The sequence below is a fragment of the Selenomonas sp. CM52 genome (genome assembly GCF_000292955.1).
In the GTDB taxonomy this organism is placed as follows: domain Bacteria; phylum Bacillota; class Negativicutes; order Selenomonadales; family Selenomonadaceae; genus Selenomonas.
The window spans coordinates 1-47047 of sequence record NZ_ALNM01000024.1 but is presented as its reverse complement, the minus strand read 5'-3'; the positions used below and the strand labels follow the sequence as shown (position 1 = coordinate 47047).

The following is a 47047-nucleotide window of genomic DNA, read 5'->3' as shown; positions in this document are numbered from 1 at the left end:
CTTTTTGCCGCCGCGCGGTATACGGATGTGCGTGCGCTGCTCACGCCTGCATTTGCCTCTTGGACGGGGGCTTCTGCCATCGAGGCGGCGGCTTTTCATGATCTCGTGGAGCTTCGCTATGTGTTGGCGGCGTCTCTCGTGCAGCTCGGCGACCATGGGGCGGCGCGTGCAGAAATCGTCCGCATTCGCGAGAGCGCTCCCGCGCATCCGGGCGCGGCGCTGCAGGAGATTTACATCGAGAAGGCCGAGGGCAGGACGCGCACGGAGCTTAAGCATCTCGCGGCGCTCATCTCGTATTTGGAGGAGCGGCTTGCTGAGAAGCTGCCCGCCCCGCTCGCCGCCTACTATCGAAAGTTCCTTGCGGAAAGCTATAGCCTCAGGGGTTCTGCGCTGACGCTTGCGGGAAGTGCTGCAGAGGGCGTCCATGCCTTTCTCGTCGCGAGCCGAATGGAAGCGGATGAAGCGCAGGCCATTGCGGAGTACAGCAATGCGCTCTTCGCGCTCAACTATGTCGCTGTGGAGGAGCGTGCGCCTTTTGCAGGGCTGGCCGAGGGCTTCGATGGATTCTTTTCCGCAGCCGAGCGTATGGCACACACGAGGGCGCGGCATGCGCATGCGCGGCTTCGTATCGGCTATATCTCGCCCGACCTGCGCCGTCACCCCGTCGCCTTCTTCGTGCTGCCGCTCCTTCGCGCTTTCGACCGCGAGCGCTTCGAGGTCTTCTGCTATGCGAACAACAGCGAGGACGCTGTGTCGCGCACGATGGCGCAGCAGCCGGGCGTTCACTGGACGAATATCCTCGGGCTTTTGCCCGAGGAGGCGGCGCGGCTCGTCGCGGCGGACGAGATCGACATCCTCTGCGACCTCTCGGGGCACACGAAGGACAACTGCCTCGCCGTCCTCGCGCGAAAGCCTGCGCCCGTGCAGGTTACAGGGTTAGGCTATATGGGGCCGACGGGGCTTTCGACGATCGACTATTTGCTTGGGGATCGGGTGCTGGATGCGGCGGAGGAAGCGGAAGACGCGGCAGCCGAAAGGTGCCGCCTCGCGGTGGAGGACGGCGCGTCGCAGGGCACGCGGGAAGAGCGGAGCGAGCGTCCGCTCTCCCTGCAGCACAGTCACTTCTGCTACCTGCCGTTCGTCGCGATGCCGGACGTCGCGCCGCCGCCGTGCCTTTCGCGCGGGTATGTCACTTTCGGCTGCTTCAACAACTACAGCAAGGTCACGGACGCGATGCTGCTTCTATGGTGGCAGCTCTTGCTAGATGTGCCGGACGCGCGGCTGCTCTTGAAGAGCAGGCCCTTTGGGAGCGAGGAGGGGCGCTCGCTCGCCGTCGAACGCTTCGAGCGGCTCGGCCTCGATGCGTCGCGTATCGAGCTTCGCGGCTTTTCTTCGGATTACCTCGCCGAGTACGCCGACATGGACATCGCGCTCGACACCGCCCCCTATACGGGCGGCTTGACGACGTGCGAGGCGCTCTATATGGGCGTGCCCGTCGTGACGCTCAAGGGCGGGACGCACGGCGCGAGGTTCGGCGCGAGCTTGCTGCAGAATGCAGGACTTCCCGAGCTGATCGCCGAAGATGCAGCGCAGTACGTGGAAATCGCAAAGCTCCTCGCCAGCTCGCCCGAAACGCTCCAAATGCTCCGAGAAAAACAGCGCGACATGCTCCTCGCCTCACCGCTGATGAACTTTCGCCAATATGTGCAGGAAGTCGAGGCGGCGTACGAAAAAGTATGGCGTCGGTGGATGGGAGGAGATATGCGGGACGGGCAGTAAAAAATTTTGTATGCTGTCGAAAAATATGTTCGAAGGTGGTATAATGACCTTAGAGATACGGGGTTATGGGATCGCGGTCTTTCCAAAAGAGAAGCTCACGCAGTATGCCTTGAATCCGGCGAAAGACAAGCATAAAGCGGAGGCGTTCTATTCCGCCCTCGGGTATCAGATACAAGATGCAGAGGAATTGATGCGGAATGTTTCTCTGCATATCAATGATTTCGCAGCGGTAGAGAAGCCGGACAACGGGTATGGCAAGCGGTTTCAGATTCGGATGGCGCTGACAGGCAAGAATGGAAAGACTGCAAATGTAATGACTGCATGGATTCAAGATAAGGATACAGAGGTCGTTCGATTGATTTCGATTTATGTGACGAGGTGATACTATGGAAATCAAATTGTATGACAGAGTACGTCTTAAGAGCGGTGAGACAGCCAGTATTGTGGAGATTTATGAAGCTGGCGTTGCCTATGAAGCCGATATAGACCGTTCGGATGGCAGAATCGAGACCGATACGATACAGCATGAGGATATTGCAGCTATGATTTCAGAAAGTGCAGCATAAAGGAAGCACAAAAATATGACATTCGACTCCTCGAATATTTAAGCCGCCGCAAGGCGGTTTTCCTTTTTCCTGCACCCTTCTCATTTGACACCTTTCCCTGTTCTATGCTAAACTGAATCACGATTGAGGCGGCTCGGCCGCTTGGGGAAAGCGAGGCGGTTTCGTGCCGATCAAAATACCGAACAGCCTGCCAGCGGCGCATGTGCTGGAGAGCGAGAATATCTTCGTCATGGATGCGGAGCGTGCCTACAGCCAGGACATCCGACCGCTTAGGCTTCTGATCCTGAACCTCATGCCGAACAAGTCGGTGACGGAGACGCAGCTCCTGCGCCTTTTGGGCAATACGCCGCTGCAGGTCGAGGTCGACTTCATCTATACGGAGTCGTATGTGCCGCAGCATACGTCGCAGGACTATCTTGCGGAGTTCTACGGCACGTTTGCCGAGGTGCGCCACAGGAAGTATGACGGCTTCATCATCACGGGCGCGCCCGTCGAGCAGATGGCCTTCGAGCAGGTCGCCTACTGGGACGAGGTCGCCGAGATCATGGAGTGGAGCAAGAAGCACTGCTATTCGTCGTTCCATATTTGCTGGGGCGCACAGGCGGGGCTCTACTACCACTACGGCATCGACAAGCAGGCTACGGGGCAGAAGGTCTTCGGCGTCTACAAGCATCACCTTTGCGTCGAGCACGAACGCCTTTTCCGTGGTTTCGACGATGAGTTCTATGTGCCGCATTCGCGCCATACGGAGATAAAGAAGGCGGACATCGAGCGCGTGCCCGAGCTGACGATCCTCGCGGAGTCAGAGAGCCGCGCGGGCGTCTATGCGATTGCCAATATCGAAAAGAGGCAGTTCTTCATCACGGGTCATGCCGAGTACGATCCGCTTTCCTTGAAGCAGGAGTACGACCGCGATGTGGCGGCGGGGCTTCCGATTGAGATCCCGCAGAATTACTACCCGGAGGACGATCCGACGCGGACGCCCGTCGTGCGCTGGCGCTCGGTAGCGAACCTCTTGTTCGCGAACTGGCTCAACTATTATGTGTACCAGGAGACGCCGTATGAGCTTGACGGGCTTTACCGTGCGTCGGATGATTGAGATTAGGAAGCGCTGATAGAATGAAGTCGCTCAGATGTATGAAGATGAATGACTGAGTTTATCTGTGATTCCATCAGAGAAGGAGTGACGGAAAGACAAGATGAAGATGAAACGATGGCTGGCGGCCGCCCTTCCCCTCGTTTTTCTCGCGGCGACGGCAGAAGCGGCGCCTCATGTGTCGCCGAATATCTACGAATGGGTGCAGTCCTCGGCGCGTGCCAATTACTTTTTCAACAAGCGCGTCATGCACTATGAACTTCTTGAGGGCGGTGTGCTGAACCCGCGCGTGCTTATCGTGCCGACGCTGCAGACATACGATGATGTGGCGATTGCCGATGTCGTTGCTAAGAGGCGCTGGCGCGGCGAATCGCTCGCGGGCTATGACAACCTCGTGGGAGAGGCGGAATACTTGCGCATCGACCTTGCTGCGGGAACTTCGACCCTGGAGCGTGCCGACGACCTCGACGGCACATGGTCGTCCATTACGACGACGTTTCCGAAGAATGTGACGGTCATAAAGGATCTGCCCGAGAAGAGTTTGGAGCGCAAGTTCCTTGAGGCGATCTTGGCTTACGAGCGTGGGCATCGCATGGAGATTGCTGCGCAGACGAAGAAGACGCTGACGTCGGACGATCTGAAACGGCTCGAAGAGCATGAGCGCGAGGATCTGACGACGGTATGGGTGGACGAATCTGCTGGCGCAGCAAAGGAGACGGATTCGAGAGACCATGGGACAGAGGCTGATTGAAAAGGCGGAGAATGAGCATAGCTTGTGCGAGGAGGAGCTTGCCGAGCTTTTGACGTCTTCTGCTGCAGAAGAGCCTCTTGCTGCCGCTGCCGACCGCGTGCGGCGAAAGTATGTGGGCGACGGCGTGCATCTTCGCGGACTCATCGAGTTTACGAATATCTGCCGACGCAGCTGCTTTTACTGCGGTCTGCGGCGCGAAAATGAAAGGGCGGAGCGCTATCGTCTGCGCCCGCGGGAGATCGTGCGTCTGGCACGAAATGCACGCGGCTATGGCTATCGGACGGTTGTGCTGCAGGGGGGCGAGGACGGCTATTGGCATGTCGAGCGGCTCGCCCCGATCCTGCGCGAAATACGGGCTTTGGGGCTTGTCATCACGCTTTCCATCGGCGAGCGCACAGAAGAGGAGTATCGTGCGCTCAAGGAAGCGGGGGCAAGCCGTTTTTTGCTTCGTATCGAGACGACGGATCGCGAGCTTTACGAAAGGTTCGATCCAGGCATGAGCTGGGAGGCGCGCCGCGCATGTCTCGCCTCTCTGCGTGCGCTCGGCTACGAGGTCGGCACGGGTTCGCTCGTGGGACTGCCTGGGCAGTCAGTCGAGTCTCTGGCTCGCGATATTCTCTTTTTCCAGGAGCTCGATGCGGACATGGTGGGCATCGGCCCCTTCATACCGAACGGCGATACGCCGCTCGGCGAGGCGGCGGCGGGCGACATTCACTTGACGCGGCGCATGGTTTCACTCTTGCGGCTGCTCCTGCCCGAGGCGAACATTCCGGCGACGACGGCTATGGAAACCTTGGAGCGCGGCGCACGTTCGCTCATCCTGCGCTCGGGTGCGAACGTCGTCATGCCGAATGTGACGGAGGGAGATTTTCGCCGCAAGTATGCGCTCTATCCGGGCAAGGCGTGCGTCAAGGATACGCCCGAGCATTGCCGCGCGTGCTTGGGCGCACAGCTTTCGGCCATCGGCCGCTTCGTCGCCGAGGATGCGGGTTTTCGGCGCAGGAGAAGTATAGATTTGTGAGGTGTTTGCTTTGAAGATGAATGGGGCGCAGGCGGTTTTGGAAAGCCTGCGCAAGGAGGGCGTGCGCGTTGTTTTCGGCTATCCGGGCGGCGCGGTGCTTGACCTCTACGATGCGATTTACACGGAGAAGTTTCCCCATATCCTCGTGCGTCACGAGCAGGGAGCGGCTCATGCGGCGGACGGCTATGCGCGTGCGACGGGCGAGGTCGGCGTGTGCCTGGCGACGTCCGGCCCCGGCGGTACGAACCTCGTGACGGGCATCGCGACGGCGTATATGGATTCTGTCCCGCTCGTCTGTATCACGGGGCAGGTCGGCAATCCTTACATCGGCAAGGATTCCTTCCAGGAGGCGGACATCTGCGGCATCACGACGCCGATCACGAAGCACAACTACCTCGTGAAAGCGGCGCAGGATTTGCCGCAGGTGCTGAAGGAAGCATTTTTCATCGCGCGCACGGGGCGTCCAGGGCCGGTCACGGTCGACATCGCCAAGGATGTCTTCACGCAGGAGATAGATTATGTCTATCCCGAGAAGGTGCAATTGAAGGGCTATACGGCAGACTTCACGGGCGAGATGGCGGAGGTCGAGGCGGCGGCGGCGGCAATCGCCGAGGCGAAGCGGCCGCTTCTCATCCTCGGCGGCGGCGTGACACTCTCGAACACGGCCGAGAATGTGCGCGAGATTCTAGATCTCACGGGAATTCCGTCGGTGACGACGCTCATGGGCATCGGCTGCGTGCCGGCCGCACGCGAAAACTTCCTCGGCATGGCGGGCATGCACGGCACATATGCGGCGAACATGGCAATTCAGGAGTGCGATCTGCTCATCGCCGTCGGCATGCGTTTCGATGACCGCGTGACGAGCCGTGTTGCAGGATTTGCACCGCGCGCAAAGATCGTGCACTTCGAGGTCGATCCTGTCGAGGTGAACAAGAATGTCGTCGCTGACTGCCGCGTGCTCGGCGACCTGCGCTGGTCGCTGCCGCTCCTCAAGGAGAAGCTGGCCGCGCTCGGCGATCTGCGCGCACGCTTTTCCGGGTGGAGTCGCTACACGGTCGAGATGAACAATGAGCAGCCGCTTTCCTACAAGAAGAAGGAAGGCTGCGTCATGCCGCAGCAGCTCATTGAGACGGTCAGCGAGCTTGCCGCTGACGATGCGATCATCGTGACCGACGTCGGACAGCATCAGATGTGGGCGGCACAGTACTACGATGCGAAGGAGCCGCGCCGCTTCCTGACGTCGGGCGGTCTCGGCACGATGGGCTACGGTCTGCCCGCCGCCATCGGCGCGAAGGTCGCGCGACCCGGACAACAGGTCATCCTCTTCACGGGCGACGGCAGCATCATGATGAACTGTCAGGAGATGGCGACGGCGGCGGCGAACGGCGTTGCCGTGAAGATCATCATCGTACACAACCGCGTGCTCGGCATGGTCACGCAGTGGCAGCGCATGTTCTATGACAAGCATTACTCCCAGACGCTCCTGCCGGGCAGCACGGACTTCGTAAAGCTCGCCGAGGCGATGGGTGTGGGGGCTTGCCGCCTCCAAGATCCGGCAAGTCTCAAGGCGGATCTGGCAGCGGCCTTGACAAGCGATGCGCCGATGCTCATCGACGTCATAGTACCGGGCAACGTCGACGTCCTGCCGATGGTGCCGGGCGGCAAGAGTCTCGATGAGATGGTTTTGGAGAGCGAGTAAGGGAGACACTGGGATGAATGAGGAGGAGCTGCGGCTGATCGGTCAGCTGCAGGAGGCGGCTGCTGCGGGAAAGGCAGAAGCATTTCGGATAGCGGTTCTGGCGCTCATGGAAGCGTACAACCGTGCGCCCGATGAGGCCCTTTTTTCTCTGCTGCATGATCTGCTCTATGTGCCGAATGCCGATGCTATGCGCGTGAACTATGAAAGGGCACGCGCAGCGCTTTTCGACAGGGCGGTGAGATTGTCGGAAGTGGTGTCATCTCCGCAGGAGTTTCCCTCGTATGAGGAACTGCCATGCCGCTTGTTCCCCATCGATGCGGATGCTTCCGTATTTTTCTTGAATGAAGGAAAGTGCTTCTTGCTTCATGAAGGCGGTACGCGCCTTTTGGATGCCATACAGAAAATGCTGCTTGATGCGCCGGAGGCCGAGCTTCTTGTGCTCATGGCGGACGCTCTGCGCGAGCAGCGCACGAATGCTCTTAGGCGGCAGCTTTTCTCGTGGCTTGAGCAGTGCTCCTTTCCTCCTGGGGCGAAAGCGGCATTGGCGGAATTTGCCGCTTTGAGCCGGGATGAAGCGGAACCTCTTTTCCTCGAGGCGGTTTTTCGCTTTGCCGCAGGCGATCTGCCCGGGGCGCGTGCCTTGGCGGAGCGTGCGTATGCGCTTCGTTCCGTTCATGTGGGATTGTGGCAGCTGCTTGTCGATATTTATGATGCACAGGGCGAGGAGGAGCTTGCTGCACGCTTCAAGGGACTTTGTCACAAGCATACGGGGGAATTGCGGGGGACGGCTCTTCGTCTTGAGGTCGCGGCTGTGCGGCATGCTTTTCTGATGGGAAGGCTGACGGTCTTTCAGACGCCCTTTTACGAGGAAGTTGAGCTGCTTTCGCAGGGAGGGGTGGAGGCGCATCGGCACACGTTGTTCGGTAGGTTTCTCCTTTCACCGGAAAAGAGAGGGAGAAGGCTGTGGTGCGGCATCTACAATACCGATATCTTTTTCAATATGCGTGCTGTGCGTTTGGCTCATCTGGAGTATTCGGGTGAAGAAGATATGGAGCTTTACTCGAATATCACCTTCGACCTGCGCAAGGCGATGACTGCGACTTCGTTGACCGTTCATGTATCACCTGATGTGCCCGTTCTTGTCGCCGCCACCATTGCACCGTTCAAATCTCAGATGAAGACTGCCATCACGCTCGATGATGGGCAGAAGCGCGGAGATTTCTATACGGGGATCGGGGAATTCGGCCTTTTGCGCATGGAGAGAGACACGCGCCTCATCGCTTCGGAAGGATCTTTCGTCGCGACGGAACCTGTGCGGCTCGTGCACAGTCCCAAGCGCAAGCGCCTCATTTTGAATCTTCTGCTCGACGGCTTGTCTTGGACGGCGATGCGCCGCGATGGATTCCACGCCATGCCGAATCTCATGCGCTTTTTTTCCAAAGGCGTGATCTTTGATCAGGCTTTTTCCGTCGCTGAGTACACATTTGCTTCTCTCAGTACGATGGAAACGGGAATGCATATGCATAGAAGCCAGGTTTTCCATGGGGATGTGTGGATGGAAATCCCTGCCGAAAACAAGGTGCTTTCCGAGCGCATGAAGGCGCTTGGCTACCATTGCGTGCAAATCATGGGAGATGCCACAGGCATAGACAATGGGCTTAAACGCGGTTATGACCGCATCGTCGCAGCTCCGTACGTCACGTTTCCGGCGTACGAGGGCGTCAAGCGGACGATCGATCATCTTGACGCTTTTGATGAATGCGACAATTATGTATTCCTGCATGTGTCGGACTCGCATCCGGTCGTTTCCTATGCCATTCCGCCCCAGCCGAAAACGCAGGCGAAGCTTCCTTGGCAGGAACGTGTCTACGAGGGCGCGCCTAGGGAAAGGGCATTTGATCTCAATGGAAAACTGCGCAATGTGTATGACAACATGGCTGCCATCGAGCGCATGGATCGGGCGCTCGGTGAGCTTTTCCGCTATATCGAGGATCACTACGGGGAGGATGAGTACATCATCAACGCCTATTCCGACCATGGAGTTTCTATTCACAGCGAAGACCCGTTCTTCTTCAGCGACGAGCGCTGCGGCACGGCGTTCATGATGCGCGGTGCGGGCGTTCCTGCCCTCGGCATGACGGATGAGCTCGTGAGCCTACTCGATCTTCATGCCGTCGTTATGCACGAGGCTGGACTGCCCATGGATGAGACGCTCGATGCGAACCTGCCCGCCGCGTTTGGCGGCCGGGCGCGCAAATATGTGATCTCGAATTCCATCTTCCCGGGGCAGACGTACAAACTTGCAATCCGCACGAAGGAACATGAGTTTCGTTTGGAAACGAAGGAGTTTACGCGCATGGACGGTACGATCGACATGAGCGCCTATGTATGGCGTCTGTATGAGCGAGAGGGGCATCGAGAGATTTGGAGCGATGCCTTGCGCGACAAGTTCCTCGCGATTGCGTGGCAGCATGTGGCATCGTTCGCCCATGTGTGATATGATGAGAGTGTCGCCTGAGATTCCTCCAGGCGGCGGGAAGGGCGGTTGAATCAAACATGATGCAGAAATTTTTCCTTGCGGCGCTCCTCGACAACAAGCCGGGCGTCCTTACGCATATATCGGGGCTGATCAGCCGCCGCGCGTTCAACATCGAGAGCATTTCGGCAGGCTATACGGAAGAGCCGGACGTGACGCGCATCAACATCGTCGTGTCGGTTGAGGATGAGCGCGAACTCGCGCAGGTCACGACGCAGCTCGCGAAGCTCATCGACGTCATCAAGATCGTTAACCTCAGCGAGGTGGACTCGATCAAGCGCGAACTCGTGCTCATCAAGGTGCGGGCGACGAAGGAGACGCGCGCTGACATCATCAACGTCGTCAACATCTTCCGCGCGCGCATCGTCGACGTGAGCAAGGAGAATGTCGTCATTGAGCTGACGGGCGAAGGCGACAAGATCGACGCTCTGTCCGAAGTGCTTTCGGAGTACGGCATCATCGAGATCGCACGCACGGGCGCCATCGCGCTGTCGCGCGGTCCCGTGCCGGTCAAGGAGATGTAAGGGGGACGCAGGATTTATCCGCGTTTCTGTAAGGGGGCAATTCTTTTGTTGGGATGTAAGGATTTCTTCTCTTTTCGTGGTTTCAAGCCGGGCGGCGTGCACCGTTTTGCTCGTCGCGCTTTGCGCACGGCTGCGGCGGCGCTCGCGCTTTCGTATGCGCTGTTGGGGGGCGTGCCCGCGCTTGCTGCGCACGCGCCCGTCGCGGTCGGCGAGCGTGCGCACGACGTCGGACAGACCGAGGTGCATACTGAGCCGCAGCATGCTGGCTCAGCGCGGCGCACGATTGCCTTCGGAAAGCCGTCGCGGGAGAATGTGCCGAACGTCGAGCCAGCGACAGTTGAAGCCGCTGTGCCCGGCGCCGCCCCTGCCGCTTCCCTTGCGCCGCCTGTGCCGCCTGCAACACTCGCCGAGCCGCCCGCTTCCGTGCGCTCGATGACGGCGGACGCGGCGATTCTCATGAACGCGCGTACGGGCGAGGTGCTCTACGAGAAGAACGGCGACAAGCGCGAGTACCCCGCGAGCATGACGAAGATGATGACGTGCATCCTTTCGGTCGAGAGCGGCAGAGCCGACCTCGCCGTGACGATCACGCCGTTTGCCGCCGATGTCGAGACGACGCGCGTGCGCCCCGGCGAGCAGGCGCGGCTTCGAGATCTCACGCGCCAGATGATGCTGATTTCCGACAACGGCGCGGCGCTCGCTATCGCCGAGACGCTCGGCGGCTCGGAAGCGCAGTTCGCGGCGATGATGAATCGGAAGGCGCGGGAGATCGGCGCTTTCCATACGCATTTCGTCAACCCGAACGGCATGCCCGATGCGGACCATTATTCGACGGCGCATGACATCGCCCTCATTGCCGCCTATGGCCTCCGAAATCCTGAGTTCCGCAAGATCGTCGGCACGAAGGCGAGCACGATCTACTACCTGCAGCCCGCAGGCTACAAGACGTACTGCGAGAACACGAATGCGCTGCTCTACTCCTATCCGGGCTGCACGGGACTCAAGACGGGTTGGACGCGTGCGGCAGGGGGCTGCCTCGCAGCATCCGCCATGCGCGGCGATACGGAGCTGATCGCTGTCGTCATGCACTCGAATGACGAGGATACGCGTGCATCGGAGGCCGCCGCGCTCCTCGACTACGGCTTCAGCGCCTTGGCAGAGGGCAGGAAGCGGGAAAGCGCTTGAGGATGTGAGGGGGCATAAGCATGACAAAGTACGATCCGAAGTCCGCACGCGCCGAGGAGTTCATCAACCATGAGGAAATCCTCGCCTCGCTCGCTTGGGCGGAGGATAATAAAGACAATCGCGCACTCGTAGAGACACTTTTGACGCGTGCCCGCGATTGCAAAGGACTCACGCACCGCGAGGCGGCACTGTTGCTCGCCGTCGACGCGCCTGATCTCGTCGAGCGGATGCTCGCGCTCGCCAAGGAGATCAAGGAGGAGCTTTACGGCAAGCGCATCGTGCTCTTTGCACCGCTCTATTTGTCGAATTATTGCGTGAACGGCTGCGTCTACTGTCCCTACCATGCGAAGAACAAGCATATCCATCGCAAGAAGCTCACACAGGACGAGATTCGCCGTGAGGTCATCGCACTGCAGGATATGGGACACAAGAGGCTTGCGCTGGAGACGGGAGAAGACCCGCTGCATAATCCTTTAGAATACGTTCTGGAAAGCATCAAGACGATTTACTCGATCAAGCATAAGAACGGCGCGATCCGCCGCGTGAATGTCAACATCGCGGCGACGACGGTCGAAGACTACCGAAAGCTCAAGGAAGCGGGTATCGGCACTTACATCCTTTTTCAGGAGACGTACCACAAGGAAAACTACGAAAAGCTCCATCCGACAGGCCCGAAGCACGACTACGCATGGCACACGGAGGCGATGGACCGCGCGATGGAGGGCGGTATCGACGACGTGGGCTGCGGCGTGCTCTTCGGTCTCAATATGTACCGCTACGACTTTGTCGGCCTGCTGATGCACGCCGAGCACTTGGAAGCGCGTTTCGGCGTCGGCCCGCATACAATCAGCGTGCCGCGCATCCGGCCGGCGGACGACATCGATCCGGGCGCGTTCTCCAATGCCATCGACGACGATACCTTCGCAAAGATCGTCGCTGTCATCCGCATCGCCGTGCCCTATACGGGCATGATCGTCTCGACGAGAGAATCCGAGGAGAGCCGCAGGCGCGTCCTCGATCTCGGCATCTCGCAGATTTCGGGAGCATCCTCGACGAGCGTCGGCGGCTACGAGAAGAGGGAGAGTCCCGAGGAAAATTCGGCGCAGTTCGACGTCAACGACACGCGCACGCTGGATGAAGTCATCGAATGGCTCTTAGACCTCGGCTATGTGCCGAGCTTCTGCACCGCGTGCTACCGCGCGGGACGCACGGGCGACCGCTTCATGAGCCTGTGTAAGAGCGGGCAGATCAAGAACTGCTGTCTGCCGAACGCTCTGATGACCTTGAAGGAATACTTGGAGGACTACGCGAAGAAGACGACGCAGGAAAAGGGCGAGCGCGTCATACAGGAGCAGTGGCAGGACATCCCGAACCCCGCCGTCAAGAAGAAGGCGGCGCTCTACCTTAAGGAACTCGGCGACGGCATGAGGGACTTCCGCTTTTGAGGGGTGAAGGGAAGAAAAAGGCGCTGCTGCATGGAATGTGTTTGTTCCATGCAGCAGCGCTTTTTTCTTGAATTGATCGAATGATGAAGATTCATCTGAATTGACAAAAACCACAGTTGAAATGAGGAAATTCCACATTAGACTTGTGATTTTTTCAGGAAAGTGTATAATTGGTTTTAGGAAATGGGGGATTATCATGTTGGTGCAATTCAGGTTCAAAAATTTCAAGTCGTTTCGTGACGAGGCGGTGTTGGATTTGTCTGCTGCCAAGATGACGGAATTCTCCGAGCGGGTCGTGTCGATCGGTGGAGAACGCCTTCTGAGGACTGCGGCTATATACGGAGCAAATGCCAGCGGCAAGTCCAATGTTTATGAGGCTTTGCTCTATATGTCTGTGTATGTGATGGATTCGTTCAACTATGGAGACGAGAGAGAGAGATTTGTGCAATACAGGCCAATTCCTTTTTTGTTTGATTCGACGTCAGCAGATGAGGAATCCTTATTTGAAGTCTATTTTATGCTCCCCGAAGATTCCAGGGAAAAGATGTATCATTACGGATTTTGTGTAAATCATGATGGCGTCACGGAAGAGTGGCTCAATACAAAGGCGAAGACGGCCAGAAAATACAATCCTGTATTCTATCGTAATGAAAAAGAGGGAGAAAAGGATCTGGACTTATCCGGTTTGACGAAAAGCGGCAGGGAGAATGTCAGAGCGGCTCTGGATTCACGCACCCTTATCGTTTCTCTTGGTGCAAAGCTCAAAGTTGAGGTATGTAAGATGGTTAGGGATTGGTTTTTGGTAAATGAATTTTCTAATTTCGGAAATCCAAGAGTGAATGCTCGCCTTTCGCAAAGAGTGCCGAACGGATTTATTGAAGACAAGGCTGTACAGCAGAGAGTGGTTGCTTATTTTGCAAGCTTTGACAGCAGCATCAAAGATTTTCGAGTGGAAAAACTGCCTCCTGATGAAACGGTGCAGGGAGAGCGTTATAGGATCGATGCGCTTCATAAAAAATTTGACTGTGACGATATAGCGGCGATTCCTCTTGGATGGGAATCGGCAGGAACTTTGAAGATGTTTGCCCTATACCCTGAACTGCAGTCTGTGCTTGCTCATGGCAGCGTTTTCGTCATAGATGAACTCAATGCGCGTCTGCATCCTCTGCTTGTACGTAATTTTCTTTTGCTGTTTCTGAATCCGAAAATCAATGTTCATAATGCGCAGCTTATTTTTACGACGCATGATACATGGCAGCTGTCCAATCGACTGCTTCGCCGTGACGAAATCTGGTTTACGGAGAAGGATGCGCGCGGAGTCTCTACGCTGTATTCTTTGGCGGATATTGCCGATGAAGATGGGGCGCGCATTCGCAAGGATGTGAGTTATGAGAAGAATTATTTGCTTGGTAAGTACGGAGCCATTCCTGCCTTGAGAGACATGAATGTTCTTGAGGAGGTTTGAAATGGCGCGAAAAGATCGGATGCCGAAGCGTGAGAAGCGCGGAAAAAGAGGGGCGCTTAAGAAGTCTGAGATGAAATATTATCTCATCGTTACGGATACGGAGGCGACGGAGCGCCATTATTTCGAAGGATTGCGCCGTAATTTGCCGCTAGATGCGCAGGAAAAGCTTTGTATCAAAGTATATAATGTAAAAACTGATAAAATGCTCGAAAAATGCAGGGAGCTTGCAGCATACGAAGCACAGCATCGTATGCTTTGGATTGTCTTTGATAGAGATCAGGTGCCGAGATTCGATGAAATCATTACTGAGGCGGAACGCAGCGATATAAATGTCGCTTGGTCAAACCCGTGCTTTGAAATCTGGTTGTTCGCTTACTTCGGGAATATGCCGACTTTGCTGGAATCGCAAAAATGCTGCAGTGAATTTGGACACATTTATGAAAGAGAAACGGGGCAAAAGTATAAGAAAGCTGATGAGAATCTGTACGAAAAAGTCTATGGAAATGGTGATGAAGAAGGTGCATTGAGGCTGGCGAAACAAAGATTGGAACAGCATGCAAGAGAGGGAAAGGAGAAGCCTTCTGAAATGTGCCCGGCGACCGCGGTGCATCAACTGGTCGGCGAGATTCGAGGCACCGGAAGAGACGCCACTGATCTATCACCGGATATGGAATGACTTGTTTAAGAAACTACACCACAAACGTCCAATTCGTGGACATTGTGCGCCGCCTTTAATGAAGGATAAAGAAAATCCTGTTGGCATGGTATATGCCAGCAGGATTTTCTTTGTATACATCGTCCGAACTCGTTATCCTTCCACCGTCATGGCGGCGGCGAGGGCGGCGCCGAGGGCGGAGCCGGTGTTTTCAAGGACGATGTGGATCTTTTCTGCTTCGTCGCCGAGGAGGTCGGCGAGCGCCTTCTTGAGATTTTCGGCGACGAGGGGCATCTTCTCGTAGACGGAGCCGTCGATGGCGATGTGCTGTTCCTTGATCGCCGCCCCATGTGCGCGATGGCGCACGATGCCTGCGAAGGTCGCGGCGACGAGGCGGGCGGAGCGTGCGATGATGATGCCCGCGAGATCTTGCAGCAGGTTCAGCTCAAGCGCGTTGAATTTCTCGCCCGTCTTTTCTTCGAGGATGGCAGCGGCTTCGTGACGGTCGAGGTAGGCGTCGGCGACGATCGTGGAAAGGTCGATGCTCGTGAAGGAGAAAGGAGCTGCCTTGCCGAGGATGTCGGCGAGCGCCTCGCCGTAGATTTCGCCGAGGTAGCGTCCCGATACCATCTTTTCGAGGTGCTGTGCGCCGGGCTTTTCGGAGGTTTCGTCGATGTGCCTGTCATACTTCGTCGGGCGCAGCTTGCCGAAGCCGCCCGACTCCATGTTGATGACGGTGGGCGTCTCGGAGCTGTCCGTGAATTCCTCGAAGTAGCAGGTGTTCTGCCCTGTGGCGTAGATTGAGCCGATGTAGGCGTTTGGCTTCTTGTAGGCGGCGGCGAGGAGCGTGGCGACGGTGTCGTTGATGACGGCGACGGGGATGACGTTTCGTGCGCCGCGCCGTGCGAGGGCTTCTTTCAGAAGGTCGTTGACGACCTTGCCCTCGACGCCCTGCGTCGCGAACTCCTTCGTCCAAGTGATGAGCTTGGCATTGTAGAGGTCGGTCTGTACCGACGGGAAGGAGAAGGTGTGACCGAGCAGGTACGTCGTCGAGCGGTTGCTCTCGATGGCTTCGTCGATGAGTTCGGCGAGGAAGTCGAACATCTCCTCGGCGGTGGCGCTTTCCGATACGTAGTCGTAGACGCCCGGCTCGGTCAGGGGCTTCGCCGCCTTCTTGATGAGCTGGTACCTGCCGCCTCCGTGCAGCAGGATGTGCAGGGCGCGTACGTTCGTGCCGCCGAAATCAAGCGCGAGGAAATCGCCGATTTCCTTGCCTGTCGGCAGGGCGACGTAGGAGCGCAGCATGCGCAGCGTGGAATCTTCGCCCTCAAGTCCCGCCTGCATTTCCGCCTCGAAGTCGGCGGAAATCTTCTGAAGCTCGTCGTCACTGATGCTGAAGGCGGCGAGCACCTCGTCGTATTTCTTCTTGTCCATGGTCATGGCTGCTCCTCCTTTAAAATGAGGGTTTCTCCGCTGAGCGGACCCCGGGTGGTCAACGTCAGCCAATCGCGCTTCGCCTTCGGCTCGCGTTCTTGGGACGTTTTCACATGCGACCTACTGCCTGTGCGGCTGCGCCCTTCGGGCTTGCCTTACAGATAGGTCAGCATCATTGCGCCGACGCTCGGGAAAACTTCCTTCGCCTGCTTTTGAATCGCTTCTCGCGCCGTCGTCAGCGTATAGCCGTCGAATGCCTTGAGCATCGGCAGGTCGTTCGTCTCGTCGCCGATGGCGAAAACTTCCGCGCCGTCCCAGCCCATGACGGAGAGCAGCGTGCGTATGCCCTGATCCTTGCCGACGCCGACGGGCGTGATGTCGAGACTGCAGGCGTTCGGGTAGGCGTGGATCTTATCGCCGAGCCTCGCGTTGAGCGCGGCGGCGCAGGCGTCGGATTCGGCGGGAAGCGGGAAGCCCATGGAGAACTGCTGGATCTTCTTGAGCGTGCCGATCTCGGATTCTTCAATGTAGATGATGGGATAGTCCCATTCCTTTGCTTCGCGCTCGATCCAAGAGCCTTCCGATTGGTGGCAAAGGTACGTCACGTCGGCTGCTGAAAAGGCAAAGTGGAAGGATTTCGCCGCCAGAGGCTCTTCGGCAATGGAAACGAGGGCGGCCGGCTCGATCTCGGCCTGGAAGCGCACCGTCTCTTTCGCGTCGCGGATGATGCCGCCGTTGTTGCAGACCGTGTAGTCAAATTCCAGCCCGAACGCGAAGAGCTGCGGCACGAGCATGCCGTAGTCGCGCCCCGAGATGACGCCGAACTTGTTGCCCGCCGCACGCCACTTCTTGACGGCCTGCAGCGTTTCCTCGTCGATCTTGCCGCCCCTGAGGAGCGTCCCGTCGTAATCGCTTGCAGCTACCTTCATTGTATCTCCTCCTCGTAAATCACGGCTTCCAATGGACGAAGCGAAGTCGTCGGCGCGTCCGCATAGCTTCCGGCAAGGCGCGTGCCGCGGAGGAAGTCTGCGGGAAGCGCCGCGTCCTTTGTGCTGAAGTTGACCGCCGTCTTGATGCGCGTCTTCCCCAGTGTGCGCGAGAACGCATAGATCTGCTCGTTTTCTTCTAGAAGCTCTTCATATACGCCGTCCAAAAGAGCAGGAATCGTCTCGCGCAGCTTGGCGAGATGACGGTAGAAGTGCAGTACGGAGTCAGCGTCCTTTTCCTCGGCGGCAGCGTTGAGTGTGCGATAGTTCTCGTTGACGGGCAGCCATGGCGTGCCGCTTGTGAAGCCCGCATGTCTTTCTGCCGTCCACTGCATCGGCGTGCGTGCGTTGTCTCGGCTGTTGAAGTGGACGAAGCCCAGTGCTTCCTCCTTGGAGAAGCCATCTTCCAAAGCGAGCGCGTACTGGCCGTGCGACGAAATGTCGTCGTAGGCGTCGATGGAATCCCAAGCCACGTTCGTCATGCCGAGTTCCTCGCCCTCGTAGATGAAGGGCGTGCCGCGCAGCGTGAAGAGGACGGCGGCGAGAGCCTTGGCCGCGAGCTTCTTGTCCGCGCCTTTGGAGAAGAAGTAATTGACGGAGCGTGCACGGTCGTGGTTCTCGAAGTAGATGGGAAACCAGCCTTCATTGGCGGTGGCGTGCTGGCTAGCCGTGAGCGCGCGCTTGAGCTTCGTGAGAGGCCACGGTTGCGCCTTGTGCCAGCATTCGCCGCCTTCGTAGGGCACGAGGACGTGGCTGAACTCGAAGAGCATGGAGAAGACGCCGTTTTCGCCGACCCACAGCGGCAGTTCCTCGGGCGTGACGCCGTTCGCCTCGCCGACGGTGAAGATGTCGTGCCCGTCGAAAACGCGTGCGCGGAACTCGTGCAGGAAGTCGAGGATGCCCGGCGTGTTCGCCGTCATATCGTGGACGCTCGTCATGCCGTCCGCCGCATCCGGCTCGCCGTCCGCAAAGACGGCGGGCTTCTTGATGTAGGTGATGGCGTCGATGCGGAAGCCGCCGACGCCCTTTGCGAGCCAGAAGTTTGCGGCGGCGAAGAGTGCTTCCCTGACCTCGGGGTTCTCCCAGTTGAGGTCGGGCTGCGCCTCGGCGAAGGTGTGCAGGTAGTATTGGCCGCGCTCCTCGCTGTACGTCCACGCAGAGCCGCCGAAGATGCCGCGCCAGTTCGTCGGGGCGCTGCCGTCTTCCTTCGCGTCGCGCCAGATATACCAGTCGCTCTTCGCGTTCGTGCGGCTCTTCTTCGACTCCAAGAACCACGGGTGTTGATCGGAGGTGTGGTTGTAGACGAGATCCATGACGATGCGCATGCCGCGCTTCTTCGCTTCGGCGATCAGTTTCTCCATGTCGGCGAGCGTGCCGAAATCGGGATGGATGCCGCAATAGTCGCTGATGTCGTAGCCGTTGTCGACCATGGGCGACGGGTAGACGGGCGTGAGCCAAAGCGCGCCCGCGCCGAGCGACCTTAGATAGTCGAGCTTTTCCGTGATGCCGCGAAGATCGCCCGTGCCCTTGCCGTGCGTGTCGTTGAAGCTCTTCGGATAAATCTGGTAGACGGCGGTGTTCTGCCACCAATGCGTTGCTTTCATGCGTTTTTCCTTTCCATTCAGCCCCCTGCCGTGCGGGCAGGGGGCTGCGAGATTTGCCGTGCGTCAGAAGGTCAGGACGTCCGTCTTGCCGGCTTCTGCCGTCATGCCCGTATGCTTTTTCATCAGCGGGTATTCGCCCGAGTTTGTCACTGCCATGATGACCGTGTCCTGGTAGCCGGCTTCCTTGATCGTCGCGCGGTCGAACTTCACGAGCGGCGCACCTTGGCCGACCTTGTCGCCTGCACGGACGAGAAGCTCGAAGCCCTTGCCGCCGAGCTTCACCGTGTCGACGCCGATGTGGATGAGCAGTTCCGCGCCGTTCGCGAGACGCAGCCCGACGGCGTGCAACGAATCCTCCATGACCATCGTGACTTCGGCGGCGGCGGGCGCGACGACGAGATTGCCCGTCGGCTCGATGGCGACGCCGTCACCCATCATCTTCTGTGAGAACATCTCATCCTTGACCTCGCTCATGTCGATGACCTTGCCGTCGGCGACCGCCGTGAAGGAAAGGGATTTTTCCGTGCCGACGGCGAGCTCCGTCGCATCGGATGCAGGCGCTGCGAGAAGCGCCTCGAAGCGCTCGCGCACCTGCGGCACGGAGAGGCCAACGATGACCTGGAACGCATGTCCGTTCCGCACGAGGCCGTGTGCGCCCGCGCGGGTGAAGACGGCGACCGGCTGTACGAGATCGGGATCTTCTACCGTCACGCGCAGGCGCGTCGCGCAGTTCGTGACGTCCTTGATGTTCGCAGGGCCGCCGAGTCCTTCGAGGAAGACCTTCGCCTTCACGTCGCGCTCGTCGAGCTTCAGATCGGGTGCGGCGCCTGCAGCGGCATCCGCAGCGCCTGCCTGCTTCGCCTTGTAGTCGGCTTTCGTGAAGAGCTTGTCCTCGACATCGTCGTCCGTTCTGCCCGGCGTCTTGTAATCCTTGAAGCGGATGACAGCGCGGAAGACGAAGAAGTAGATGGCGGTGAAGCACAGGCCGATGCCGATCTGCGTGAGGTATGTCGCATAATGGTAGGAGAAAAGAGGAATCCAGTTCTGCACGAAGCAGTCGATGAGACCGCCGCCGAAGTTGCCCGAAAGCCCGATGGCGTAGAGCGTCGCCGAGAGCGTCGCCGAGAGGATCGCGTGCAGCAGATAAAGGAGAGGCGCGACGAAAAGGAAGGTGAATTCCAGAGGCTTGGTGATGCCGCAGAGCATCGCCGTGATCGTCGCAGGAATCAGGAGAGTCGCCGTCTTCTTGCGCTTTTCAGGCTTGGCGCAGGCGTAGATGGCGAGCGCCGCGCCCGGCAGGCCGAAGACCTTGCCGCTGCCGTGCAGCGCGAAGCCGCCCTCGGGGAAGAGGTCACGCAAAGACTGCGCGCTCGTCATGAAGTCGTTGATGTGGCCGAGCCAGTAGGCTTGGATGCCGCCGTCGACGACCGCAGGGCCGAACATGAACGGCAGGTAGATGAAGTGATGGAGGCCGGCGGGCAGCAGAATTTTCTCCGAGAACGTGTATGCCCAGACGCCGACGATGCCGCTCGTCTTGAGGAAGAACTGGAACTGCTCGATCGCGTGCTGTACCATTGGCCAGACGCAGCAGAAGATGAGGGCCATCGGGATCATGACGGCGAAGCCGACGGCGACGACGAAGGCAGGGCCTTTGAAAATGCCGAGCCAATCGGGGATGTTCGTGTCGTAGAAGTGGTTGTGCAGATACGCCGTGCAGCACGCGATGAAGATCGCGCCGAGCATGCCCATGTCGAGCGTCTTGACGTTCGCGATCATGGCAAGTCCCGTGCCGGGACCTGCCGCCTGGCTGTAGTCGACGCCGAATGCGCTGCCGTGCAGCGTGAGGATGGCCGAGATGAAGTAGTTGAAGAGCATGTAGATGACGAAGGATTCCATGGCGCAGCGTGCCGGCTCCTTCTTCGCGAAGCCGATGGGCACGGCGATGGCGAAGAGAATCGGCATCTGTGCGAACACCGTCCACGCGCCCTGCTCGACGATGTACCAGAAATCGTACCATAGCGTGCCTTCGGCGGCGATCGCGCCGAGCAGCCCCGTGTTCTTGCAGACGATGGACACCGCCACCGTCAGACCGAAGAACGCGAACAGGATGACGGGCGTATACATCGCGCCGCCAAACCGCTGCATGTTCTGCATGAAGACGTCCTTGCTGAGTGACATGAGCTTACCTCCTCTGAAACACTGAAAACCTTTGTCTATTACGATAAAGGAAAATCGTTGAAAAAGCAAGCATTTTGCGCCATTCGGGAGGCATGTACAGAGGTTGCAAGGAGGTACATGCAGTGAAACTTGTTACAGAAGCCCCAAGAGGTCAAGCCAAAGGCGCAGACCGATTGGCTAGGCTTCTGTAAGGGCGGCGCACAATGTCCACGAAGTGGACGTTTGTGCGTGTAGTTTACAAGAAGCTAAAGGCGCAGACCGATCGGCTAGGCTTCTGTAAGGCTATTTTCCTGCTCGCTGCGGTAGAGGCGGTAGTGGACGTAGAAGATCTCAAGCAGCAGGAAGTAGGCGAGCATGGACTTGAAAGGCAGCCGCTCCTCGCTCTTGGGCAGGTTGAAGGCAGCGGGCACGACGTAGAGGTTCTCCGTCGAGCGGCTCGCGAGCGTGTTGTGCTGCATCTGCGTGATGGCGAGAAGCGGCACGCCCTTGAGGTTCAGCTTCTCGGAGAACTCCTTGACGCGCTCGGATTCGCCCGAAAGCGAGATGAAGACGAAGAGATCGTCCGGCCCTGCCGTTTGATAGACGGAATAGAACTCCTCGCGCCCTGCGATTTCGCAGATGAAGACATTGTCGTAGAGGAAGAGGCGCTTGAGTTCCTGCATGACGTTCGTCTGCACATAGCCCGAAGCGTAGGCGAAGACGCGGTGCGCCTCGTGGACGAGGCGGCTCGCGCCGCGGTAGTCGCGTGCCATGAGTTCGCGCCACGACTGGTCGTAGAACTGGCTCAGAGATGTCAGGATGTCGCGGTCGGGCTTTCCGCGCTCTTCGAGTTCCATCTTGAGCACCGCCTTCATCTCGCCGAAGCCCTCGAAGCCGATCTTCTGTGCGAAGCGCACGACGGAAGCGCTCGAAACGGCGCAGAGCCGCGCGAGGTCATGGATGGAGGCGCGGCATGCCGTCTCCTTGTGGCTCTCGATGAAGCGCCAGATGCTCTTATCGGCATCGCTGAGTTCGTTCAAGTGGAGATTGATGCGCTCAGGAAGCTGCATATTGCTCCGCTCCTTTCGTCGGTTTTTTGCAAAAAAGCTTTGTACTTAATTAATCTTAACGTGTTTTCAGACGGCAGGCAAGTCACAATGCAAAATTTCAGAGCATATTTCCCAGTATTTGCGAAATGAATCGAAATTGTTTGAAATTCATGAAAAATTACTGGACAAAGAAGTTAGGAAAATGGTATGATTTGTGATATTGAAACTAAAAGTCATTACCTGTTAGGAGTTCGTCAGGTATGACAAAACGCAGGGGCGGCAAGGATTTGCCAGGACACTTGGGGGCAATCGTCCCTTTGAATGCACAAGGAGGAATCGTATTCAATGGTCGGTAAGGGGAAATCAAGAAGACGGCTCGCGCTTATGGTGGCGCTTGCCCTGTCCACTGGGGGGGTGCTTGACCTCAGTGGACGGCGGCATGATCTGGGGGATGTCGACGGCGTATGCGGCGGAGCATGAGTATACGGAGACGGCGACCAGCATCAATGGTCTTGAGGGTACGGAAAAGACTCATTCGATGAACGACAACAAGATCACGCTTGGCACAGAAGGCGGTCCGACGGATAAGCCGCAGAATACCTACGGTGCGATTTCCGCCGGCGGGAAGAAGGATACTGCGGCGGATGTCAAGGGCAATACGCTGACGATTCACGGACTTCGCTCTGCCAACGCTGGCGGTGCCAGTTTCATCTACGGCGGTGTCAGTGGCACTGGCGCGGTCACGGGCAATAAGGTGATTTTCAACAACGGTTACAGTGCGGATGCCGTCATCGGCGGCTACAGCGCTTCTCTTACGAAGAGTGTGAGCAATAATACAGTAGAGGTCAAAGCCGGGAAAATCGAGGAAGACATTATCGGCGGCTGGTCGGACAAAGCAGCGAGCACGGGCGCGGTGTCGGGCAATAAGGTCACGATTACCGGCGGCACGCTTGGAAGCTATGGGACAGGAATCATTTACGGTGCGCGTGTTACGGGCAACGGGTCAGTGACGGGTAACAGCGTCGAGTTCTCGAATGCGACCTCGAAGAAAGCCGTATATGGCGCGGCGGGTGACGATGCGGCAAGCACCGCGGCAATCAAAGAGAATCACGTGACGATCAACAGTGGTACGCTCAGCAGCGACGTGTTCGGCGGCTATACGACAGGCAAGGGCGCAGTCACGGGAAACTCCGTTACGATCAAGGGCGGCAGTCTCGGGAATGAGGCTGCGGGCGGCGTTATTGGCAACTCCGCGAGCAGCGCAAATGCCTCCGGCAATACGCTTACGATCTCGGGCGGTGCGTTCACAAAGAGCGGCGGAACGAATGTTTTTGGTGCTTATAATGCAGGCAGCGGCAAAACTATCAACAACATTGTTAACCTCGGCGACGGCGAAAACGCCATGGCGTCGGGGTTCAATCTCACGGGCATAAAGATCTACGGCGGCAACAAGACGAATGATGTCACGGGCAACACGCTCAATGTCAATGCCTCAGGCATCGTAGTCAGGACGGCGCAGAACTTCGAGAAATACAACTTCAATCTCACGAAGGGAGTTGCGGCAGGTTCGACCATGCTCAAGGTGACGGACAGCGGTGGCTTCGGCTCTACGCCCAATGTCCAGTGGAGCAAGATCACGATGAATGCCGAGGGCTGGAATGCCGATACGACGAAGTATGGCCGCCTCGGCACGATGGAACTGCTGCGCACGGGAAGCGGCGCCGATCTGAAGATATTCAACACCGAGGCGCTTGATCGCAAAGCGACGAGCGGCGACTTCGAGTATCATATGTATACGGATGTGACAACGCCTCCGATGTCGTTCTTCGGATATAATATGGTGAACTATGTGCGTGCCGACATTGATCGCTTCCAGAACGCCGATGCAACGGCAGATAACGTCACAGGCACGGCGGCTTATGGCGGCTATTCGAGTCTCGGCAATACGACGACGAACAACAAGATCAAGATCACGAATACGAACAACACGAATCTGACCGTCTACGGCGGCTATACGGCGGGCGCAGGTGATTCGACGAACAACCATGTCACGATCACGGCGACGGGCAAGGTAAAGGCGGCGTACGGCGGCTATGCGACAGCGGCGAACAGCAAGGCAGAGGGCAACAGCGTCACAGTTGAGAGTGGCGGTTGGGTGGACAATACCTCATACGCTGGCTGGGCAAAAGGCGCTGTGAACCGCAATATCTTCACCGTCAAAGGGCATGCCGATTGGTCGGTCTATGGCGGTAAGCTCGATGGCAGCGGCAAGGCAGAAGGCAACGAAGTCCGTATCGAGGGCGGCACGGTGATAGGAGAGGCCGTTGGTGCGAAAGGGAATGCAGATTCGACCATGACCGGCAATAAGGCTGTGGTTAAAGGCGGTACGGTTAAGAGAGATGTTGTCGGGGGGCAGACCGGGGGCGCCAATGGAAAGGCTACGGGGAATATCGTCACGATTGCGAACAGCACCGTTGAGGGCTTTGTGCAAGCTGGACGTACTGCGGACGGTGGAACTGTATCGGACAACCAGGTCAGCATTTTGGGCAGTATAATTAAAAAAGGCATAATCGGCGGATCTGATTCCGCAAACGGTAACGTGACGGGAAATACCATCACCGTATCGGGTGCCAGTACTGTCGAAGGAGTGGTATACGGCGGCTATTCGGGGAAGTCCGGGATAGTGACAGATAATAATGTTACGATTGCGGACGGCACGTTTCAAGAACCTGTTTACGGCGGCTATTCGGATAAATCCGGAACAGTGGCGGGCAACAAGGTCACGCTTACGGGCGGCACGTTCCAAGGTGTCATCTATGGTGGTGCGGGCGGTGACACTTCCGCCACAGGGACATTTACGGTAAATAATAATATTGTTACGATTGCGGGCGGCACGTTTAGCACCAATATTTATGGTGGATACTCGTGGAAAGCGGACGGTACGACGACGGGCAACACCGTCAATTTTGGCGACGATACGCACCGCGATCTCTCGGGTGCGACGCTCGCGGCGAGCAACATCTACGGCGGCAACAAAGCGGCGACGGGCAATACGCTCAATGTCAACGCCAAGGATGTCACGGCAAAGTCTGTCAATAACTTCGAGAACTATAAGTTCAAACTGAACGAGTCCTTCGGGAATGGCGATACGATGCTTTCTGTTGCGAACGCAGGAGATTTCGGAGGTACGGGCGTCGATTGGGGAAAGATTTCCGTTGACCGTTCGGGACTCTCTGCGGACTATGTTTCCAATGTTCACGGCGTACATCGTGTGACGCTCTTAAAGAGTGCGACAGCGAATGCGCTGAATTTCTCGAATTATGACGCGACCATTTACGCTGCGACAGATACGCATGAGAGCGCCGTACAGACCGATACGGACAGCGGCACGGCGACCTCAGTTTTTATGGAAATCAATCGTTTCAAGAATGGACGTGTAACCTATGATGGTACGGGGGAAACTTACGCCAAGGCATGGGGGAACGAGATTTATGGCGGTCTTTCTCATGACGGACACACGACGACGGACAATCAGCTGACGGTCAAGGCTCTGCGCGGTGCGGGCGACCCGAGCCATGTCTTTGGGGGAAAGAACGAGGGTACGACGGGCGATGTCACGCAGAATACGGTGAATATCGAACTGGCACACGACGCCGATAAGATCAAAGAGGTCTATGGCGGACAAGCGAACAATGAGGACGGCACGGGCAAGGTCGACGGCAATATTGTTAATCTGAATAAGGGCACGGTCGATCTTCTCCATGCCGGCTATACGTTCGGTACGGGTGCAGTCACAAACAACACGGTCAACTTCTCTGGCGGCACGGCGAATGACTACGTTAGCGGCGGCTATATTGACAAAGAGGCAAGTGCGGCGGAGGTCAGTTACAACAAGGTTCTCTTTACGAACGGCACGGCGGGGCAGATTCGCGGTGGTGTGACGACCGGTTCGGGTGCGGCGAAGAAGAATGCAGTCGAGTTCAGCGCGGGCACGGCGGAGGAGGTTCGCGGCGCAGAGACGAAGGAGGCACTGCCGAAGAAAACGAGGTCACGGTCAAAGGCGGCACGGTGAGCGGCGACGTTTACGGCGCATCCGTCACGGGAATGGGAACGGTCAGCAAGAATAAGGTTACGGTCACAGGTGGCACGATTGAGGGCAAGCTCTACGGCGGCTACGGCTATCATGCGACGGATAACGAGGTCACGATTTCGGGTGGTGCGCTCGCGGGAATAGGCACAGTGGTCTACGGTGGTTACATGAATGGCCCGGGCAGCAGCGCTTCGGGCAATGTCGTGAACCTTGGCGCAGACGACGGCACGTATACGGCAAACCTTAGCGGTGCGTTAATTTACGGTGACAACAGCACCGACAATGCTGTCCACAACAATGTGCTGAACGTGCGCGGCAAAGGCATCACGGTTCATAGCATCAAGAATTTCGATAAGTACAACTTTAAATTGAACAATAACATTGCGAGCGGGGATACGATGCTGACGCTGCGCAATGACGGCTTTGGCAGGGAGATCGACTTCGCGAACAATTTCAACGTGGATACGTCGAAACTGACGGGCAAGCCGACTGGCACCATCACCCTCGTGAAGAGCGAGACTGCAAATGCGCTGACGTTCAAAGATGGCTATGCGCCGCGCGACCTCGGCAGCACGGAGAACGCTGAATATTTCATCGGCACGGATACGGGGACGCGCACGGCTACCTCCGTTATCATGAACTACAACATCTTCAGGAACAATGCGTGGACGTATGACGGCACGAATCCGGCAACGGCGAATGAAGTTGCTGGTGGCATCTCCTATAAAGATGGGCATACGACCTATAACAACAAGATTACGGTGACGGGCGTTCCGTCGACGAACCTCAATTTCGTCTACGGCGGCAAGACCAACGGTGCGGCTGACTCAAAGGAAAACCAGGTCACAATTGAGAGCACGGGAACAGGCTCGATCGCCAATATCAACGGCGGCTTTACCGGTAAGGCGGATGGCGTTGCCTCGAAGAACCGCGTCCTCATCAAGGGAGGCACGGTCACGAATGCTATCGGTGGTGCAGTCTCCGGTGCAAGCGGCTCGGCGACGGACAACGAAGTTACCGTTGAGGGCGGTACGGTCGCGAACGTCATCGGCGGCGGCGGAAGCGCTGCTGCGGCGGGCAATATGGCGAACAACTGCGTCACCATCACGGATGGCACGGTCACGGGGCAGATCGTCGGCGGCGATTCGCGCGTCTTGACGAGCACGTCGAACAACAATACTATCACGCTTGGCGGCGGCACGCTCACGGGATCGCAGGTCTGGGGCACGAGTTACGGAGGCACCGTCCTCGCCAACACAGACGCGAAGATCGCGGGCAATACGCTCAACGTCAAGGCGAAGGACGGTGTGACGCTCAAGAAGGTGCGCAACGTCGAGAAGTTCAACTTCCAGCTCGTGGACGATACGACGAAGACGGCGCCGCTGCTGAATCTGACGGAACTGGGCGGTTTCGGCAAGGTCACTGCTGACAACTCGGACGTCAAGATGAAATGGTCGAATGTGACGGTCGACATGTCGAAGGTCACGACGGAAGCGGACGCTGCAAAGATTCAGGGAAAGAACACCTATATCTTGATGCGGGCGGCCGATCCCACGCTGAAGTTCAGCGACTACGCTGCGCGCTACGATACATACGGCGGCGTCTACGAAACAGGGCTGCGCACGAATACGAACACCGATACGGCACAGGAAGTGCTCTACGATGTCAATCGCTTCAAGGATGGTCGCGTCACTTATACGACGACCTCGACGGGCGAGGCGCTTGGCGGCTATTCCGCCTTTGGCAGCACGACCGAGGGAAATGAGCTGACGCTTACGGGCGTGACGGGAACGCTCGCGGCTGCCTACGGTGGACAGACCGCAGGCGTGACGGGAGATTCGGCAAATAACAAGGTCACGCTCAAAGGCACGGGAACAGGCTCGATCGTAAACGTCTACGGTGGTGCAATCACGAAGGCGGCGAACAGCGGCAATGCGACGGGCAACACGGTCACGCTTACGGGCAGTACGGTCACGGGCGCGGTCTACGGTGGTTATACTGAAGGAAGCGGCAAGACCACAGGTAACACGGTGAATATCGGAGACGGTACGGCGGCAACGCTTGCAGCCGGAACGAACCTTGCGAATGCGATGCTTGCGGGCGGCAACAAGTCCGAGATGACAGGCAATACGCTCAATGTCATGGTCAAGGATGCGGCGGCAAAGAAGGCGCAGAACTTCGAGAACTATACGTTCCATCTGACCGACCATATCGCCGTCGACAAGCCGAAGAGCGGGGTCGTCGACGATGCCTTCACCAAGAGCCGCGGCACGATGCTGACGCTTGCAGAAGGTTTCGACGGGCAGACGGCAGACTGGAGCAAGGTCACGGTCGACACGTCGAAACTCTCGGCCGACAAGACGCTCGGCGCAATCACGCTGATGAAGAGCGCGGCAGCGAACAAGCTGAAGTTCTCGAACTACGCGGCGAAGAATCATGCCGTGAGCGGCGACTACGAGGTCGTCCAGCGCACGGATACGAATACGGGTGTGGCGAACGCCGTCCTTATCGATGTGAACCGCTTCCGAAACGGCGACGTCACTTATCATAACGGCGACAACAATGCCAAGACCTACGCTGGTGTTTCCTACGGTGGGAATACGGCGGAAGGAAACAAGTTTACGCTCAAGGGAATCTCCGAGGGTGAGACGCTCCAGTACGTTTCGGGCGGACGCTCGGAGGGGACTGCGGGCGGTGCGGTCAAGAACACCGTGAACCTTTTGAGTACGGGCAAGGGAACGCTTGAAGAGGTCTACGGCGGTTACGTCGGCAATGCAGCGAATGCGGCAGATGTGACGGAGAATACCGTTAACATTGCGGGCGGCACGGCAAAGAACGTCTACGGCGGCTACACGCGCGGCACGGGAAAGACGGTGAAGAACACCGTCAACATCGGCTATACGGACGAGGCGGGCGTGTTCCATGATGTCGCTGACGGCGCGAAAATCACGGGCACGATCTACGGCGGCAGCGGCAGCGACACCACGGGTAATGTCCTGAATGTCAGTGGCAAGATCGCGGCTGGCAACATAAAGAACTTCGAGAGCGTCAAGTTCCATGTCAGAAACACGATGGCGAGCGGCACGACGCTCCTGACGCTCGACGGTGCGGCTGCGACTGAGGGGCTTGACTGGGCGAATGTCACGCTCGATGAATTCAAACCTGTGGTCAAGAGTTACGAAGCGTACCGTCTGACGCTCATGGCGAATGAAAAGGGCATCGACTTCCGCAAGGGCGGTGTTGACACTTATGCGCCCATCGGCGCCAAGGGCGTGACCAAGGGCGATTACGAAGCCGCCCTCGATACGGACACGCATGCAGCGCAGGCGAAGGCTGTCAACGCAGAGATCTATCGCTTCCATGGCAACACGGCGACATACGGCGAAGCCGACGGCGCACACGATGCAGCATGGGGCGGGCGCTCCGTACTCGGCAACGATGCGACGGACAACACTCTGACGATCGCGGGTGGCACGCTCAAGGACGCCTACGGTGGCTGGTCGACGGGTAAGAAGATCGACGGCACGTCGGGCAAGACCACGGGCAACACCGTGAACTTCACAGCCGGTACGGTCACGGGTACGATCTATGGCGGCAACAACGGCGCGGCGGGAAATACGCTGAACGTCACGGGAACACAGAGCGCGGGAGACATCAAGAATTTCGAGAAACTCCACTTCGACACGAGCATGGCGAAGGCCGGCGATACGATCTTGACGCTCAACGGCGGCAAGAAGACGACGGGGCTTGATTGGCAGAAGGTTGAAGCCGCAGGCCTTGACGAAGCCTCCCTTGCGACGCGCACGGGTGTGGCGCGTGAAGAACTGTTCTCGCTCATGGCGAATGACAAGGGGATTGACTTTGGCACGAGCTATGACAAGGCGAAGGAAAAGACCGTCGGCGACTACGAGTATGCGATCTCCAAGGAAATGGATGCGGCGAAGGGCGCAGCGGCGGAAAAGGTCGTCGTGCGCGGCTTCCGCTTCCAGAACAATGCGGATGCCGTCTATGAGACGGGCGACAACAAGGCGGCTTGGGGCGGACGCTCCATCGTCGGCAACACCGTGCAGAAGAACAAGCTGACCGTCAAGGGCGGCACGCTGACGGAGGCGGCCTACGGCGGCCTGAGCGCCAAGGGCGTGGTCACGGGCAATACACTCGTACTCGCCGGCGGCACGCTCAAAAATGCCTACGGCGGCTTTGTCGAGGGTGCGGGCGACGCCACGAAGAACACCGTCGAGGTGCAAAAGGATACGCAGGCGCAAATCTATGGCGGTCATGCCGCGCAGGGCGAAGCTTCGGGCAATATCCTCAACCTCGGTGCCGTCAACATCGGCGCGAATGTCTACGGCGGCTCGGGTAAGAAGACCGACGGCAACGTGATCAACCTCTTCGGCACGAAGATCAAGGGTACGGTCACGGGCGGCACGGCGGCGGACGGCAAGGCAAACGTCCTCGCCATCCGCGCCGCCGGCACGGAGATCGGTGACTTCAAGGGCATTCAGAACCTCAAGTTCTACCTGCCCGAAGGGGCGAAATCCTCCATGGCGACGATGCTGAGGCTCGGCGTCAAGGACAAGGACATCAAGGGTCTGAACGTCGACCTCAACCTCTCGGGCGCGGCCAAGACGCTCAAGCGCGAGGATGTCTTCAGTCTCATGAAGGTTGCTGAAGGCGGCACGTTGACGACGGACGAGAAGATCAAGGGCGAGGTCACGGGTACGCAGGGCGTATCGCTCGACTACAAGTTCCGTGTGCAGAAGAAGGGCGCGGATGAATTGATCGCCGCTGTCGAGAGTGTAAAGATGAAGGACGCGACGAAGTCCCTCGCGGAGACGAGGACGACGGCGACGGACGTCTTGGGAGGCGGCATGACGATGCTCGCCGATGCGGGCGTCTCCGCCGCTGTCCAAGCAGCAGCCTCCGCCAATGCCAACACTCAGGTCGAGGCCGCTCCCATGGCGACAAACAAGGCGCCGAGTGCGAAGGCGGCATCTGCAGCAAATGTGCAGTCGGGCGCGTACACGGCATGGGCGGCGCAGGGAGGCTCCTCCATGCGCATCCATTCGGGCTCCTACGTCGACACGCACGGCTACACGCTGAATGTCGGCTTCGCAAGAAAGCAGGATGGCAAGGACAGCACGCTGACCTTTGGGCCATTCGTCGAATACGGCAGGGCGAGCTACGACTCCTATCTTGAGGATGCGGCGGGCACGCACGGCAGCGGCAAGGTCAGCTACATCGGCGCAGGTGTCCTCGCAAGGCAGGATCTGAAGAGCGGCCTCTACCTCGAAGGAAGCGTGCGCGGCGGACGCATCAAGAGCGACTACGAGGGCAACATTTCCGGCACGTCCACGAGCTACGACATCTCGAACCCCTATTATGCGATTCATCTGGGCGTGGGGAAGGAGACGAAGCTCAAGGCGGGCGATGCGCTCGAAACGTACCTCAAGTACTTCTTCTCGCATCAGAATGGCACGAGCGGCAAGCTCTCGACAGGCGAGGATTACGACTTCGATGCCGTCAACTCGCACCGCCTGCGACTCGGCGCTCGCTACACGCACGATATGGGCGAAGAAGGCAAATTCTACGCGGGTCTTGCATGGGAATACGAATTCAACGGCGAGGCGCGAGCCACCTATCAGGGCATGGCGACGCCAAGCCCGTCTCTCAAGGGAGGCAGCGCCATGCTCGAACTTGGCTATCGCTTCACACCGAAAAAGAGCCGCGTCAGCTACGACGTCAACTTCAGCGGTTGGCAGGGTAAGCGAGAAGGATTCTCTGGCAGTGTAGGAGTAAACTGGGCATTCTGATTTACAGGGTAAAGATGAATTAAGGAAGAAAAAAGGAACCGGATGCGAAGCCACAGGGCTTTGTATCCGGTTCCTTTGCATTCGCCGAGGTTATTTGTGCTCTTTCCCGCCGAATATTTCCTTTGTCGTGCCGCGAAGCCACTTCCAGTTCCAAGCGAGGTGAAAAATGACGCCGATGGTCAGGAGATATGAGACATAGATATGAATGTTCTTGTTGACGATCTTAGCGGGGCCGTTGGCAAAGACATGGAGATACATGAAAGTGCCCGTCACAAGGCAGATGAGCATGCCGACAGCCAAGCCAAGAATCAGATAATAATTTTTTTTCATTGTTATTGCCTCCCAATGCAGACTGCTCCTTCAAGAGAAGGAATATCAAAATCATTTTAGCACAAAATCTTTTTTGTGTCATAAAAATACGGCAGTTTCTTCCAAAGTTTCGTCCAATTTTCCGGAATATGATTTTCCTATGATTTACCGTGCATAGAGAGAGGGAATTTGCACCGATTTTTCGCTTGACAGCCTGCAGAAAAGTCGCTATAATGACAATGCTTCGTCTTGTACGGGGCGTCCATGGGTAGGTGCCCGAGTGGTTAAAGGGAACAGACTGTAAATCTGTCATCTTCGGATTACGATGGTTCGAATCCATCCCTGCCCACCAGCGGCGGCATAGCTCAGTTGGCTAGAGCATGCGGTTCATACCCGCAGTGTCCGGAGTTCAAATCTCTGTGCCGCCACCATGAAATGTAAAGCCCCCGCGCCGAAAGGTGCGGGGGCTTTTGTGATTCTTAGAACTTCACTTCAGGGACGGCGTCTGCGCCCTCCTTCGCTTGGAACTGAGGCTTCTTCGTCATGCCCATGAAACCGGCGAAGAATACGCCGGGGAAGGTCGAGATGCGCACGTTGTATTCGCGCACTGCCTCGTTGTAGTCGCGCCGCGCGACGGCGATGCGGTTCTCCGAGCCGGCCAGCTCGCGCATGAGTTCGAGGTACTGCGTGTTTGCCTTGAGGTCAGGATATGCCTCGGCGATGGCGAAGAGGCGGCCGAGTGCGCCCGTGAGTTCGGCGTTCGCCGCATCGATCTGCTCGACGCCCTGCGCACCTGCTAGTTTGGCACGCGCATTGACGACTTCCTCAATGACAGCCTTCTCATGCACGTCATAGCCTTTGACCGTGTTGACGAGGTTTGGGATGAGGTCGCTGCGCCGCTGCATTTGATTCTCGACCTGTCCGTACGCTGCATCGACGCTGATCTCCGACTCTTTCAGCCCGTTATAGAGAGAGAAGACTCCGCCGAGGATGAAGATAATGACGACGATGACAGCGCCGAGCGCGATCAGTCCTTTGTTCATGTTGAAAACTCCTTTCTGTTTCTGCCGATGGAATGACTGAGCAAATATAGAATGGTTCACCATGAAGCCCCAAGAGGTCAAGCCGCAGGCGCAGACCGATTGGCTAGGCTTCTGTAAGGGCGGCGCACAATGTCCACAAAGTGGACGTTTGTGCGTGTAGCTTACCAGCCGTCTGATGCGCCGCCGCCGCCGGAAGAGCCGCCGCCGTAGCCGCCGCGCGAGGAACTGCCGCCGGAAGAGCCGCCGCTGTAGCCGCCGCCGTAATCGCCGCTCGAGGAGCCGCCGCCAGGGCCGAGCGCTTGGTTGAGGAGGCCGAGAAGCCAGTTCAGGATGACACCGAGCAGGATCATGCCGACGATGGCAAGGAAGAAGATGAAGACATTCATCAGGATGCTCGGTTCCTCTTCTTCATGCGTGGACGATTCTTCAAGCGTCTCGCTCACATCAGCGCCCGGTGCGACTCCTGCAGCACGGTAGGCGTAGGCGGCGAGCTTCTGATAGGCATTGAGCACGCCTTCGGAGTACTTCTCATCGCGGAAGTACGGCTTCATCTTGTCGAGGATCTCGCCCGCTCTGCCGTCCGTGATTTCACCTTCAAGCCCGTAGCCGACTTCGATGCGGAACTTGCGATCATCTTTGGCGATGAGCAGAAGGACTCCGTTGCTTTGCTTCGCATCGCCGATGCCCCAGCTGCGAAACAGCTCGTTTGCGTACGATTCGATGTCTGTGCCGTCCAAGGTGGCGACGGTCACGACGACGATTTCCGCCTTCGTCTTTTCGCGCAGCTCTTCGCCGATCTTCTCGATCTGTGTGCGATCCTCTGCTGAAACGATGCCTGCCGTGTCGACGATGTATTCGCGCTGCGAGGGCTTGGGAAGCACGGCAGCGTCGGCAGATGAGCCAGCAAGTGCGAGGAGGCTGACGATGATGAATAGGAGGGCGCACAACTGTTGGCGCGCGCGGGGTGTGTTCATTCGCCTCACATCCTTTCGTAATGCCTGTCTCCTGTGGGGAGCAGGAAGAGAGAAAACTGGTATGAATAGTATACGATAATTTTCGTTTATTATAGCATACGGGAAAAGGATCGTATATCGGACAGAGTTCTTAATGTATCCATGGCTTGAAGTGAATTCCTTGCCGGTATCCTGTTTTCGGACCAAATAAAATTCTATTATACTCGAAGAGGAGAATTTGATTGTACCGATATCCTTGTGTTGACAAAACAGCCCGCCAAGGCTTTGCGCCTTGGCGGGCTGTGTGCGAGTCATGAGGGTTAGCGTGTGATCATGCGTCCGAGACGCGTGCCGAAGAGGTAGTTGAAGAACCATTTGAACGTGACGGAGACGTTGGCATGGAAGCCCGCCTTCGTCAGGAGGTGAATCCAAAGCCATGCCGACCACGCGAGGAAGCCTCTGCCGACGAGAGGGCCTGCAGACATGACGGCCTCGCTGTTGCCGATGATCGCCATGACGCCCTTGCTCTTGTAGTCGAGATGCTCAAGCGGCTCGCCCTTGAGCTTGTGCAGGATGTTGGCGGCGGCGACGTCGCCTTCAGCGAGCGCGACGGGCGCGAGCGTCGGCAGTGGGCGTTCTTCGCCCGGTGGCGTGAAGCTTGAGCAGTCGCCGGCGGCGTAGACGTTCTCGAAGCCTATGGCGTGCATTGTGTCATCGACGATGATGCGGCGGCCGCGGTCTTTTTGCACGTCAAGTCCGTCGAGGCAGTCGACGGGGCGCACGCCCGCCGCCCAGACGACGGTGCGCGTCTTGATTTCCTGCAGCGGCGCGTCCTTGGGAGCGCTGAAGGGCTTGTAGCGAAGCGTTTCGCCGTCGTAGTCCGTGACCATCATCGAGCACTGCACGGCGACCTTTTTCTTTTCAAGCACGCGCACGGTCTCGTCGCGCAGCTTCTCAGGCATCATCATGAGGACACCGGGATCTGCGCCGATGAGATGGATTTCGACCTCGCTGAAGTCGATCGTATGGTACTCCTTTTGAAAGACGTCGTAGATGAGCTCTGAGAGGCCGCCCGATCCTTCGACGCCGATGGGGCCCGCGCCGACGAAAACGAAGGTCAGAAGAGCCTTGCGCTTTGCCGCATCCTTTTCACGCGAGGCTTCTTCGAAGACCTTGAGGACGTGGCTGCGAATCTCGATGGAGTCGACGAGCGTCTTCAAGGGCAGGGAGTTTTCCTCGATGCTTTTCGAGCCGAAGAAGTTTGGCGTCGAGCCGAGCGCGATGATGAGATGATCGTAGTCGATCTCGCCCTGGTCGGTGCGCACGGTCTGCGCCGCCGCGTCGATTCCCTCGATTTCGGCGAGCAAGAAGTTGACGTTCGAAGCGCTGCGGAAGAAGCCGCGGATCGGATAGATGACCTCGTCCGCCGAGAGCATCGAGGTCGCCACCTGATAGAGCAGCGGCTGAAAGACCTGATAGTTGTTGTGGTCGATGATGAGGACATCGACCGCCTCGTTCGCGAGCTTTCGCGCCGCGCGTATGCCTGCAATGCCGCCGCCCAAGATGACGATGCGTGGTTTCGCTGCCTTTTCCGTCATGATTCATACCGCCTTTCCAGAAAAGTTTGTGGGGAACATTGTGAATCTTATGTGCTTTTCATTATACATCGTTTTTATGAAAATGTAACATATCAATAATTTATATTAATATAAATGGCGACGGAAAAGGAATGAAGAAGCCCCCAAGATTGCGGCTTGGGGGCTGTCCTCAGGCGTTCGACTGTTCGATGAATTCCTGCAGTTTCTTCTCTGCCGCACCGCTCTCAATGAGCGCGCGGGCTTTTTCGACGCCTTCCTTGATGGAGTCGGCCTTGCCGCCGATGTAGATGGCGGCGCCGGCATTCAAAAGCACGATGTCGGTCTTCGCGCCTTGCACTCCCGTGAGGATAGCACGCGTCACAGCGGCGTTTTCTTTCGCCATGCCGCCGACGATCGCCGTCTTCTCGGCACGCTCAAGGTCGAAGTCCTCTGGAGCGATCGTATACGTCTTGTACCAGCCGTCCTTGAACTCGGAGACCCTCGTCGGGGCGCTGATGGAGATCTCGTCGAGGCAGTCCGTGCCGTAGATGACCATGCCGCGCTGAACGCCGAGGTCGATGAGCACGCGGGTCAGCGGCTCCAGCAGATATTCATCGTAGACGCCGAGGATCATGCGCTCGGGACGCGCGGGATTCGTCAAGGGGCCGAGAATGTTGAATACGGTGCGGATGCCCAGTTCCTTGCGGATGGCGCCGACGTATTTCATCGAAGTGTGATACTTCTGCGCGAACATGAAGCACAGGCCGATGCTCTTGAGAAGCTTTGTGCATGTTTCGGGCGCGAGGTCGATGTTGACGCCGAGGGCTTCGAGGCAGTCGGCGGCGCCGCTTTTCGATGACGCTGCGCGGTTGCCGTGCTTGGCGACGGCGATGCCGGCGGCGGCGATGATGAAGGAGGCCGTCGTCGATATGTTGATGCTGCCCGCATGATCGCCGCCCGTACCGACGATTTCAAGCACTTCGATGCCAGGATGTTCGACGGCGAGCGCATGCTCGCGCATGGCGGCGGCAGAGCCGGCGATTTCTGCTGTCGTCTCAGCCTTGGCGCTCTTCGTCGAGAGTGCGGCGAGGTAGGCGGCGTTCTCAGTCGGACTCGTTTTGCCGCTCATGATTTCGTTCATTACGCAGTAAGCTTCTTCGTAGGTCAGATCGTGCTTGCTGACGATCTTTTGGATGGCTTCTTTTATCATGGCATAGCGCTCCTTTTCTGTTGGATATGTCCCTGCATTTTGGCACGGCAGGGTTGAATGTCATTTAGTATACTATGGCGGTAGGTTTTTTGCAACAAAGGGCGATGCGGAGGAAGGCGCTCTTTACAAAAAGATGTTTCCTTGCTACGATTACGATGAACAGAAAAGTGGCAGACAAGCGGATAGTAGGAAAATTTTAAAAATTCTAGGATAAATCCCCTATTGTGGAAGAAAGTGCTGCTTGTTACAATAAAGGAGAATACAATGATGTTTACAGGGAAGACAAAAAATCTTGCCGTCATCGGCTCGCCGATCGAGCATTCGCTTTCGCCGGCGATGCAGAATGCGGCGATTCGGGCGGCGGGACTGGATTATGCCTATGTCGCCTTGCTCGTCCTGCCCGAGAGGCTGGAAGACGGCGTGCGCGGCCTTCGTGCGCTGGGGTTTCGCGGCTTCAATGTGACGATTCCGCACAAGTCGGCGATCTTGCCTCTGCTGGATGAGGTGGATGAAGCGGCGCGTGCCATTGGGGCGGTCAATACGGTCGTGTGCGAGGCGGGACGTCTCAAGGGCTTCAACACCGATGTGGAGGGATTCCTCGGTGCGCTTACGGCACGCGACTTTTCCGTCGAGGGAAAGCGCGTCGTGCTCTTGGGAGCGGGCGGCGCAGCACGCGCGGCGCTCTACGGTTTGCTGCGCTCGGGCGCGGCTGAGGTCACGCTCGGCGTGCGAAATGCCCCGAAGGCGCGTCCCTTGGCTGAGGAGTTTGCGCAGTACGGCGAGGTCTGTGCTCTCGACTGGAACGAGACGGCGTTCGAGGAAGCCGTCAGAAAGGCGGATCTCGTCGTCAATACGACGCCGCTCGGCATGGCGCCGCAGACGCAGGCGATGCCGCCCGTCCCTTGGCAGGCAGTGCATGAACGGATGTTTTTCTACGACATCATCTATACGCCTGCGAGGACGCAGTTCCTGCAGCGTGCGGAGTCGCTGGGCTGCCCGACGCTGAACGGCGAGGCGATGCTCGTGGGGCAGGGGGCGGCGGCGTTTCGCCTGTGGACGGGACGAGAGGCGGATTTTTCCGTGATGACGCACGCCCTGCGCGAGGCACTGGAAGGAAAAGAGAAGCAAGCGGCGAAGAATGAAGCAGAGACGAAATGACAAAGCAGCGGAATAAAAGGCAGGAAATCAATAAAGCGAGAAGAAACAAGCTGTAATAAATTAACAAAGGCATAGAATTAACAAAGGCATAAAGAAAAGAAAGTCAGCACGAAAGCCGAAGCAAGATGTTCATGGATAGGGAAGCGCGGATCAATGAAGTCGCCCGAATGTGTGAAGACGGGTGACCGAATTTATCCGTGATTCCGCAGTCTTTTGGAGGCTCGAAGATGCAGAGGACAGAAGAGGATTCGTATCAGAGGCTGATCCATCGCCTCGTACAGAGCGTGCGCACAGGAAGTGCAAGCCGTGCTCTGCCGAGGCAGGGAGAGCCGGGACGCGTGCCCGTCGTGGAGTTTGTCGATCGCATGATCGCGGAGGCTCTGCGCCTGCGGGCGAGCGATATCCACATAGAGCCTTTCGAGGGCGCCGTCCGCATCCGTTACCGTGTTGATGGAAGTTTATTGGAAACGCATGCACCGATCCCCCGAGAGGTGCATGCGTTTTTGCTTGCGCGATTGAAAGTCATGGCACATCTTGAAAGCGTGGAGCGCCGCATGGCGCAGGACGGGCGCATATCGTACGTGCCGCCTGAGGGCGGTGAAGCCGTCGATCTTCGTCTGGCGACCTTGCCGCTCCTCGCGGGGGAGAAGGCGGTTCTTCGCATCTTGAACCGCTCGCACGCGCTTCTTTCCGTCGGGAATCTCGGATTTTCCGTGCACAATGAGACGCTTTTCCGCCGCTTGTGCCATCAGCCCGGCGGCATGGTTCTGATCACGGGACCGGTCAATTCGGGCAAGACGACGACGCTCTATGCGGCTCTCTCGGAGATCAATACGCCCGAACGCAACATCATGACGATCGAAGATCCGCCCGAGTACCGCATCGAGGGCGTCAATCAGATCCAGGTGAACAAGAAGACGGGCATGACGTATGCCGCAGGGCTTCGCGCCATGCTGCGCTCGGACATCGACGAGATCGTGCTCGGCGAGATCCGCGATGCGGAGACGGCGGAGATGGCGGTGCGTGCTGCGCTGACGGGTCATCTGCTCTTTTCGACGCTGCATACGAAGGACGCGCTCGGCGCGGTCTTCCGTCTGCTCGACATGGGCGTGCCCGCGTATCTTCTCGCGGCGGCTCTGACGGGCGTCGTCGCGCAGCGCCTCGTGCGCCGCTTGTGCCCGCACTGCCGCGAGCCGTCCGAGGAGGCGCTTCCCGCATGGGCCGAGGGGGTATCGTCGACCGGACGGCTGTGGCGAGCGGCAGGATGCGCGGCTTGCGGCGGCACGGGCTTTTCGGGGCGGCTCGCACTGCAGGAACTGCTCGTCGTCGACGCGGCTCTGCAGCAGGCGGTCGTGCATAGAGCGGGGCTTGAGGAGATGCGCGAGCTTGCCAGGCGGCAGGGCATGAGGACGCTGGCGGAGGACGGCATAGAAAAGGCGCTGCAAGGCCAGACGACCCTTTCGGAGGTGGTGCGCGTGCTCTACGGCGAGGCGGACGCAGCAGATTTTTCCGGAACTTTTTCGGGAGCGGCGAGAGGGGATTGCGGAGGGGTTGACGATGGCGGCGTCTAGGATGGCGGACATCTTCGCCGAAGGCTTTGCGCGAGGGGCGTCGGACGTGCATCTCGCGGCGGGGCAGCGCCCGTTTCTGCGGCTCGACGGCGAGATGACGCCGCTATCGGAGGATTCTTTGACGCAGACGGAGATGCAGGATTTTCTCGCGTCTATTCTGACCGAGGTGGAGCATGAGCGTCTGCGGCAGGAGAAGAGTCTGGATCTTTCCCTCGTGCTCGAAGAGAGGCACTGTCGTGCGCATGTGTACGGCATGGGCGGTTCTTGGGCGATTGCCGTGCGCCTCCTGCCGCGAGAGATTCCGGCGCTTTCGAGCCTCGGCGTGCCGCCCGTGCTTTTTTCGCTTCTTCGGGCGCGAGACGGGCTGATTCTCGTCGGCGGGCGCACGGGAGCGGGCAAGTCGACGACGCTTGCGGCATTTATCGAGGAGATGAATAAAAGCCGCGCCGCGCACATCATCACGCTGGAAGATCCCGTCGAGTACGCTTTCGTGCCGAAGTGCTGCTTCATCAGCCAGCGCACGCTCGGCAGGGATTTTCCGTCGTTCCCGGCGGGGCTTCGGGATGCTTTGAGAGAAGATCCTGACGTGATCCTTATCGGAGAGATGCGTGAGCGCGAAACGGTGCGCATCGCGCTGCAGGCGGCGGAGTCGGGATGTCTCGTTCTGGCGACGCTTCACACGAGGGATGCGGCGGAGGCGGTCCTTCGCATCGAGGGGATGTTCGCGGGCGAGGAGCAGCAGATGCGCCATCAGCTCGCGCTCGTGCTTCGCGCCATTTTCTCACAACGGCTTCTGCCGCAGGCGGGCGGCGGGCGCGTGCTGGCGGCGGAAGCGCTCGTCGCCGTGCCCGCCGTGCGAAACCTCATTCGCACGGGCAGGGTCGCGCAGCTCCGAGGCGCCATCCTCTCGGGCGGGGCGCAGGGCATGCAGACGATGGCGCAGTCCGTCGAGGGACTGCTTCGCACGGGCAAGATTACGCGCGAAGCGGCAGAGGCGGCGCTTGCCGACGGCGACGCCTTTGGCGAGGGGCGCTAGTACAGGGGGCTTACGCGAAGGGAGGCGGCGATTTGGCGTCCTTTTCTTATACGGCGCGGACGGAAGCGGGAGACTTGCGGCGAGGCGAGGTGGAAGCCGCCACGCGCACGGAGGCGGCGCGGCTCATCCAGGCGCACGGACTCTTCGCCGTGGCTCTGCGGCGAAAGTCTGCGCTGCATCTTGCCCGCCGCCGCGCGGCAGATCGGAAGTACGCGATGGTGTTCTGCCGCGAGTTGGCGCTGATGCTTGCGGCGGGACTTGCCGCGAACGAGAGCTTGCAGCTCCTCGCGGCGGATGCGCCGCAAAAGAGGCGGGCGATGCTTTCGGATATGGCGCGGCGCATGGCGCATGGCGCGACGCTCGCCGAGGCGATGGCGCAGCACGGCGAGGTGTTCCCGCCGACGATTTCCTCCCTCGTCCGCGCGGGGGAAGCGGGCGGCAGTTTGGAGCCTCTGTTGAAGCGTCTCGCCGACAAGGAGGAAAAGAGCTGGCGCGTGCGGGAGAAATTGCAGACGGCGCTCGTTTATCCTGCGCTGCTCGCATTGGCGGCGGCGTTCGCCGTGACATTCATCTTCCTCTTCGTGCTGCCGAACTTCGTCCACATGCTCGACGGTCTTGCCGTGGAGCTGCCCCTGCCGACGCGGCTCGTGCTCGGAATCGGCAGTCTCTTCGAGCGGCATGGCGGCGCAGTCCTTGCGGCTCTTTTCGTTTTTCCCATGGCGCTTCGGCTTCTCTATCGCGAGAGGCGGCTGCATTTTTTCGCTGACCGCCTTCTTTTGCGTCTGCCGCTTTTCGGCAGGCTGCGCCTCGACTTGGAGCTCATGACGCTCTTCGACACGCTCGCCGTCCTCATGGAGAGCGGCAGTGCGCTGCACGAGGCGCTGGCCGCTTCCGAAGGCGTCGTGCAGAACCGTTTCCTCGCCGCGCTCGTTTCGAGGGTGAGGCGCGAGGTCGAGCGCGGCGGCACGCTGGCCGCAGCCTTGGCGGGCAGCGTCGTGCCGCCGCTCGTCTGGGAGCTTGTGCGTGCGGGCGAGCATACGGGCGAGCTTGCGGCAATGCTCGAAAAGGCGGCGGATTTCTGCCGTTTTGCGGGCGAGATGCGCGCCGAGCGCATGGAGGCGATGTTGGAGCCTCTGCTCGTGCTCTTTCTGGGAGCGGTCGTCGGAACAGTTGTACTTGCAGTAGCTCTGCCATTGTTGGAGATGATTGGCTCTTACGGCTATTGAAAAGGATTGCATCGTATGACGGTTGAAGATTTTGAGATGGGAGGGATGTCGTATGTACGGATGTATGCTGCTCAAAAAGAAAATACGGCAGAAGGAGAGTGGGCGGCAAGGGGCGATGGCCGGCGCATTCGAGGCGCGGGACGAGAGCCGATGCAGGAGCGGACGAAAGAGGCGCCGCCCCTTAGGCGAGGAGGGCTTCACGCTCCTTGAAATGCTCCTCGTCATCTGCATCATCGGCGTGCTCGCCGCCGTCGCCGTGCCGAAGTTCTCGCAGTCGATGACGCTCGCGAACACGTCGAAGATTCAGGCCGACCTCAGCACGCTCAACACGGCGGTGGGGCTTTACCGCGCGGAAAAGGGCGTCGATCCGACGGAATTGAAGCAGCTGAAGGAGTATGTCGTCAATCTCGACGCGTTGAAGCCGCCGTCGGGAAGCTACTTTCTGCGCGATGGAAAACCGCCAGAGAAAGCCGGTGCGAGCTATGCGTTAACGAAAGGCTCGGACGGTGAGACGCAGGCGACATTGGACGAGCACCGTGTACAGGATTTCGGCAGGGCGGAAAAGAAAGAAGCGTCGGGCACTTGACGATGCACGGTTTTCAGCGCGTGAAGCCGCTGCCCTTTTGCGGCGAGGCGGCATTTGTCGGCGGGACGCTCTGTGCGGCGTTGTTTCTCTGGCGCATGGACGGTTTCGGCATGGTGTTCTTCCAGCGCTGGCTTTTCTTCGCATTTCTCTGGCGCATCTCCCTGCTCGACTGGCGGCACGGCCTCGTTTTTGACCGCCTCGTTTTGCCGTTCGGCGTCATCGGCATTGCGTTCTCGCTGTTTTCAGGCGCTCTGCCGCCGGAAAACTTCGTGTTCGCCGCTTTTCTCGCTGGCGGCTTCCTTTACCTCCTGCGCCTTGTTTCTCGCGGCGGCATGGGCGGCGGCGATGTGAAGCTCGGCTTCGCGCTGGGACTTTGGCTCGGCTTGGAGGGCGTCGCGCTCGCGCTCTTCCTCGCCTTTTTCAGCGGCGGACTCGCAGCCTCTTTCTTGCTGTTCTTCGGGCGCGAAAAGCGCGGGCGGCGCATCGCCTTCGCGCCGTTTCTCGCCTTGGGCGCGGTTCTTTCCCTGCTTTTTGCCGACGATCTTCTTGCCTTTTATGGAGGGCTTCTGTGATGAAGGAGGAAGGCTTCACCCTTTTGGAACTGCTCGTCGTCTGCCTCGTCCTCGCGCTCGTTGCGGTGCTTTCCGTGCCCGTCGTGCGCGTGACGGAGCGCATGCGCTTGGAGCGCGAGGCGGCGCTTCTGGCGAGCGATTTCCGCTATCTGCAGGAGGTTTCGCGCACGGAGCGCACGGCGGACGGCAAGGGCGAATGGAGGCTGCGCCCGAAACTCGTCGTGGAGGCGCATCGCTATTATTTCCTTCTGCCGTGGGCGGCGGGAGAGGTTCTGACGCATTCCTTTCCCGAAGACGTCTACGCCGTGCCGAGCGGTTCGGGTGCGCAACCTGCGGCGACGTATTCGTTTGATTCGTCGGGCGATCCGAGCGGGACGAGCGCCTTGGGGCACACGATCGAGCTGCAGTCGCCGCACTATTCGCTCGACGTCATCATCGATGAGGCGGGGCGCGTGCGCACGGAAAGCAGGCGATTGCCATGAAGCGGCTGGACGAGGGCGGCTTCCTCACCGCAGAGGTCGCCGTGCTCGCCTTCCTGCTGCTTTTTGCCGTGGCGTCTCTCGCGGCTTTGGAGCGCTCTGCCGCCCTCTTGGCGCACAGCGAGGCGGAAACGAGCGCGATGTTCTTGGCAGAAGGCGAGCTGGCAAGGATGGAGCATCAGGCAAGAACGCAGGGAAGCGGCGCGTCGTTGGGCGAGCGGCAGCCGCATGAAGCCGAGGCGAATGGCAGAAATTTCACTTTGACGCCGAAGTTTTCTGCGCCGGGGGCGAGTCCTTCCGTTTGCCAGGCGAGTGTGCGCGTGACATGGCTCGAAAAAGGGGAAGTGCAGGAACTTTCCCTTGAAAGGACGGTGCATCTCGGTGGCGGACGATAAGGGGCGAACCGTGCGGGAAAAATCGTGCGGGACGTGCCGGGAGAGCTGCGCTTCCTCCTTGAAGGAGGAGGGCGGCTACGTGCTGCTGGAGTTTTTGACGAGCTTTCCCGTTTACATCGTGCTGCTCGTCAGCCTTTTCGCGGTATGGCTGTTCTTTCTCAAGAGCTATGTCGTGCTCCTGGGCGACTGGGAACTGCAGCAGGAGATGCGCCTGACGCTTGAGCGCATCGCGCAGGATGCGTCGATGGCGACGCACATCGAGTGTAGCGGTCTGCATGCACTCCACGTCGAGCGGTATGTCAACGGGAAGAAATCGACGACGGACTATGTGCTGCGCGAGGGCAGGAAGGGACAGCCGCCGTACATCAGCAAGAAGGTATCGGGCGAAGACCACGGATACTATGCGCCGCAGCCCATGACGGGCGGCAGCAACATCTTCGGCAATCTGGCCGTCGTCGATTTTCAATGCAAGCCGGAGAAGGGGCTTTTGCACCTGAGTCTCACGGGGGAGAATCGGCGCACGAAGAAGCGCGTGACATTTTCGACCGACATCTGTCTGCCGCCGAAAGAGAAAGATAAGAAGGAGGCGCAAGGTGGCAAGACTTGATGAATGCGGCATGGCGTCCGCCTTCGCCCTCGCCGCCGTCCTGCTGCTGCTCGCGGGCACGGCGTCTCTGCTCGTGCTCTCCGGGCACAACCGTCTCGCCGCGCGGGAGGCCGTGCAGACGACGCGCCTTCTGGAAGCCGCGCGGAGCGGTGTGCGGCTGGGCGCGGTGCGCCTCGAAGCTGAGGCGGATTTGCGTCGTCCGTTGGAAACTGGGGCAGCAGAGGTTGAAGCGGCATCTGGATATTTTGAAAAAAATGACGCGTTCTATCGCGTGACGGCCAAGCGTTTGCCGACAGAAGATACGCCAGACGGCGCGGCATATTTGCTGACGGCGGCAAGCTGGCCGAGGGCGGGGAGCGAGCGGCAGGCGACAGTGGAGATTTCCGGCAAGCGTGCGTATGCGGCGGCGCTCTACTGCCTTGAGGGGACGCGGCTCGCATTCGTGCGCTGGGAGAGGTGAGGAGGCGATGCTTTGCGAAATGTGCTGAGAAAGATGCGTGCGCTGCTGCGCGAGCCGCAGCGCGGGGCAGTGGGCGTCTCTTTGACGGATGGCGGAATCTGTCTTGCCTGTCTTGCAGGACATGAAAGCAACGCATTGACGGAAGAATTTCAACGCAGGGAAGAGACGCTGCATCTTCCCTTGCCGCCGACAGAGGCGAAGGAGTCGCTTTGGCAGGCGGCGGCGGGCGTCATCCAGGTCGCCCTTGCCAAGCGCGGCTGGGAGAAGAGCCGCATCGCCGTCTGTTTGACGGAAGACGAGGTCTTTTCCTACAGCAGGGAGTTTCCTCCTTTGTCCGAGCGGGAGATGCGCGAGGCCGCGCGCTGGGACTTGCTCGCGAGTCTGCCGGATGCTCATGAGGAGGCGGCGTACTCGCTGGATTTTCGGCGCGTGGGCGAGAGGGAGGTCGTTCTGGCGGCCTTGCCGCGCGAAAAGGTGCGGGAAATTCATCGCGCTTTCTCGCATGCGGGACTCTGCCTTGCGTCCCTGTGCTTCTTGCCGACAGGGGCAGGGCGGCAAGTGCCGGGTACTTTTGCCGCAGATGGAATGAATTTGGCGGCGGACGATTTGCCGCAGGAAGAGGATGGGGCTGCTTTTCTGGCGGCGCAGGAACTTCTTTCGCGAGAGAAAAATCACTTGGAACTGCTGCCCGAGTCGATGCGTCCGGCGGATTGGGCATTCGGCAGGCTGGCCGCCTTGCTTGCGGGCATTTTCTTCTTCTGCATGGCGTCGATTTATGGCTGGAACGCTTGGCGCATCCATGAGCTGCAGGGAGAGGTGCAGAAAACCGCGCACGAGATGACGCTCCTTTCCACTGAGAGGGCACGCATGGAGCAAGAGGCGCAGGAGGATGGACGCGCCGCGCAAAAGGAACGCCAGCTCATTTCCTTGTCGAAAGGCGCTCTGCCGTGCCGCAGCCTCTTGGTACACTTCGGCACGCGCACGGTCGAAGGCGCTTGGATTCGCGGACTGCGCGTTGTCGACGGTCATGCGGTCGAGCTTGAGGGCGCGGCGACGAGTTACGACGCTCTGGCGGATTTCGTGCGCGTGTTGGAGGAGGACAAGGGCTTCTTCCGGGCGGCTCCCGTGCTGAAGAAGTCGGAGCGCAAGCAGGAAGCGGCGGGAGGCTCGCTCATTTATTTTTCGTTGGAATTGAAGATATGAAGAATCGCTGGATTTATCCGTAATTCTCTGAGAGGGGGGAAGAAATGCGGTCGAAGATGCTTCTCTCGGCAATCTTTGCGCTGGCGCTGCTTCTTTGCGTGGCATTCTTCCAACTGTGCTTTTTGCCGCAGCGTGCGGAAATCGCGAGACTGGAGGAGGAAGCGGCGAAGGAACAAGAAGCGCTCATCGCCGTGCAGAACTTCATGAACGCGCACGGCGACGGGGCGGAACGCGTAAAAGCGCGTGCCGCACGCAGCTCTGCGTTAGAAAAGCGCCTGCCCGCTCGCATGGGACAGGGCGATTTCCTCGCGCTCTTGGAGCGCGAAGCGCAGCATGAGAAGCTGACGCTCGCCGCCGTCGCGCCCGGGCAGATCGAAGAGGAGGGCGGCATTTCGCGCCTGCCGCTCGATGTGGAGTTGGACGGCGATTATTTTCATCTGCTCGCCTTCCTGAAGAATTTGGAAAAGAGCGAGCGCTTCGTCCGCATGGAGAGCACGGAGATCAAGAGCGAGGACGGCAGACTTCATGTGAAGATGCGGCTTTCGATTTTTGCCGAGAAGGAATGAACGTCTCCTCAGCAGATATTTTAGGGAAGCGCTGATAAAATGAGGTCGCCCAGATTTGCACAGATGCGCTGTATCTATAGCGGTCAACGTCAGCCAATCATGCGACGCGCTTCGCGCTTGCATTCTTGGGACGTTTTCGCATACGAGCCGTTGCCCAATCGCCTGCGTCCTTCGGACTTGGCTCTTGGACGGCTCAGCAAGGAGACAAACCGCAGGCGTAGCGGTGCTACGTCGAGGATTT

The 47047-nt window shown here is 58.7% G+C and carries 37 protein-coding genes and 2 tRNA genes; 29 read left to right on the top strand and 10 right to left on the bottom strand.

Features of this window, described 5'->3' with window-relative positions; translation table 11 throughout:
• From HMPREF1153_RS05815 to HMPREF1153_RS05755, 13 genes are all read left to right on the top strand, one after another.
• Positions 1 to 1779: O-linked N-acetylglucosamine transferase, SPINDLY family protein (locus HMPREF1153_RS05815; RefSeq protein ID WP_009645982.1), on the top strand; the 1779-nt coding region annotated here is incomplete at its 5' end.
• Positions 1780 to 1789: 10 nt separating this feature from the next.
• The gene (locus HMPREF1153_RS13030) at positions 1790 to 2161 is read left to right on the top strand and encodes a DUF6883 domain-containing protein (RefSeq protein ID WP_232208215.1); all 372 of its coding nucleotides are present in this window, start codon (positions 1790 to 1792) and stop codon (positions 2159 to 2161) included.
• Positions 2162 to 2165: 4 nt separating this feature from the next.
• Entirely contained in the window at positions 2166 to 2345 is a 180-nt protein-coding gene (locus HMPREF1153_RS05805) for a hypothetical protein (protein WP_006193596.1), read from the top strand.
• A 163-nt stretch (positions 2346 to 2508) separates the two neighbouring features.
• Entirely contained in the window at positions 2509 to 3444 is a 936-nt protein-coding gene (gene metA, locus HMPREF1153_RS05800) for a homoserine O-acetyltransferase MetA (protein WP_009645985.1), read from the top strand.
• A gap of 100 nt (positions 3445 to 3544) precedes the next feature.
• Positions 3545 to 4192 (top strand): hypothetical protein, encoded by a 648-nt coding sequence (locus tag HMPREF1153_RS05795; RefSeq protein ID WP_009645978.1) that lies wholly within the window; start codon positions 3545 to 3547, stop codon positions 4190 to 4192.
• Positions 4173 to 5213 carry a [FeFe] hydrogenase H-cluster radical SAM maturase HydE gene (gene hydE / locus HMPREF1153_RS05790; RefSeq protein ID WP_009646005.1) on the top strand — a complete coding sequence of 347 codons (1041 nt, stop codon included), beginning with the start codon at positions 4173 to 4175 and terminating at the stop codon, positions 5211 to 5213. Before HMPREF1153_RS05795 ends, hydE begins: the two co-directional genes overlap by 20 nt.
• 16 nt (positions 5214 to 5229) lie before the next feature.
• A complete protein-coding gene (ilvB, locus tag HMPREF1153_RS05785) occupies positions 5230 to 6912 on the top strand; it encodes a biosynthetic-type acetolactate synthase large subunit (protein WP_037370020.1) in 1683 nt (560 codons plus the stop codon).
• Between the two features lie 13 nt (positions 6913 to 6925).
• Complete coding sequence (locus HMPREF1153_RS05780; protein WP_009646009.1) at positions 6926 to 9409, top strand: sulfatase-like hydrolase/transferase; 2484 nt, start codon at positions 6926 to 6928, stop codon at positions 9407 to 9409.
• A gap of 62 nt (positions 9410 to 9471) precedes the next feature.
• Positions 9472 to 9972, top strand: coding sequence for an acetolactate synthase small subunit (gene ilvN / locus HMPREF1153_RS05775; protein WP_037367896.1), 501 nt, complete (start codon positions 9472 to 9474; stop codon positions 9970 to 9972).
• A gap of 45 nt (positions 9973 to 10017) precedes the next feature.
• Positions 10018 to 11157, top strand: a complete 1140-nt coding sequence (locus HMPREF1153_RS05770; protein WP_009645997.1) for a D-alanyl-D-alanine carboxypeptidase family protein — start codon at positions 10018 to 10020, stop codon at positions 11155 to 11157.
• 20 nt (positions 11158 to 11177) lie between these two features.
• A complete protein-coding gene (gene hydG / locus HMPREF1153_RS05765; RefSeq protein WP_009645986.1) occupies positions 11178 to 12602 on the top strand; it encodes a [FeFe] hydrogenase H-cluster radical SAM maturase HydG in 1425 nt (474 codons plus the stop codon).
• 196 nt (positions 12603 to 12798) lie between these two features.
• The gene (locus tag HMPREF1153_RS05760; protein WP_009645992.1) at positions 12799 to 14067 is read left to right on the top strand and encodes an AAA family ATPase; all 1269 of its coding nucleotides are present in this window, start codon (positions 12799 to 12801) and stop codon (positions 14065 to 14067) included.
• A 1-nt stretch (position 14068) separates the two neighbouring features.
• Positions 14069 to 14743 (top strand): RloB family protein, encoded by a 675-nt coding sequence (locus HMPREF1153_RS05755; RefSeq protein WP_009645995.1) that lies wholly within the window; start codon positions 14069 to 14071, stop codon positions 14741 to 14743.
• 132 nt (positions 14744 to 14875) lie between these two features.
• On the opposite strand, the gene HMPREF1153_RS05750 is transcribed toward HMPREF1153_RS05755, so the two are convergent.
• The 5 genes from HMPREF1153_RS05750 to HMPREF1153_RS05730 form a co-directional block, all read right to left on the bottom strand.
• The gene (locus HMPREF1153_RS05750) at positions 14876 to 16162 is read right to left on the bottom strand and encodes a hexokinase (protein WP_009646000.1); all 1287 of its coding nucleotides are present in this window, start codon (positions 16160 to 16162) and stop codon (positions 14876 to 14878) included.
• 149 nt (positions 16163 to 16311) lie between these two features.
• Positions 16312 to 17085, bottom strand: coding sequence for an HAD-IIB family hydrolase (locus HMPREF1153_RS05745; RefSeq protein ID WP_009646001.1), 774 nt, complete (start codon positions 17083 to 17085; stop codon positions 16312 to 16314).
• On the bottom strand, positions 17082 to 18746 hold the full coding sequence (locus HMPREF1153_RS05740; protein ID WP_009645981.1) for a glycoside hydrolase family 13 protein: 1665 nt from the start codon (positions 18744 to 18746) through the stop codon (positions 17082 to 17084). Before HMPREF1153_RS05740 ends, HMPREF1153_RS05745 begins: the two co-directional genes overlap by 4 nt.
• Positions 18747 to 18809: 63 nt before the next feature.
• Entirely contained in the window at positions 18810 to 20924 is a 2115-nt protein-coding gene (locus HMPREF1153_RS05735) for an alpha-glucoside-specific PTS transporter subunit IIBC (protein WP_009645999.1), read from the bottom strand.
• A 266-nt stretch (positions 20925 to 21190) separates the two neighbouring features.
• Positions 21191 to 21973, bottom strand: coding sequence for a MurR/RpiR family transcriptional regulator (locus HMPREF1153_RS05730; protein ID WP_009646006.1), 783 nt, complete (start codon positions 21971 to 21973; stop codon positions 21191 to 21193).
• Between the two features lie 397 nt (positions 21974 to 22370).
• Here HMPREF1153_RS05730 and HMPREF1153_RS13025 point away from each other — a divergent pair, with 397 nt between their 5' ends.
• Entirely contained in the window at positions 22371 to 26024 is a 3654-nt protein-coding gene (locus tag HMPREF1153_RS13025) for a beta strand repeat-containing protein (RefSeq protein WP_232208214.1), read from the top strand.
• Entirely contained in the window at positions 26021 to 31855 is a 5835-nt protein-coding gene (locus HMPREF1153_RS05720; RefSeq protein WP_009645989.1) for an outer membrane autotransporter barrel domain protein, read from the top strand. The genes HMPREF1153_RS13025 and HMPREF1153_RS05720 overlap by 4 nt, the downstream gene beginning before the upstream one ends.
• A gap of 90 nt (positions 31856 to 31945) precedes the next feature.
• Here the strand turns inward: HMPREF1153_RS05720 and HMPREF1153_RS05715 are convergent, their stop codons facing one another.
• A complete protein-coding gene (locus HMPREF1153_RS05715) occupies positions 31946 to 32185 on the bottom strand; it encodes a DUF4405 domain-containing protein (protein WP_009645983.1) in 240 nt (79 codons plus the stop codon).
• A gap of 245 nt (positions 32186 to 32430) precedes the next feature.
• Between HMPREF1153_RS05715 and HMPREF1153_RS05710 the strand changes: the two genes are divergently transcribed.
• Together HMPREF1153_RS05710 and HMPREF1153_RS05705 are read left to right on the top strand one after the other, a co-directional pair.
• A tRNA-Tyr gene (locus HMPREF1153_RS05710) sits at positions 32431 to 32516 on the top strand.
• A 2-nt stretch (positions 32517 to 32518) separates the two neighbouring features.
• Positions 32519 to 32595 (top strand) — tRNA-Met (locus HMPREF1153_RS05705).
• A 48-nt stretch (positions 32596 to 32643) separates the two neighbouring features.
• Here HMPREF1153_RS05705 and HMPREF1153_RS05700 read toward each other — a convergent pair.
• The 4 genes from HMPREF1153_RS05700 to trpD all read right to left on the bottom strand — a co-directional run bounded on the left by HMPREF1153_RS05700 (position 32644) and on the right by trpD (position 36947).
• On the bottom strand, positions 32644 to 33207 hold the full coding sequence (locus HMPREF1153_RS05700; RefSeq protein WP_009646007.1) for a LemA family protein: 564 nt from the start codon (positions 33205 to 33207) through the stop codon (positions 32644 to 32646).
• A 161-nt stretch (positions 33208 to 33368) separates the two neighbouring features.
• On the bottom strand, positions 33369 to 34181 hold the full coding sequence (locus tag HMPREF1153_RS05695) for a TPM domain-containing protein (protein WP_037370016.1): 813 nt from the start codon (positions 34179 to 34181) through the stop codon (positions 33369 to 33371).
• Positions 34182 to 34480: 299 nt separating this feature from the next.
• Complete coding sequence (locus tag HMPREF1153_RS05690; protein ID WP_009645979.1) at positions 34481 to 35758, bottom strand: NAD(P)/FAD-dependent oxidoreductase; 1278 nt, start codon at positions 35756 to 35758, stop codon at positions 34481 to 34483.
• A gap of 169 nt (positions 35759 to 35927) precedes the next feature.
• Positions 35928 to 36947 carry an anthranilate phosphoribosyltransferase gene (gene trpD, locus HMPREF1153_RS05685; RefSeq protein ID WP_009646008.1) on the bottom strand — a complete coding sequence of 340 codons (1020 nt, stop codon included), beginning with the start codon at positions 36945 to 36947 and terminating at the stop codon, positions 35928 to 35930.
• Between the two features lie 267 nt (positions 36948 to 37214).
• On the opposite strand from trpD, the gene HMPREF1153_RS05680 reads away from it, so the two are divergent.
• From HMPREF1153_RS05680 to pilO, 12 genes are all read left to right on the top strand, one after another.
• Positions 37215 to 38105, top strand: a complete 891-nt coding sequence (locus HMPREF1153_RS05680) for a shikimate dehydrogenase (RefSeq protein ID WP_037370013.1) — start codon at positions 37215 to 37217, stop codon at positions 38103 to 38105.
• Positions 38106 to 38332: 227 nt separating this feature from the next.
• Complete coding sequence (locus HMPREF1153_RS05675; RefSeq protein WP_009645984.1) at positions 38333 to 39676, top strand: GspE/PulE family protein; 1344 nt, start codon at positions 38333 to 38335, stop codon at positions 39674 to 39676.
• The gene (locus HMPREF1153_RS05670) at positions 39663 to 40712 is read left to right on the top strand and encodes a type IV pilus twitching motility protein PilT (RefSeq protein WP_037370010.1); all 1050 of its coding nucleotides are present in this window, start codon (positions 39663 to 39665) and stop codon (positions 40710 to 40712) included. The genes HMPREF1153_RS05675 and HMPREF1153_RS05670 overlap by 14 nt, the downstream gene beginning before the upstream one ends.
• 32 nt (positions 40713 to 40744) lie before the next feature.
• Complete coding sequence (locus tag HMPREF1153_RS05665) at positions 40745 to 41938, top strand: type II secretion system F family protein (RefSeq protein ID WP_009646002.1); 1194 nt, start codon at positions 40745 to 40747, stop codon at positions 41936 to 41938.
• Between the two features lie 52 nt (positions 41939 to 41990).
• Entirely contained in the window at positions 41991 to 42524 is a 534-nt protein-coding gene (locus tag HMPREF1153_RS05660) for a competence type IV pilus major pilin ComGC (RefSeq protein WP_009645991.1), read from the top strand.
• A gap of 2 nt (positions 42525 to 42526) precedes the next feature.
• On the top strand, positions 42527 to 43096 hold the full coding sequence (locus HMPREF1153_RS05655; protein WP_037370019.1) for a prepilin peptidase: 570 nt from the start codon (positions 42527 to 42529) through the stop codon (positions 43094 to 43096).
• On the top strand, positions 43096 to 43578 hold the full coding sequence (locus HMPREF1153_RS05650) for a prepilin-type N-terminal cleavage/methylation domain-containing protein (RefSeq protein WP_009645976.1): 483 nt from the start codon (positions 43096 to 43098) through the stop codon (positions 43576 to 43578). The genes HMPREF1153_RS05655 and HMPREF1153_RS05650 overlap by 1 nt, the downstream gene beginning before the upstream one ends.
• The gene (locus tag HMPREF1153_RS05645) at positions 43575 to 43970 is read left to right on the top strand and encodes a hypothetical protein (protein ID WP_009645998.1); all 396 of its coding nucleotides are present in this window, start codon (positions 43575 to 43577) and stop codon (positions 43968 to 43970) included. Before HMPREF1153_RS05650 ends, HMPREF1153_RS05645 begins: the two co-directional genes overlap by 4 nt.
• A complete protein-coding gene (locus HMPREF1153_RS05640; RefSeq protein ID WP_232208213.1) occupies positions 43936 to 44577 on the top strand; it encodes a hypothetical protein in 642 nt (213 codons plus the stop codon). The genes HMPREF1153_RS05645 and HMPREF1153_RS05640 overlap by 35 nt, the downstream gene beginning before the upstream one ends.
• On the top strand, positions 44564 to 45037 hold the full coding sequence (locus tag HMPREF1153_RS05635; RefSeq protein ID WP_009646003.1) for a hypothetical protein: 474 nt from the start codon (positions 44564 to 44566) through the stop codon (positions 45035 to 45037). The genes HMPREF1153_RS05640 and HMPREF1153_RS05635 overlap by 14 nt, the downstream gene beginning before the upstream one ends.
• Positions 45038 to 45058: 21 nt before the next feature.
• Positions 45059 to 46240, top strand: coding sequence for a PilN domain-containing protein (locus HMPREF1153_RS05630; RefSeq protein WP_232208217.1), 1182 nt, complete (start codon positions 45059 to 45061; stop codon positions 46238 to 46240).
• 44 nt (positions 46241 to 46284) lie between these two features.
• Positions 46285 to 46806: a type 4a pilus biogenesis protein PilO gene (gene pilO, locus HMPREF1153_RS05625; protein ID WP_037370004.1), complete on the top strand. Its 522-nt coding sequence runs from the start codon at positions 46285 to 46287 to the stop codon at positions 46804 to 46806.
• The last annotated feature ends 241 nt before the right edge of the window (positions 46807 to 47047 follow it).

Excerpts from the sequence above, each read along its gene's own strand:
- hydE (WP_009646005.1), top strand. The coding sequence starts at position 4,173 with ATGGGACAGAGGCTGATTGAAAAGGCGGAGAATGAGCATAGCTTGTGC.
- HMPREF1153_RS05675 (WP_009645984.1), top strand. The coding sequence starts at position 38,333 with ATGCAGAGGACAGAAGAGGATTCGTATCAGAGGCTGATCCATCGCCTC.
- ilvB (WP_037370020.1), top strand. The coding sequence starts at position 5,230 with ATGAATGGGGCGCAGGCGGTTTTGGAAAGCCTGCGCAAGGAGGGCGTG.
- HMPREF1153_RS05680 (WP_037370013.1), top strand. The coding sequence starts at position 37,215 with ATGTTTACAGGGAAGACAAAAAATCTTGCCGTCATCGGCTCGCCGATC.
- HMPREF1153_RS05690 (WP_009645979.1), bottom strand. The coding sequence starts at position 35,758 with ATGACGGAAAAGGCAGCGAAACCACGCATCGTCATCTTGGGCGGCGGC.
- HMPREF1153_RS05760 (WP_009645992.1), top strand. The coding sequence starts at position 12,799 with ATGTTGGTGCAATTCAGGTTCAAAAATTTCAAGTCGTTTCGTGACGAG.
- HMPREF1153_RS05655 (WP_037370019.1), top strand. The coding sequence starts at position 42,527 with ATGCACGGTTTTCAGCGCGTGAAGCCGCTGCCCTTTTGCGGCGAGGCG.
- HMPREF1153_RS05745 (WP_009646001.1), bottom strand. The coding sequence starts at position 17,085 with ATGAAGGTAGCTGCAAGCGATTACGACGGGACGCTCCTCAGGGGCGGC.
- HMPREF1153_RS05695 (WP_037370016.1), bottom strand. The coding sequence starts at position 34,181 with ATGAACACACCCCGCGCGCGCCAACAGTTGTGCGCCCTCCTATTCATC.
- HMPREF1153_RS05735 (WP_009645999.1), bottom strand. The coding sequence starts at position 20,924 with ATGTCACTCAGCAAGGACGTCTTCATGCAGAACATGCAGCGGTTTGGC.
- HMPREF1153_RS05660 (WP_009645991.1), top strand. The coding sequence starts at position 41,991 with ATGTACGGATGTATGCTGCTCAAAAAGAAAATACGGCAGAAGGAGAGT.
- HMPREF1153_RS05645 (WP_009645998.1), top strand. The coding sequence starts at position 43,575 with ATGAAGCGGCTGGACGAGGGCGGCTTCCTCACCGCAGAGGTCGCCGTG.
- HMPREF1153_RS05715 (WP_009645983.1), bottom strand. The coding sequence starts at position 32,185 with ATGAAAAAAAATTATTATCTGATTCTTGGCTTGGCTGTCGGCATGCTC.
- HMPREF1153_RS13030 (WP_232208215.1), top strand. The coding sequence starts at position 1,790 with ATGCTGTCGAAAAATATGTTCGAAGGTGGTATAATGACCTTAGAGATA.
- HMPREF1153_RS05740 (WP_009645981.1), bottom strand. The coding sequence starts at position 18,746 with ATGAAAGCAACGCATTGGTGGCAGAACACCGCCGTCTACCAGATTTAT.
- trpD (WP_009646008.1), bottom strand. The coding sequence starts at position 36,947 with ATGATAAAAGAAGCCATCCAAAAGATCGTCAGCAAGCACGATCTGACC.
- HMPREF1153_RS05780 (WP_009646009.1), top strand. The coding sequence starts at position 6,926 with ATGAATGAGGAGGAGCTGCGGCTGATCGGTCAGCTGCAGGAGGCGGCT.
- hydG (WP_009645986.1), top strand. The coding sequence starts at position 11,178 with ATGACAAAGTACGATCCGAAGTCCGCACGCGCCGAGGAGTTCATCAAC.
- HMPREF1153_RS05755 (WP_009645995.1), top strand. The coding sequence starts at position 14,069 with ATGGCGCGAAAAGATCGGATGCCGAAGCGTGAGAAGCGCGGAAAAAGA.
- HMPREF1153_RS05650 (WP_009645976.1), top strand. The coding sequence starts at position 43,096 with ATGAAGGAGGAAGGCTTCACCCTTTTGGAACTGCTCGTCGTCTGCCTC.
- HMPREF1153_RS05700 (WP_009646007.1), bottom strand. The coding sequence starts at position 33,207 with ATGAACAAAGGACTGATCGCGCTCGGCGCTGTCATCGTCGTCATTATC.
- HMPREF1153_RS05795 (WP_009645978.1), top strand. The coding sequence starts at position 3,545 with ATGAAGATGAAACGATGGCTGGCGGCCGCCCTTCCCCTCGTTTTTCTC.
- HMPREF1153_RS05805 (WP_006193596.1), top strand. The coding sequence starts at position 2,166 with ATGGAAATCAAATTGTATGACAGAGTACGTCTTAAGAGCGGTGAGACA.
- ilvN (WP_037367896.1), top strand. The coding sequence starts at position 9,472 with ATGCAGAAATTTTTCCTTGCGGCGCTCCTCGACAACAAGCCGGGCGTC.
- HMPREF1153_RS05730 (WP_009646006.1), bottom strand. The coding sequence starts at position 21,973 with ATGCAGCTTCCTGAGCGCATCAATCTCCACTTGAACGAACTCAGCGAT.
- pilO (WP_037370004.1), top strand. The coding sequence starts at position 46,285 with ATGCGGTCGAAGATGCTTCTCTCGGCAATCTTTGCGCTGGCGCTGCTT.
- HMPREF1153_RS05750 (WP_009646000.1), bottom strand. The coding sequence starts at position 16,162 with ATGACCATGGACAAGAAGAAATACGACGAGGTGCTCGCCGCCTTCAGC.
- HMPREF1153_RS05670 (WP_037370010.1), top strand. The coding sequence starts at position 39,663 with ATGGCGGCGTCTAGGATGGCGGACATCTTCGCCGAAGGCTTTGCGCGA.